This is a genomic window from Rudaea sp., from assembly GCF_036560865.1.
In the GTDB taxonomy this organism is placed as follows: Bacteria; Pseudomonadota; Gammaproteobacteria; order Xanthomonadales; family Rhodanobacteraceae; genus Rudaea.
This window is the reverse complement of sequence record NZ_DATBQK010000003.1, coordinates 1-57,474: the sequence shown is the minus strand read 5'-3', so window position 1 is coordinate 57,474 and position 57,474 is coordinate 1. Positions and strand designations below refer to the sequence as shown.

Genomic DNA, 57,474 nt, shown 5'->3' with positions numbered 1-57,474 from the left:
GGTTATGCTCGCGGATGAGGGTATCGGCACACTCCAATTGAGCGGCTTTCCAATCTGATGTCCAACCTCGTTCTGCAAGCAAAAAACATTGCTTGCATGCGTTATTATGCGAAACAGTTCAACACTTGCGTTCTTGACAAGCGCTAGTCTTGAGCCACAGGGTAAGCATTCCACCCTTCCGGTGGAGTCGGGGTCTCACTTTTTGGCATTGACGCATGAGCGCCAAGAACGACGGCAGTAAGGTTGTAAGTCTCCCTCCGCGGCAGCCTATGGCGCAATCTTTTGTGGACCGCTTGAGCGAGCCGCTCAAGACGGTGCGCGACCTGACGCTCAGGCGCATCAACGAGATCATAAACGCCCTGTTCGAGAACACCGACGACGCGTTGTTCAGCTTGGCCGAGCACGCCAAGGGCGACGCCGCGTATACCGAGTTTTTCGACGACATGCGCGACGTGCGCAAGAAGCGGCAGCACGTCGAACGCGCGACGCTCGAACGCATCAGCCAGATTTTCGATGAATTCGCTTTCGCCCGGCTTGCGCCACCGAAAACCACCGCCGTCGCACCGAATGCGGATGTCGGTCTGAGCCTGGTCGACGACGACGAACTCGAGGAAGCGCTCGCGGTCAGCGGCATGATCGCAAAAACCGAATCGCGCCTCGGCCATCATCTGTATGCGCTCAACCGGCGCCTGTCGGCAATCCGCGGCGTGCCGGTCGAAAACACCACCAACCCCATCGGTCCGGCGCAGTTGTGCGCAGCTTTCCAGTTGGCGCTGTCCGTTTTTGATCTGCACCTGGCCTCGAAGCTGATCGTGTTCAAGTTGCTTGATCGCTATTTGATGTCGGGGCTGGATCTCCTGTACGAAGGCGTCAATGCGCACCTGATTCACGCGGGCGTGTTGCCGCAACTGCGCTTGCGCGGCGGCCACACGGCCCCGCCGGCTTCCGCCGCACCTGCGCCCGCGGGCGCATCGGTGCAATACCCGTCCAACTATGCAGGTGAAGCCGCCGCTGGCGCGCAGACACCGATCGAAACGGAAATCTACCAGACTCTGCGCTCCTTGCTTGCTCTGCGCCATCAAGGGTCTGCAGCCTCAGGGCCCGCGCCGATGATGCCGGCCGAAGGCGCGCAGCCCGCGGGCGTACCCCTGCTGGCACCGACGGATCTTTTGTCCGCGCTGCAGATCCTGCAAAGCCAGAGCATGATGTCGCAGAACTATGGTGGGGAAGCTCTGGTGCACGCTCGCCAGCTCAAGCAGGCCCTGCTCGACCAGGCCGACCAATTGCAGGCAGGATCGCACGCACGCGTCTCCGCGGTCGACGAGGACACGATCGATCTGGTCGGCATGCTGTTCGAATTCATCGTGCAGGACCGCGACATACCGGTGCAGATCCAGGCCTTGCTCGCGCGCCTGCAGATTCCCTATCTCAAGATCGCCCTGCTCGACCGCCACCTGTTCACGCACAAGACCCATTCGGCGCGACTGCTGCTCGACAACATGGCGCTGGCCTGTGTCGGCAAGTCCAACGATTCGCAGGCCGATCAGCCGCTCTACGAAAAAATCAGGGACGCGGTCGAAACGATCCTGCGCGAATTCGATGACGACCTCGCCCTGATCGAGCGCACCAACACGGACTTCAACGCCTTCGTGGCCGCTACCAAACGGCGCGCCGAACTGACCGAAAAGCGCACCGCCGAAGCCGTGCGCGGGCGCGAGAAACTCGACTACGCGCGCCAGCTCGCCGCGCGCGAGATGCACCAGCGCTGCGATGGCAAGCAGTTGCCCGCACTGTTCCACACCCTGCTCGTCGGTCCCTGGGCGCAGAATCTCGTGCTGATCGCGCTGCGTCAGGGCGAGACGTCGGCAGAGTGGAAACAGGCGCTGAATTTCGCCGACGCTTTCGCCTGGAGCGCCACGCCGAAGTTCAGCGAGGAAGACCGGCAGCGTTTGCGCGATCTGCTGCCGGGCATGTACGACTATTTGCGCAAGGGGCTGGCGACGGTGGCCTATCAAGGCGACGACGTGCAGCGCCTGCTGCGGGAACTCAATACATTCCACCAGAGCCTGATCGATGTCGCGCCCAGGACGGCAGCGCGGACCGGCGGCGCCGCGAACGACCCCGCCGTCGCCGAGATCGTCGGCATGATGGAAAAGAACGCCCTGCGCTGCGAGCCCGAGGCGTCGCCGGAAGCGGAAGACGTCGATCCGGCATGCATCAAGCAAATCCGCGCGATGAAGGTCGGCGATTGGGTGGAGTTCGGCCGCGCCGGCAGCGATGCACAGCAACGCGCCAAGCTTTCCTGGATCAGCCCGATCAGCCACAAGTATCTGTTCGTCGACCGCAAGGGACTCAAGGTCGTGGACAAGACGATTGCCGCGCTCGCCGCCGAACTCGGTGACGGCAGCCTGACCCTGCACAAGGACGATCCGCCGCTGTTCGACCGCGCCCTGGGCGCGATCGTCAAGCGGCTGAAATCCGCACAGGACACCGGCGCGGGTCTTGCGCACGCAACCTAGGGTCTGCCACCCTGCCGGGCCGGACGGGCCCTGAACTGAAGTCAGCGGCCAGTCACCGACAGACTTTGTGGAGCCAGCGCACGTGTTCACGCCCGATCCGCCCGCGCCGGACGATGTGCGTCGCGACGTCGAGCGCGCGCTCGCCGAGGATATCGGCAGCGGCGACGCCACTGCCGACCTGCTGCCAGCGGACGCGCAAGCGCAGGCGCACGTCGTCACGCGCGAAACTGCGCTGCTTGCCGGCCGCCCCTGGTTCGATGCCTGCTTCCTTGCGCTCGATGCGCGCGCCGAAATCCGCTGGCTCGCGCGGGACGGCGAGCAGGTTGCTGCAGATGCGACATTGTGTACTTTGCGCGGCAACGCGCGCGCACTGGTCGGTGGCGAGCGCTGCGCGCTGAATTTCCTGCAGACCCTGTCGGCCACGGCGACGACCACCGCGCAATACGTCGCCGCCGTGCGCGGCACGCGCGCAAGGATCCTCGACACGCGCAAGACTCTGCCCGGCCTACGCCTGGCGCAGAAATATGCGGTGCGCTGTGGCGGCGGACACAATCATCGCATCGGCCTGTTCGACGCGATCCTGATCAAGGAAAACCACATCGCCGCAGCCGGCTCGCTTGACGCGGCTGTGCGCGCGGCACGCGCAGCGCATCCGCGGCTGCTGCTCGAAGTCGAAGTGGAGAATTTCGCCGAACTCGACGCCGCGCTGGCCGCCGGTGTCGATCGCATCATGCTCGATGAATTCGCACCCGCAAGCCTGCGCCGGGCGGTGATGATCGTGGCCGGCCGCGTAGCGCTCGAAGTGTCGGGCGGAGTCGGCCTCGACTCGGTGCGCGCGATCGCCGAAACCGGCGTCGATTTCATCTCGGTCGGCGCGCTGACCAAGCATGTGCGCGCGATCGACCTGTCGATGCGCGTCGACCTGCGCACGTGACGCCTAGCTGAGGAAGGACCAGCCCAGGGCGAAGAGCGCGACCGCGGCCAGCACGACCATACCCAGAGCTACCAGCAGCAGCGTCAAGGTTTTCGACCGCGTCCGCACCGGCGGTTCGGCCTGCGTGGCGGGCCCATCACGTGTAGGGGTCAGATGCTCCGCTTCCTTGCCCGGCACGATCAACAGGAAGCGCACGACATCGATGCGCAATTCATCGCCGGGTTTGAGCAGCGCCGCACCGACCATGCGCCGGCCGTTGATGAAGGTGCCATTCGCCGAGCCCAGTTCTTCGACCATGACGCCGTCCGGCACCAGCCCAAGACGGACATGGTGGCGCGAGATTTCCTCGCTCGGAATGCAGATGTCGCAGTCGCTGCTGCGGCCCACGACCATATTGCCGCGAATCGGAAAGCGTTTGCCGAAGGTCGCACCGGAAACACCGCGCAGCACGAACTCCGACGCGTCCATGCGCACATTCGTGCTGTCGCCGAGCGCGACCGACACCGGCCTCTGCGCGATGCGCGGCGACTTCCTGCGTTCGGTCGCGACGACGCGGCACTCCACCTCCGCGATCTGCAACAGGTCGCCGCCTTGCAGCTCCGCATAGCTCGTCAGCGCAGCGCCGTTGAGCCGGGTTGGTGCGCCGATCGCGAGCGGGCCTGCCTCGCTGCGTCCACTCTGCGTGCGCAACTCGCAATGCCGCGGAGTGACGCCCGCGACATCGAGCACGATCTCGCAGGTTGGGCTGCTGCCGATGACGAGAGCGCCTTCGGTCAGATCGACCGGCGCGCGCTCGCCATTGGGGAAAAACAATTTCATCCTCGAAAATCCCCGCTGCCGACGGCTTACTTGTCGATTTCGCGCGCGAGGCGGAAACCGACGCTGTTCAAGCCGACATCGGCAGCGAACGAATCTCCGCTGGTGGCGGCGTCCTTGGGCGCCGACATCCATGAGCGACCCTTGGCCAGGTAGTCGCGGCAGGTGCCGCCGGCCGGCGCCGCGGCGCCGTTGCCGCAAGCCGCGACCCACACGCGCACGTTGCCGCTGGCGTCATGTACGCCGCCGGACTCGAAATGCGCGGCTGGCGCGGTTTCCGCAAAACCATCGTCGCAGCTGGCGCCGTCGCGGCTTTCGTACTTGCGATTGAACGCCGCGTCGGCAAGATTCGCTGCCTTGCAATCTGAAGTGGCGCGCGCGGCGAGTTGATCGAATTCGGCGACGCTGAGCAGGCGGTAGCGCTTGCCGCTCTGGTGGCTCAACCACTGCGCATAAGCGGCGGCTTCGGCCCAGTTCACGCAGACCACCGGATGGCTGTCGTCCTGATCGAAGCCCGGACTCTGCCAGGTGCGATCCCGCGACGAGCGGAAAAATGATTCGCGGTCGCGGCAAGCCGGCTCCTTGCCCGCAAATGCCGCCCGTCCCGCGGCGTTCCAGTAGCGGCGAAATTCGCCGCGCGTCACATCGTGCCGCGCCACCGCGGTTCTGCCGCCACCGAGTACCAACATATCCGGCCCCTGACCGCCATCGCCGAGCTTGTCGTGGAACACGAAGCCGGGTTCGCCGAGCGTCGCCACCAGCTTCAGGCCATCGCGCGCAGCCGCATTGTTCGGGTCGATTTCCAGCACCTTTTCGTATGCGGTCTTGGCGGTGACCTTGTCGAGCTCGGCCACCGCCCCCTTGGCCTGCGCAAGGTACGGCTCGGCCACTTTCGCGCGCCGCGTCGCGACATCCTGGCGCACGTCGGCGGCTTCGTCGAGCGTCTTCGCCACGTCGTCGGCATTGGTCAGCAGTTGCAGATACGCGCTCGTATCGCTGCCGGCCTGGGCCTTGTCCGCAAGCTGGATATACTTTTTTGCAATATCCAGAATGGCCAGTTTTGCAGTCTTGTTTTTCGGATCCCGCTTCAGCGCGAACTGGAAACGTTCGAGCGCATTCGTGCCCGGCGGCGTGGTCAGACGCTGGCTGGCGAAATCGATGCGGCCCAGGCGTATCGCCTCGGTCACCGGATCGACCACGGTCGGCAGCGCGAACACGTCCGTGACCGGAACAAACTCGCCCACGGCAGCTTCTGCGGCCGCGTCCAGACTTGGTATCGCGGTCGCATCGGTCGACGCCGACTTCGTTGCGACATCCGGACTGACGACCATATTCGTCGAAGGCGCGGGCTGGGCGGCAGTGGCAGGCGGTGGTGTCGCCTGAACCCGCAGCGGACCCTTCTCGACTGACGAATGTCTGCCGAATTGCGTATACGACACAAATCCGATCAGCGCCAGCGCAGCAACGACGAACAGGGGCCAACGTGCGCGCGCCGGCGGCGGTGCAGCGCTCGCGCCGGCCGTGGGCACGGTTTGCGGCGCCGCAGCCGCGGTCTGCGGCAGCGGGTGCATCATCGTGGCGTAGGCTGCCGGTGGTGGAGCTGCGGCGGGCTTTTCCGCCTCGATCCCTGGCGTCGGGTCGGTTATCTCCAGTTGCGCCGGCGCAGATGATGGCGGCGGCGGCGCGGCGGCTTCAATCAAGCCAGAGCGGCCTTGCATCAACTTGTTCAGCGCGTCGAGGAACTCGCGCGCGCTCGCGAAACGCTGGCTCGGGTCTTTCGCCAGCGCGCGATCGATCAACGCCTGCCAGTGCGCGCGCTCCGGCGGCAGACGCGGAATCGGTTCGAACACATGCGCGTAGGCGACGGCGAATCCGTCCACGCCGTCGTACGGCGGTTTGCCGGTGAGACCGAAATAGGTCAGCGCGCCGAGACTGTACAGATCAGCACGTGCATCGAGCGGCGTGCCGCGCGCCTGCTCCGGACTGATGTAGTGCCCGGTCACCGCGGAATAATCGGTGCCGGTGCTGCCTGCGCTCGCCCCGATCGCACGCGCGATGCCGAAATCGGTCAGGATCGGCATGCCGGAGACATCGTACAAAATATTGCGCGGGGTGACGTCGCGATGGATCAGGCCGCGCTGATGCACGTAGTCGAGCGCCTGGGTGACGCCATCGAGGGTTTCGAAGAGCGCGGGGTCGTCGATACCGCGCTGCACACGCGCCATGAAATCGCCGCCAGGCAGGTATTGCATCGCAAAATAATAGCGATTGCCGGGAGCGACCCCGACGTCGTAGACCGCGATGACGTGCGGATGCGCCAGTGAAGCCAGCGTGCGCGCCTCCTGCATGAAGCGCTCGGCGAACGCCGGATCGTCGGCAAGCGCCTGTGCCATCACCTTGAGCGCGACTTCGCGGTCGAGCGACGCCTGCAGCGCGAGGTAAACGGTCGCCAGTTTATTGGCGTCGATTTCGCGCTTGATTTCGTACCCGGGAATTTCGATCACAATCTCGTCCCCTGCTGGGAGCTCCGACCATAGCCCTTGCGGCGCGACGGCCCACTGCGCTCATTGTAACGAAATCGCGCCGCGGCAGCCGCGCCTTGTGTCGCGAACCGCAAGCCTTACACTTGGGCCGATGCTGCCAACCATGCTTTCGCTGATCCTGGTCCTGCTGGCCGTATACGTCTGGCAGAACGCGCTCAAGGCGCGCGAACGCGCGCGTGAACTGGGTCACGGACTGTGCTCCGGAGCCGGCGTGCAACTGCTCGACCAGAGCGTCGCGCTGTCCGGGCTGGCCCTGGCGCGCAACCGCGAGGGCCGTCTGTGCCTGCGCCGCAGCTACGCGTTCGAGGTCAGCCTCGACGGCCACGATCGCCATCGCGGCGGTCTGCAGATGCTCGACGGCCGCATGCTGTCATGGAGCCTGCCGGTAACCCATGCGCAGCCGCTTGCGGCCGACTCGAATGTCATCGAGATGCGCCGACCGCAGCCACCCAGCCTGGATTGAACGAAAGATTTGCGCGTTACTTGACCACGCGCAGATGCGGGCCTTTTTTTGCCGGCGCCTCGATCGCCGCTTCCGGCGTCGCCGACGGTGGCGTCGGCGGCGAGTTCTCGGCCGGGAACATCATCCCCTGCCCGTTCTCCTGCGCATAGATCGCGAGCACCGCGGCCATCGGCGCCTCGACCGGTTGGCTGACGCCGGAAAAACGCGCCGTGAAGCGCACGCGATCCTTGCCCAGTTCCAGTTGCGCAACCGCGCGTGCGGCGATATTGAGCACCACGCGACCGTCCTTCACCGCACTTCGCGGTACGTTCACGCCGGGTGCGGCCGCGTCGACGAGGATGTAGGGGGTCATGCCGTTATCGGCGATCCACTCGTACATGGCGCGCAACAGATAAGAGCGATTGGAGGTCATCACGACGGTGTTCATAGACGACTTTAGAATTATCCAGACGAATTTAACCACAAACGACGCAAAGGACTCGAAGAAGGCATAAAACAATCCTTCGCTTTTCCTTCGTGTACTTCGTGTACTTCGTGCCCTTCGTGCCCTTCGTGGTAAAGCTTGAAGCTTTCTGGATTGCCGCGTCGGGCAGGCATTCTCAGGGACGCAGCGCTTTTTCTTCCTCGGTCAGGCTGCGCGTAAATCCGGGATTGCGGAAAATGCGCTCGCCGTAGTCGTTGATCACGTGCGCTTCACGCGGCAAGAGGACGCCGAGGCTCGGCAGGCGCCAGATCAGTGGCGCCAGCGCACAGTCGGCGAGGCTCAATTCCGGATTGAGGAAGAATTTCGCCGCCTTGAACAAGGGCAGGCTCGCCAGCAGCGCTTCGCGCAGACGTTTGCGCGCGGTGTCGGCGGGACGTCCGCCCGCCGCGATCTGGCCGACCAGCGGCAGCCAGTCGCGCTCCATGCGCACGATGCCCAAGCGCAGGCGCGCGCGCGACAACGGATCGACCGGCATCAGCGGCGGATGCGGATAACGCTCGTCGAGATATTCGCAGACCACGCTCGTTTCGTAGACCACGAGATCGCGATCGACGAGAGTCGGCACGCTGTGATACGGATTCAGATCGAGCAGATCCTCCGGCGGTGCTTGCGGGTTGACCGCGATGAAGTCGTAGGTCACGCCTTTGGCCGCAAGCACAAGGCGCACCCGATGGCACTGCACGCAATCGCGTGAGGAATACAGAGTCAGAACGGTGCGCGATCGCGGATTCAAGACCATGCCGGCTGGTTTTCCTGGAGCTGCCCAACGTCCCCACGCAGGAACGGAACTATGCAGGCCGCGCCCGCGTCCCGTCAGTATTCCTCCAATGTACACCTGCGGCGCACCCACCGCATAGCGCCGCAAAAAAAATCCAGGCGCGATGGAGCGCCTGGATTCGCTGGGCCGAGCCGATCGGTCTAGTGCACGTCTTTCCAGTACTCGTGCTTGAGCAGATAGGCGAGGAAGGTGAAGAAGGCCAGATACAGGATCACCCATACACCGACCGCTTCGCGCTTCAACGCCGCGGGTTCGCCCACGTATTGCAGAAACGCGGTGATATCGCGCGCGGTCTGATCGTACTCGTCCGCGGACAGCTTGCCGCCGACCGGCGCTTCGAGTTTCTCGACCAGCGGATCCTCACCGGGCTTGGCCGGCGCATAGGTCGCGCGCTGCGAGCCTTGCAGTTCCCACAGCACGTTCGGCATCGAGGCGTTCGGAAACACCAGGTTGTTCCAGCCGACCGGTCGCGACGGATCCAGATAGAAGGATTTCAGATAACTGTAGATCCAGTCCGGACCCTTCGCGCGCGCTTCGAGCGACAGGTCGGGCGGCGCCTTGCCGAACCAGTCCTGCGCGTGGTCGGCGGGCATGTTGGAGACGACCTGGTCGCCGATGCGCGCACCGGTGAAGGCGAAGTTGCTCAGCACCTCCTCGTTCGACAGCTGCAGATCCTGGGCGAGCCGCGAGTAACTCATGTACTTGATCGAGTGACAGCCCGAACAGTAGTTGAAGTACAGGCGCGCACCGCGCTGCAACGAAGCGATGTTGGATACATTGGTATTGGCGACCGCCAGCCCGCCTTCCTCGGCGCAGGCAGTGCCTGCGGCCAGCAGCAGCGCGGCGATCAGGCCGGTCTTGACGATCAGACGCTGGATCATGTTGGGCTCAGTCATGGGTGGTCACCCGCTCCGGTACCGGCTTGGTTTTCTCGAAACCGAACGCGGTGTAGACCCACAGGAAAATGAAGAAACCGAAGTAGAGGGCTGTGAGCAACCAGCCGATGTGCATCTCGATGCTGGTGACATCGGCGCTGGCGCCGAACAAATGCGGAATCCATTCGCTGGTCTTGCCTGCACCGATGGAGCCGAGTAACACGAAGGCCAGTGCAAACAGGCCGAGCGCGATCCTGTAGCCGCGGCCGCGGTAGCGGACAGACTTGACCAGACCGCGATCCAGCCAGGGCACCAGGAACAGCACTACGATCGAGGCGAACATCACAAAGATGCCCAGGCCCTTGCTCGGAATCACGCGCAGGATCGCGTAGAACGGGGTGAAGTACCAGACCGGTTTGATCTCGGCCGGCGTGACGAGATTGTTCGCCGGGATAAAGTTGTCGTTCTCGAGGAACCAGCCGCCCGCGGTGGGCTGATAAAAGATGATGAACGCGCAGATGATCAGAAAGAAACCGGTACCGAACAGATCCTTGACCGTGTAGTACGGATGGAAGGCGATGCCGTCGAGCGGAATGCCGTTCGCACCCTTCTTCTTCTTGATTTCCACGCCGTCGGGATTGTTCGAACCGACTTCATGCAGCGCCGCCAGATGCAGCACGACGAGCAGCAGCAGCACCAGCGGCAACGCGATCACGTGCAGGGCGAAGAAGCGGTTCAGGGTCGCATCGGCCGGGTTGTAGTCGCCCATGATCCACTGCACCAGCGTATCGCCGATCCACGGCACCGCACCGAACAGCGAGATGATCACCTTGGCGCCCCAGAACGACATGTTGCCCCACGGCAGCACATAGCCCATGAACGCCTCGGCCATCAGGGCGAGGAAGATCAGCATGCCGAGCAGCCAGACGAGTTCGCGCGGCTTCTTGTACGAACCGTACATCAGGCCACGGAACATGTGCAGGTAGACGACGATGAAGAACATCGACGCGCCGGTGGAATGCATGTAGCGGATCAGCCAGCCCCAGTCGACGTCGCGCATGATGTATTCGACCGAGGCGAATGCGGTGTCCGCGCCCGGCTTGTAGAACATGGTCAGGAAGATGCCGGTGACGATCTGGTTGACCAGCACGATCAGCGCGAGCGAACCGAAGTAGTACCAGAGATTGAAGTTCTTCGGCGCGTAATACTCGGACATGTGCTTGCGGTAGACCGGCATCAGGCCCGGGGCGCGGTCGGTGATCCAACCGCCGATGGCTGCGAATACGTTTGCCATTAGGCCGTCCCCTCCGGATTCACGCCGATCATGATGTGCGTGTCGTCGACGAACTTGTACGGCGGCACGACCAGATTCATCGGCGCGGGCACGCCCTGAAACACGCGACCCGAAATGTCGTAGCGCGACTTGTGGCATGGGCAGAAGAAACCGCCCTTCCATTGCGGATCGAACGGTTCGGCCTTGATCTCGGGCACATACTCGGGCGAGCAGCCCAGATGCGTACAGATGCCGATCACGACCAGCCATTCCGGCTTGATCGCGCGCGCTTCGTTCTGCGCATATTTCGGCTGCTGGTCGGCCTCGGATTTCGGATCCTTGAGGCGGCTGTCCACCTCCGGCAGCGTGTCAAGCAACGCCTTGGTGCGGTTGATGATCCACACCGGCTGACCGCGCCATTCCTTCATCAGGCGCTGACCGGGTTCGACCTTGCTGATATCCGCCAATACCGGCGCACCGGCGTTGATCGCCCGCTGGCTCGGTTCCCAAGACTTGATGAAAGGGACCAACGCGGTCGCAGCTCCCACACCGCCGACGACCGCTGTCGTCGCAGTAAGGAAACGCCGGCGTCCCTGATTCACGCCCTCATTCGCCATCCGGCACTCCGAAAGATACAAAAAAGTTCACGCGGGGATTTGCAGCTTGCCGCAAAAATCATGTTAGTTTAACCAAGCTTCCGGCCCCAAGACAACGAAAAATATGGCGGGCGCCTTGCGCCACCCTACGCGACGCCCCTGCCGCACGGTACTTTTCCATCGTCATGAAAAATCTGTTCCGCTTTCTCCAATTCGTCGCCCAATTCGTCACTTTGGGCCTGGCGTTGGCGTTTGTCGTCACCTTGCTCGCGCCGCAATGGGTTGCGCGTCTGCGCGGCGCATACCCCCCGCCTGCGAACACCGGCACGCTGATTCAACCTACGTTCGGCCCGGCCGGAACGGCCGCATCCGCCGCTGCGCAGGAAGAAGAAAGTCCCGCACCGGTCGCGGCGCGGCCCGACGAAAGTCCGACCATCACGCGCGAACGCGCGCGCGCGGCGGACACGATCATGGCGTCCTACTCGCGCGCGGTGCAGCGCGCGGCGCCGTCCGTGGTCAGCATCACGGCCGACAAGGTCACCTCTGAGCAACGCTATATAGTGCCTACCGATCCTCGATGGCTCACGGTGTTCCCCCCAAGACCGTTCGGCGCACCCGTTCAGCGCGCGATCCACAGCTTGGGTTCGGGCGTGATCGTGGACAGCAAGGGTTATGTGCTGACCAACAACCACGTCATCAACGGTGCCGAGCAAATCATGGCCGTGCTCAGCGACGGCCGCACCGTCTCGGTCAAGCTTGTCGGCAGCGATCCGGAAACCGATCTGGCCGTGCTCAAACTCGATACCTCGAACCTGCCGCCGCTGCCGGTCTCCGACCAGGTGCCCGCAGTCGGCGACGTGGTGCTGGCGATCGGCAGTCCGTTCGGATTGGGCAACACGGTCACCATGGGCATCATCAGTGCGCTCGGCCGCCAAGTGACGCCGACCTCGTACGAGGACTCCATCCAGACCGACGCAGCGATCAACGAGGGCAACTCCGGCGGCGCGCTGGTCAACGCGTTCGGCGAACTGGTCGGCATCAACTCGAGAAACTATTCGCCCTCGGAGGGCGGCGGCAACGTCGGCATCGGCTTTGCGATACCGGTAAGCACGGCGAAACGCGTACTCGAGCAGATCATCAACCACGGCCACGTGGTCCGCGGCTGGATGGGCGCGTCCTACGAAAGTCTTCCGCCGCAGCACGGCAACACCGAGTCGGCTCTGCCGCGCGGCGTCGCCATCAGCGCCCTCGTCGCGGACGGGCCGGCCGCGCGCGCCGGCCTCAAACCCGGCGATGTGTTGACCCAGTTCGGCGGTGAGCCGATCGTCAACCAGTTCGATCTGTACAATCGCGAATCGCGCTTTGCGCCAGACAGCAAGGTCGAAGTCGACGCGCTGCGCGACGGCAAACCAATCAAGTTAGACGTCGTCCTCGCCGAAAAGCCGCCACCGCAGAACGCGCCAGCCAGCGGAGAATAACCGGAGCGGCGCACGCTACTGCGCGGCGCGGTAGCGCTTGCGCAAGGTCGCCACGCGCTCGACATACACCTTGGTTTCGTCGAACGGTGGTATACCATTGTACTTTTGCACATTTTGCGGGCCGGCATTGTAGGCCGCGGTAGCCAGACGCTCGTCGCCGTTGAACTGACGCAGCAACAGCGCGAGGTAATGCGCGCCGCCGCGGATATTCTGGCCGACATCGAACGGACTGCCGACCCCCAGATCGGCTGCGGTGGCCGGCATCAATTGCATCAGTCCCTGCGCGCCCTTGTCCGAAATCGCGTTCGGATTGAATGCGGACTCGGCGTGGATCACCGCGCGCAGCAACGACGGCTCGACGCCGAACTCGGCCGAGGCTGCGGCGATTTCGTCGCGATACGCGCCGAGGTTGAGCGCGATCGTGGCGAAGTCGATCGCCGAATGCACGTTGCAGGCGTAACAGGTCGCAATATAGGTGAATAGCAGCTGGTACGACCCGCCTGCCGGCTTGATATTCGTGTACTCGGTGATGCCGTTCGCACGCGCGACCTTGTATACCGAACCACGGCGAACTTCGGTGGATTTATCCACTTTTACCGTCGGGTTCTGTGCCGCCCGAGACTTTTGCTCGACGCCGCGGACGCTGATTCCGCTGACGACGTTGGCGAATTGCGACGCCGGTTCGGATTTGTATTCGCTTTGTGCGCTCCTGATCGCCACGGGTTTGACCGTGTTGGACGGCGTGCTCTTTTCGGCCGGCTTAAGCGCGGGCGGTTTGGGCGGATCGATGTATTCGGAAATCTTCGTGCAGCCGCTCAAGCCTGCCGGTTTGTTGGTGTATGCGGTCTGCCCGTTCGCTCCCGCGCAGCGATACACGGCGCCCGCGTGGGCACGCGGGGCCAGCACGCCAAGACACAGCGCAAGCACAGGGAGAACAGCCGAAACGGCAAACGGCAGATTTTTCATGTTCGATACGATTTGATGGCCAAGTTTCTGACAGTCAAGGAGTTTTGCCAAGTGTCTTCATGCGACCGCGACCGCGCTGGCGCACCATGCACATGGCAAGCCGGCACGCCAGCGCTTAGAATACGCGGTTGTTTGAACTCACCCGCTCCGGAAAATTCCCCGACACCTCGATCATGCCCGGCAAACTTTTCATCAAGACCCACGGCTGCCAGATGAACGAGTACGACTCGTCCAAAATGGCCGCCGTGCTCAAGGCTTCGCACGATCTGGATCTGACCCAGAACGAGGCCGAGGCCGATGTGATCCTGATCAACACCTGCTCGATCCGCGAAAAGGCGCAGGAAAAAGTGTTCTCGCAGCTCGGGCGCTGGAAGGAATTGAAGCAGGCCAAGCCGAATCTGGTCATCGGGGTCGGCGGCTGCGTCGCCAGCCAGGAAGGCGCCGCGATCGTCAAGCGTGCTCCCTATGTCGACCTTGTCTTCGGCCCGCAGACCCTGCACCGCCTGCCGCAGATGATCGAAATGCGCAAAAGCACACAACGCGCGCAGGTGGACATCTCGTTTCCCGAGATCGAGAAATTCGACCACCTGCCCGAGCCGCGCAAGGACGGCGTGACCGCGTTCGTGTCGATCATGGAAGGCTGCTCGAAATACTGCTCGTTCTGCGTCGTGCCATACACGCGCGGCGAGGAAATCAGCCGGCCGTTCGACGATGTGATCGCCGAAGTCGCCACGCTCGCCGAGCAAGGCGTGCGCGAAGTCAATCTGCTCGGCCAGAACGTCAACGCGTATCGCGGCGCGATGCATGACGGCAGCGTGGCCGACCTGGCGCTGCTGATCCACGCCATCGCCGAGCTCGACGGCATCGGCCGCATCCGCTTCACCACCTCGCATCCGCTCGAATTCTCCGATTCGCTGATCGAGGCCTACGCCAACGTACCCAAGCTCGCCAACTATCTGCATCTGCCGGTGCAGTCGGGCTCGGATCGCGTGCTCGGCGCGATGAAGCGCGGCTACACGGCGCTCGAGTTCAAGCAGAAAATCCGCAAGCTGCGCAAGGTGCGTCCGGGCATATCCGTGTCGTCGGATTTCATCGTTGGTTTCCCCGGCGAAACCGATGCGGAATTCGAGCAGACGATGACATTGATCGACGATATCGGCTTCGATCAGAGCTACTCCTTCGTCTACTCCAGACGCCCTGGCACACCGGCGGCGAATCTCCCGGACGACACGCCCGATGCACTCAAGCACGAGCGTCTCGTGCGCCTGCAAACCACGGTCAACGCAAACTCGAAAGCGATTTCGCAGGCGATGATCGGCAGCGTGCAGAACGTGCTCGTCGAAGGCCCGAGCAGGAAAAATCCGCGTGAACTGACCGGCCGTACCGAGAATATGCGCTACGTGAATTTCCCGACGCCGGCGAGCCTGGTCGGGTCTGATCTGACAGGTACCTTTGTCGACGTGCAGATCACCGAGGCGATGAGCAACTCGTTGCGCGGAAGACTGGCCGCGAAAGCCAAAGCCGCGGCCTGATTCGCCCGATCTACTCCCACTGGCGCTGTTTGAACCCGCGCCACATGCCGTAGATGCTGATCGCCACCCAGCAAGTCTCGACGACGAACGCCGAGAGATTGAAATTGTAGAACAGCGACAACACCACGGCCGCAGCGCCGAGCGCATTAAGCAATTGATAGACGAACGCGTTGCCGTGCAGCTTACCCGCCTGCAGCAGAAAGAACGCAAGCAATACGACCGCGACACCGGCGAGCCCAACCCAATCGTGCCATTGCATGTTTATTCTCCCATCGACTTGCACGGGCGCAATTCAGCGCGCCCCTACGCACCACGCTGGCGCAGCGCCTCAAACAAGACGACGCCGGTGGCGACCGAGACATTCAGACTTTCCACCGCGCCGCGCATCGGAATATGCGCGAGGAAATCGCAGGCTTCGCTGGTCAGCCGGCGCATGCCTTCGCCTTCGCTACCCATGACGATCGCGAGCGGGCCCTTGAGATCGAGCTTGTAGAAATCCTGCCCAGCGTCATCGGCGAGACCGACGAGCCAGACCCCGCGATCCTTCAGCGCCTTGAGCGTGCGCGCCAGATTGGTCACCGCGAAAAACGCCACACGATCCGCCGCGCCGCTGGATGCGCGGCGCACGGTCGGCGTGATGCCCGCAGCCTTGTCCTTGGGCACGATCACTGCCGTCACGCCCGCACCTTCCGCGCTGCGCAGACAGGCACCGAGATTGTGCGGATCGGTCACGCCGTCGAGCACCAGCAGCAAAGTATCTTTTTCCGCCTTCTCCACAAGTTCATACAGTTCGCTTTCCGCGCGCGGCGGCGGTGCTCGGTACCGCGCGACCGCGCCCTGATGACGCGCACCGCCGGTCATGCGGTCCAGCGCGTCGCGCGGGCGCGCATGCGGCTTCAAACCCAGGTCGCGCGCACGCTCGGACAGCTCCTTCACGCGTGCGTTCTGGCTATCGGTCTCGAAATACAATTCGAGGATATTTTTCGGATCGTTGGTCAATGCGGCATCGATCGAATGGATGCCGAACAGCAATTCGCCGCTCATTTGCGTCTCTTCCTTGTCGGCGTCGCCGGCTTGTTTGGCATTTCCGGCGCCGACGCACTTGGTGCGGCCGCGGATCGATCCTGGGTAAGGCGGAAGTCGATTTTGCGATCCTCCATGCTTGCGCGCAGCACCTGCACGCGCACCGCGTCGCCGAGGCGGAACTGCAGACCGCGACGCTCGCCGCTGAGCAGATGGCGCACCGGATCGAAATGGTAGTAGTCGTTCGGCAGCTGGGTGATATGCACCAGACCGCTGACCTGCGACTCGATCAATTCGACGAACAGGCCGAACGAGGTGACGCCGGAGACGATGCCATCGAATTCGCTGCCAACGTGCTTCTCCATCCACGCGCACTTGTAGCGCTCGTCGACGTCGCGCTCGGCCTCGTCGGCGCGGCGCTCGTTGTGCGAACAATGCGTTCCCAGCCCGGCCATCTCGCTCGCGCTGTAGGTATAGTCGGACGGATTACCCTTGGTCAACGCGTAGCGAATCGCACGATGCACGAGCAGATCCGGATAGCGCCGGATAGGCGAGGTGAAATGCGCGTAGGCGTCGAGTGCCAGACCGAAATGTCCCGCATTCTGCGGGCTGTAGACCGCCAGCGATTGCGAACGCAGCAGCACGGACTGGATCAGCCCGGCATCGGCGCGATCGTGGATCTTTTTCAGCAGCGCGGAAAAATCCGCCGGCTTCACGTCGGCATGCGGCGGCATGCGCAGACCGAATTCGAGCAGGAATTCCTGCAGGTCTTCGTACTTGGATTCCGGCGGCGGCGCATGCACGCGATACAGCGCGGGAATCTTGTGCTTGTCGAGGAAACGCGCGGCCTCGACGTTGGCCGCAATCATGCACTCCTCGATGAGCTTGTGCGCGTCGTTGCGCGGCTCGGCGCCGAGTTGCTCCACCTCGCCGGACGCGGCGAGGCGGAACTTCACCTCACGGCTGTCGAAATCGATCGCACCGCGGCGCTGCCGCGCCTTGGCGAGAATCTGATACAGCTGATGCAGGTTTTCGAGCTGCGGCAGCACATCGGCGAGTTCGCTACGCGCATCGGCATTCTTTTCGCCAATCGCCTGCCAGACGCGCGTGTAAGTCAGGCGCGCATGCGAACGCATCACCGCGGGATAGAACTTCGTATGCGAAACATCGCCCTCGTAGCCGACGCGCATGTCGCAGACCATGCACAGGCGTTCGACCTTCGGATTGAGCGAGCAGATTCCGTTCGACAGCGTCTCCGGCAGCATCGGCACGACGAATCCGGGAAAGTAGACCGAGGTCGAGCGCTTCACCGCCTCGTCGTCGAGCGCCGTGCCGGGGCGCACGTAATGCGACACATCGGCAATCGCGACGATCAAACGCAAGCCACCCTGTACCGGTTCGGCGAACACCGCATCGTCAAAATCGCGCGCGTCTTCGCCGTCGATGGTGACCAGCGGCAGCTTGCGCAGATCGATGCGACCGGCGATTTCCTCACGCGTCACTTGCGGCTCGACCTGCGCCGCTTCGCGCAACGCCGCGTCGGGCCATTCGTGCGGCAGACCATGACCGGCAATCGCCATCTCGACGATGATCGACGGCGTAAGCCGCTCGCCGAGCACGCTGACCACTTCGCCGATCGGCCCGCGCTGCGCGGTCGGCGGCTGAGTGATCTCGACCACAACGATCTGCCCCGAGCGCGCGCCGCGCTCCTTGCCCGGCGGAACCAGCACGTCCTGATGCATGCGCCGATCGTCGGGCGCGACGAGGACGACGCCGTTTTCCATCACCACGCGCCCGACCAGGCGCGAGGCGCGGCGTTCGAGCACCTCGACGATCGCACCCTGCTTGCGTCCGCGCCGATCCACACCGACGATCGACAACAGCACGCGATCGCCATGCAGCACCTTGCGCATCTCCGCGGGGGAAATGTATACATCGTCGCCACCCACGTCCGGACGCAGAAAACCGAAGCCTTCCGCATTCGCGATGATCGTGCCGGGGATCAGGTCGAGCCGAGCCGCGGCGCCATAGCCGCCGCGCCGATTCTGCAGCAACTGACCATCGCGCAGCATCGCGCCAAGGCGCTTGGTCAGCGCCTCGATATCGCGCTCGTTTGTAAGCTCGAGACCGAGCGCGAGCGCTTCGACCTTCAGCAGCTCGCCGCGCTCGGCGAGATATTTGAGGATCACTTCACGGCTTGGAATCGGATGCTCGTAGCGCTGCGCTTCGCGTTCGGCATGCGGATCATGATGACCCGTGCCACGAGGACCGTGTCCACCGGTTTTCGCCGTTGTGGACGGCGGCGCGCCGCGCTGCTGCGGTCGACCGGAGCGATCGCCAGCATGGGACTGTCCGCCGCGGGCGGCCGGCGTAAATCCGTCGTGTTTGCCCTTCGCCGCGGGCACAGTTTTTTTGCCCTGCCCGGGCTGGGCCTGTCTCGACGGCGGCGCGTTCGCGATATCCGGCAGCCAGCCCGGCAATTTGTTGCTCGCCTTGCCACGTTTCGCGACGGCGGGGGATTTTTTCTTCAATGGAATTCTCGTTGGAATGCGGTTGGCGGCAGCGGCGCGCCACCAAAGCCTATTATAGGGCCGACATTGACAGTTTCGCGGTCCGGCGCTATCGTGCGCGACCTTGCGCATAGCGCAGCGCGCACCTTGCCCGGGTGGCGGAATTGGTAGACGCACTAGCTTCAGGTGTTAGCGATGCAAGTCGTGGAGGTTCGAGTCCTCTCCCGGGCACCATCAACCTCCGATCTTCGACCGTGCTTCTGCGGTGCATGCACATCATCGCTACTTGAGAATATATCGTACAGGATATATAATAAGTGGTATGAACGGGCGGCAGGTCATCAAGGCGCTCGAATCGCATGGCTTCAAGGTGCTGCGCGTCAGCGGCAGCCACCATATTCTCGGCAATGGCGCGCGCAAAACCACGGTTCCCGTGCATGGCACTGTCGACTTGAAAGTCGGCACGCTCAAAAGCATAGAAAAGCAGACCGGAGTGAAACTGAAATGAACATCGTTCGATTCATGGCGGTTCTCGAGGCGCAACGCGAAGGCGGTTTCACCGTCACGTTTCCGGATGTCCCCGAGGCGATCACCGAGGGCGACGACCGCGACGCCGCTTTGTTCAATGCGGCGGAAGTGTTGACGTTGTGTCTTGAGCAGAGGATCGAGGACGGCGATCCTGTTCCCGCCGCGCGCAAGGTCAAGAACGGAACATGGATCGAGCCGTCGGCGGCGGTGCAGGCGGCAGTGTTGATGCGGCAGACACGCGAGGCGCAGGGCAAGACGCTTGCCGACATGGCGCGAGCGCTGCACACCTCCTGGCCCGCGGCGCAGCGCCTCGAACAGCCGGGCAGCAATCCCACCCTGAAGCAACTCGAGCGCGCAGCCGCGGCCCTCGGCAAACGCCTGGTGGTCGAACTGGCATAAGGGTCCTCCAGCGTGCCAGGGTAAAACCGTGGAGGTTCGAGTCCTCTCCCGGCACCACCCCAACATCCTATAACGTAAAAAGGCCGGCGCAGGGCCATGCGTGTAGGACAAAGATTGCTCTGCTGAGTCCGTAACCCGAGCCGCTACGGCTAGGCAGGCCAGCCGAAAGTTGGATCCCTTCACCCGTTGCCGTGGTTCTCTTGCTGGCAATCTGTAACCGATAGAGTTACACTCTGCGCATGATCCTGACCTTTCGTCATAAAGGACTTGAGCGGTTCTTTCGTACTGGCAGCACGAGCGGCATTCAAGCCAAGCACGCAAAGAAGTTGCGCCTGATTCTCGCCCAACTGGATCAAGCCAAGATGGTCGAAGACATGAACACGCCGGGCTTGGCTCTGCACGCGCTCAAGGGCGACCGTAAAGGAACGTGGTCTGCCACAGTGCAGGCGAATTGGCGGATTACTTTTCGATTCGAGAACGGCAACACCGAGGTTGTGAACTATGAAGACTATCACTAGAACACCGGGCACCCGGCAGCACAATCCGCCGCACCCCGGTGAAGTGCTCGCTGGTTTGTGGATGGAGCCGCTGGGCTTGACCGTCACTGCGGTCGCCGAGGCGCTTGGCGTATCGCGCAAGACGGTTTCCAAGATCGTCAACGGCAATGGCGCCGTCACGCCGGAGATGGCGATGCGGCTCGAACTGGCATTCGGCGCGAGTGCGCAGTCGTGGCTTGGACATCAGGCCGCGTTCGACTTGTGGCAGGCGGAACAAGGTCGCGCGCGCCTTGCCAAGCAGGTACGTCGCATTGAGAGTCGACAGGCTGCATGAGGCAGTGGGCGATTCTGTGGCGATTTTTGAAGGGGCAAAGGAAGGGTGCGCTTGAAATATAGGTTCAGCCCACACTTCGCGTCCTCTTCCGACACCAAATAACAGATCCGAAAGCCCGCGCAAAGCGGGTTTTTTGCCTATGTCCGCCAGCAACCGGCTCAAGCCGGCCGCATGCGCCGCAACTCGCCGATCAGCTCCGTCAGCACCTTGTCCTGCGCAGCCAGATGCTCCTGTATCTGCATCGCTTCATGCAGTACGGCTTCGGCGTCGTTGTAGGTATCGAGCGCGCGTTTGTCCGAGGCCGCACCGTCGACCTTCTGGCCGACGATGATGATCGACAGCAGCACGAGTTGCAGGAAGGTCTGCGCGATCCAGCCGATAAGGGTGCCGGTGCCGCCGCGGACGGCTTCGGGAAGACTGATGAACGCGAGAATGGCGAACAGGTAGGCGCACCACATGGTGCCGACCGCGCCGGTGACCTTCTGCGCGACAAACGTGTTGAAGCGCTGTATCGCATTGTCGTGCGGACGCAGGTCCGCGCGCATGACCGGTCCGCGGTGTTTGCGCTGCGCGATATGCGGATGCGGGACGTGGGTGAAGAGCACACTGCTGCCGCAGGCATGACACGTGGTCGCGCCCGGCGCCAATTTCGCACCGCATTGTGGACAAGACGACATGGTTTCTCCCGGTGGTGGTTTCATCGAAAATCGGTGGCACAGCAAGTCACGCAGTGCACCGCAGCGGCCGAGGATACAACCAAGTTTGAAGGAAACGGCGACCAGCCAGCTTGTAATCCCGGTCTGCATATCGTGAAATGCTCTCAGGGCTGGCGGGAATCCCGTAATGAGCACTCTGGTGTCCGAAGGACTTGTGTCGATCCAGGTCGACAGCGAGGCGTCGACGCTCGTGCAAGTCGATGCCCTGCGCTTGGCCGATCTGGCGTTTGGCGATCCGGGCCGGCAGGCCAGCGCCGTTGCGAGCGGCGATTCGGCGCTGGTCTCGGGCGACACGTTCAACCTGGGTCTGGACGATCCGCTGCAGCGCCGCCGGCTCGGCGACTACGAACTGCTCGAACTGATCGGCGAAGGCGGCATGGGCGTGGTCTATCGCGCCCGTCAGCTCAGTCTGGACCGCGAGGTGGCGGTGAAGGTGCTGTCCGCCGGCCCGTGGGCGTCAAAGGACTTTATCGAACGCTTCCACCAGGAAGCGCAGAACGCGGCCCGCCTGCAGCACCCAAACATCGTGGCGATCCACGACGTGGGCACGGACGAAGACCTGCATTTCTTCAGCATGCATCTGGTGCGCGGCCGGACACTGGCAGACACACTGCGTCGCGAGGGCAAGCTACCGGCATTGCAGGCCGCAGCACTTCTGATCCCGATTGCGCGTGCAATCGACTACGCACACTCTCTGGGCGTGCTGCACCTAGATCTGAAGCCGGCCAATGTACTGGTCGATGCAGACGGTGTTCCGCATGTCGCCGACTTTGGTCTGGCGCGCCGTCTGGAACGCGAGCTGGCGCTGAGCAATGTCGAAATCTCGGGAACCCCCAGTTACATGGCGCCCGAACAGGCCACGAGCGGTGCGCAAAAGATTACCGCCGCGACCGATGTGTGGGGATTGGGTGCGATTCTGTATGAACTGGTGACCGGCCAGCCACCTTTCCTTGGGCAAACCGCACGGGGGACGCTCGACCTGGTGCTCGACGGCGCACGCCGATCGGTGCGCGATCACGTTCCGACACTGCCGCGCGATCTGGAAGCGATCATCGACCAATGCATGGTGCGTGATGTGTCGCGCCGCTATGCAACTGCCGGCGCGTTGGCCAATGATCTGGAAGCGTTCGTCGAAGGCCGACCGGTCGCGGCGCGACCGCTCAATCCATTGCAACGCATTGAGCACTGGGTGCGGCGCGAACCCAAGTTTGCCGTAGCGGCGCTACTGATTGTCGGACTGGCAGGCATCGTCGCAACCACGCAGCAATGGCGGCGCACGGCGATTCCGGCCAAATCGATCGCCGTGCTGCCCTTGGCCAACGAGAGCGGCGATGCGAGCCAGCAGTATTTTTCGGATGGATTGTCGGAAGACCTGATCACCGCCCTGTCGCAGTTCGCCGGTCTGAAAGTGATCGATCGCAACTCGTCGTTCCAATTCCGCGACAGCAAGGAAAGCAGCGCCAACATTGGCACCAAGCTCGGTGTCGCCAGCCTGCTCGAGGGCAGCGTTCGCCGCGTGGGCGATGTGATACGCGTCAACGCGACCTTGGTCAAAGCTGCCGACGGCACTACGCTGTGGTCCGAACGTTATGATCGCCCCTACAAGGATTTGTTTGCGTTGCAGGACGACATCACCAAGGCCGTTGCCGGTGCGCTACAAGCCAAGCTGTTGCAAACCGGCAGCGGTGGCGCGGCGATCCAGAACACGCGCCCACCCAGCGGCAATCTCGACGCCTACAACGCGTGGCTGCAAGGCAATTTCTATGCGGCCCGCCGCGGCGGCGAAGACGACTTGCGTCGCACGATCGACGAGTACGATCGCGCGATCAAACTTGACCCGCGCTACGCACAAGCTTACGCGGACCGCTCGTATGCGCAGACGGATTTTGCCGGGAGTTACCTCGCCAACGCCGCCGCGGCGGATACCTACGCGCATGCGCACGAGGACGCCGAGCGCGCATTGTCGCTCGCACCGGACCTTGCCGGTGCGCATAGAGCACTCGGTTTTGTGCTGCAAAGTGGTGACCTCAATACAGCTGGTGCCGAAGCCGAGTTTCGCAAAGCAGTGGCGTTGGCTCCGGATTCCTCAGATGCGAAAACCAGCCTGGGTTTGGCTCAGGCAGCGCGCGGACGTCTGGAGGAAGGCATTGGGCAAATTCACCAGGCCGTGCAACTCGATCCGCTCAACGGGCGCGCTCATCGAGCGCTCGGCGATATCGAGCTTGCACTGGGCCGGCTCGATGCAGCCGAACAGGCGATCCGCAGAGCGGTCGAACTTCGGCCAGACGTAGCGACGAACCGCAGGTCGCTGATCTATGTCGACATCCGCCGCGGTGACCAAGCAACCGCCATGCGCGATGCGCAGCAGGAGCCATCTGAACTTTATCGCACGGTGGAGACGGCTTTCGTCCTGCAGATCGGCAGCGACCACGCCGCGGCCGATGCGGCGCTGAAGGCCTTTATCACCCAGATGCCTGACTTGTCGGCCTTCCAGATTGCCGAGATGTATGCGTTGCGCAAGGATCCGGACCAGGCGTTCGCCTGGCTGGACCACGCCTGGTCCGTGCGCGACCCGGGCGTTACGGAATTGCTCTGGGACCCGTTCCTGCTCGCCTACAAGGACGATCCGCGCTTCGCCGCGTTCTGCAAGAAGGTCGGATTGCCGGTGCCGGCGGATGCTACCGGCAAAACACGCCTCTGATGCTCAACCCAAATTTCTTCGCCGAACTCAAACGCCGCAATGTGCTGCGCGTCGGCGCGTTCTATGCCGCTGCTGGATGGCTGCTGGTGCAGATCGCGACGCAGGTGTTCCCGTTTTTCGATATTGCCAACTGGGTGGTGCGGCTGGTTGTGGTGGCCGTGATCGTCGGCTTTCCATTCGCGCTGATTTTCTCCTGGTTCTACGAATTGACGCCGGAGGGACTCAAGCGCGAAAGCGAACTCGCGCAGTCCGCTTCGATCACGCGCTCGACCGGCAAGACGCTGGATCGCTGGATAATCGCGGTGCTGGCGCTCGCCGTCGTCGTGTTGCTCGCCGATAAATTCGTGCTGCACAAGAATGCCGATGCCGCGCTCGGCAAATCCATCGCGGTGCTGCCGCTGGTCAATGAGAGCGGCGATCCGCAACAGGATTACTTCTCCGATGGGCTGTCGGAAGAGCTGATCTCCGCGCTCGGGCAGGTGCACGACCTGAAGGTGATCGGGCGCAATTCGTCGTTCCAATTCCGCGGCGGGCAGCAGGACGACAGCGCGGCCATCGGCGTGAAGCTCGGTGTCGCCACTCTGCTCGAAGGCACCGTACGCAAGCTGGGCGATCAGGTGCGCATTGTTGCATCGCTGATCAATGCGGCCGACGGCAGCCAATTGTGGTCGCAAACCTACGACCGCGAACTCAAGGATGTCTTCGCCGTGCAGAGCGAGATCGCCACCGCAGTGGCAGGCGCATTGAAATCGACCCTGCTCGGCAACGTCGCCGAGTCCAGCGACAAACCACCGGGCGGCAACCTCAACGCCTACAATGCGCTGCTGCAAGGCAATTTTTATTTGAACCGTCTGACGGAAGAAGACTGCCGAAAAGCGATCCCCTATTACGACGAGGCGATCCGCCTCGATCCGCGTTACGCGCTGGCTTACGCCGGGCTGTCCTTCGCTTGGCGCCAACTCGCGTCGAGCTGGCTCGACAAGGCCGGTGCTGCCGCAGCCTTCGCCAAGGCACGCAGTGCCGCGCAGACCGCGTTGGCGCTCGCGCCCGATCTGAGTCAGGCCCATGAAGCGCTTGGCTGGTTGTTGCTCACGGCCGATCTGGATGTGTCCGCGGCGGAAGTTGAATTCCGCCAGGCGATGGCGCTGGCTCCCTCGGCGGCCAGTCCGAAGAACGCACTGGGCTACGCGTTGGCGTTCCAGGGCCAGCGTGAGGCAGCCGCCGATTTGTCCCGTCAGGTGATCGCACTCGAACCGCTGCGTATTAACGGATACCTGAATCGTGCTCGCGTGCTGACCGCGCTCGGCCACTACGACGAAGCCGAAGCCACGCTGCGCAAGTCGCTCGAACTGCAACCGACGGCATCCCGGCAATATGTCTACTTGGCCACGATCGATCTGCTGCGCGGCAATGCGGACGCGGCGCTGCGGGACGCGCAGCGCGAACCCGAAGGCTTCTGGCGCAACTATGCGCTGGCCTTGGCGCAGCAGGCGAGCGGCGATCAGACGGCGGCGGACGCGGCGCTGCAACGCCTCATCGAACACGATGCGGACGCCGGTCCGTTCCAGATCGCCAACGTCTACGCGCTGCGCAAGGATCCGGATCACGCGTTCGAGTGGCTCGACCGCGCCTACGCCGACCGCGATTCCGGCCTGACGCAACTGCTCGTCACGCCCTTCCTGCTCGCCTACAAGAACGATCCGCGCTTCGCCGCGCTATGCGCAAAGCTGAAGATCCCGGCGCCGGGTGCGGACACCAAACCCTGACTCCCGTTGTTGTGCATCCAATGTGACGTTCCCTCAATCATTTTGCATGCAAAGTCAGTCACCTTCTCCCGCTCGCGGCGACCAGAGGGAGTGCACAGCTGAGAAGGTGCCGAAGGCGGATGAGGGTGGTGCCGGCGAAGCGCGCGCCGCTCCATATTGCGCCACCCTCACCCGGCGCGCTACGCGCGCCAACCTCTCCCGCCAGCGGGAGAGGTAAGCCGATAATGGCAAGTTACTAACGGGATGTGGCACTAGTCGAGCGTCAATTCGCCGCGCATCAATTCGATGACGCGGCCGCCGACGCGGATGCGTTTTTCCGCATCGACATCCAGATGCAGCAGGCACGGTCGACCGGCCGCAGCTCCCTGGTGCACATCCAGCTGTAGCGGTAACTGCGCGTTGGCCGCGAGCAGATAGGCGCCGAGATTCGCGCACGCCGAGCCGGTGCCCGGATCCTCGATCATCGCGCCGCTCTGATAGAAGAAATAGCGCGACACGATATTTTGCCTGTCGCGCCGCGCGAAGACATAGGCCTGCGCTTCCATGAAGTTGCCGCAGTACTTGACGCACAATTCGGTGCGCGGCGCCGCGCGCGCGACCGCATCGGCGCTGGCTAGCGGAACGATCAACTGCTCGACGCCCGCATCGATCCACATCGGTGCAGCGGCGATATCGCTCTCGTTCAAACTCAGTGCAGCTGCGATTTCGGCACGGGTAAATTCGTAGTCGCGATAGGCCGGCGGCTTGGCAGTCAATGTCCACACATCGCCCTGTGCAGTGACCGGAATGACACCGGCCTTCATCTGTAATCTCAGCGCATCGCCCGCACGCCCGAGTGCACGCAGCACATGCGCGGTGCCGAGCGTGGGATGTCCCGCGAAGGGCATTTCGAAGCCCGGTGTGAAGATGCGCACCTGTGCATCGGCGATAGCGCTACCAGGCACGCTTGTATGAAGAGTGCGGCCATGGACGGCCGCTTCGTGATCCTCGCGATCAGGGACGCTTTTGTGAGAAGTGCGGCCACGGATGGCCGCGTCGTGATCCTCGCGATCATGGACGATCGCACAAATAAACGTCGTTTCGGAAAGGTTGAATTGCAGCGCGATCTGCTGCATTTCCGCATCGCTCAGGCCATCGGCGTTCTCGATCACCGCCAGCGGATTGCCGGCCAGACGCGACTCGGCGAACACATTCACGACGCGAAAACGATAGACGCGACTCATGCGAGGTTCCCGCGGAATCAGGCATGTAGTATACAAGTATCACAACATGGGGCGTGCCGCCGCTTGACGCGGCGACAGGAACTCCGCAAGCGGATTAATGCCGCGCTTGAAACTGCGGGTAGTCGCGTTCGATGATCCGGTACAGCGCTTCGGTGAAGCGGTCTGCGTCGGCGTGGGCAAGATGCGACCATTCGGGCAGGTCAAATCCCTGCAGCTCCGGATAGTCCTCGAAGTGGATACCCGGTGCGCCGGTACGCGCGAGCAGCACGTCCCAGGTCTTCGCGCGCGGGAACACCTTGTTGTCGAATTCGAGATAGCGTCCGCCCGTCGGCGGGCGTACGAACAGCACCTGTACGCCACGCGCGCGCAGTTTCGCGACCGCATCGACCGCGCGCTGGATCTGCGTGTCGATGACCTTCTGCAACTTTTCCGGTGTATCGATGCTGGGCGGCGGCGGCGCGTCGAAGCGCTGGGCCCAGATGCTGCGCGCGAGCTCGCGATACGCCGGGTCGGTTTCGAGCTTGCTCCAGATATGCGTGTTGCGATCGGCGTCCTGCTCCATCAGCTTTCTTACCGGGTCGATTCCCGGAATGCCGGGACGGCGTGGCCACGCCTGCCGCTTGACCACCGCGGCCAGCGCAAAATCGAAATCGTAGAACGCAAAATATGGTTCGACGAGCGCGCGCGACAGCGTGTTGCCGACGCGTTGCGACGGTGTTTCCTTGCGGAAGTACGGCACCACGTCGCCGCGATACGAGAAACCGCTGAAAAACAGATCCGAGGCGACCCCGACGAGCAAGTGTCCGCTGAAATTCGGATCGGCGGCGAGGTCCTCGAGCAAGATCACGGCGGATGTGCCTTCGATCGCGAGCTGGATCGGGCGCTCGCCCGCCGCCTTCGCCCAAATCGGAAGCTCGACGTCGAACAGCACGCGCGACGAGCCGATGAGCACGGTCTTGCCGCCCTCACCCGCGTCGATGCGGCGGCGCTGCTGCGCCCACTCGGCGTTGCTGTTGTAGTAGCCCGGCGTCGCGCCAAATGCGCGCCAGTACATCTCCCAGCCCGCCATCAGCAGCGCGAACAACACGAGCGCCACGAGGAAGATCGGCCGCCATGGACGCGCCGGCACGTCACGCTCGGGCACCGGTTGCGCGACGCCCGGTCGATCGGCCGCAGTCAGCCGATCGGCGCCGGAGCTGCTGATCTGCGGCAGCGCGGATCCCGAACTGTCAGAACTGGAAGTAGATGAATGCACTGCCTTCTCCCTGAGCTATGACGATCGCAAACGCCATCAGCGCCCACACCGCGCACAACGCCGCCGGATGCGTGCGCGCCACGACCGATTCGAGCGTCCGTCCGCGCATGAACCAGTGCGTGGATACGATCGCGGTGACGATCGCCGCTGCGGAGATCAGCGCAAAACTCGAAAGGATCGGGCGCGCGTCCGCATGCTGGCCGAACATGCCGCCAAGGACGAGCCACGCCTTGCTGAACGTCTTCGCGCGGAAGAATACCCACGTCAGGTTGACCAGCGTATAGGTCAGCAAGCCGAGGCAAACGAACGCGAGCGGGCCGGGGCGATAGCCGCCGAAACGCCCGCGCAGGAAACGTTCGATCGCGAGATACATCCCGTGCAGCCCTCCCCAGACGACGAAGGTCCAGTTCGCGCCGTGCCAGAGTCCGCCGAGCAGCATCGTCACCGTCAGGGCGACGTAGGTGCGCGCGACGCCATGCCGGTTGCCACCGAGTGGAATGTAGAGATAGTCGCGCAGCCACGACGACAACGTGATGTGCCAGCGTCGCCAGAAATCCGAGAAGCCGACCGCCGCATACGGGAAGCGGAAGTTGTCGGGCATCGCGAAGCCCAGGCACAGCGCGGCGCCGATCGCGGTCGTCGAGTAGCCGGCGAAGTCGCAGAAGATCTGCCCGCTGAAAGCAAGAGTGCCTACCCAGGCGTCGAGCGCGCCGGGAATCTTGTTGTTGTCGTAGACCGCTTGGGCGACGTCGGAGAGGAAGCTGTCGGCGAGCACGATCTTGTTGAACAGGCCGAGCGTCATCAGCGCGAGACCGAAACGCAACTGCTCGCCGGTCGCGCGGCGTGGCTGCTCGAACTGCGGCACCAGCTCGGTCGGGCGCATGATCGGTCCGGCGACCAGATGCGGGAAGAAAGTCACGAACAGTGCGTAATCGAGCAGATTCTTTGCCGGCAGCGCGCGCCGCAGGTAGACGTCCAGCGTGTACGACATTGTCGCGAACGTATAGAACGAGATGCCGACTGGCAGCACGATGTCGAACTTCGCGGGCTGCCAGACGACGCCAAACGAAGACATCAGCGCCGTGAAGTTGTCGAGCAGGAACTGACCGTACTTGAAGTAGACCAGCATGCCGAGGTTGGCGATGACCGAGAGCAGCATCCAGGCGTGTCGCGTGGCCTCGCGCTTCGCCTTGACGAGGCCCTGCGCCGCGTACCAGTCGACCACCGTCGACACCCAGAGCAGGATGATGAACGGCGGATTCCACGCGGCATAGAAGATATAGCTCGCGATCAGCAGGTTGATCTTTTTCGTGGTCCAGGAAAACGGCATCGAGTGCAGCGCAAGCACGCACGCGAAAAACACCACGAAGGTGAGTGAATTGAAAACCATTGCCGCCCCCTGAGAGCCGTCTCCGCGACTGCGCCGTACCCCTACGGCATCGCGGAGAGCCTTATCTTCGCAGCAAACCGCCCGCGCCGCCAGCGCGGCGGCGATCAGGCGATGGCGGCTGCCGTGGTTACCGCGCCGCGCTCGAGTGCCGCGCTACCGCTGCGCGCCAGTTCGAGTACGCGGCCGACCTGCCCGAGATCGGCGAGGAAGGCGTTGACTTCCGCGCCATCGCCGGTGAATTCGATCGTGCGCACGCCCGCGCTGATGTCGATTACCTGCGCGCGCGGTTGCCGGCGCAGGCAGGCAACGAAGGGATTGAGTGCATCGGTGGCGACGTCGAGCTTGACCAGGACCAGTTCAATCTCGAAATGATCGCGGCCGGTCAGGTCGGCGATCTCGATCACTTCGATCAGCTTGCGCGACTGCTTGATGATCTGGTCGATCACCGCATCGTTGCCGAAGGTGACCAGAGTCAGGCGCGAGATCGAGGCATCGTGCGTGGCCGCGACGCTGAGCGAGTCGATATTGTAGCCGCGCGCGGAAAACATGCCGGCGACGCGCGCCAGCGCACCCGCTTCGTTTTGCAAAAGGATGGATATGATTCTGCGCATCAGAACATTTCCGCCGGTCCAACTTCCTGCCCCGTCGGTTTCTGCCGCGACGGAATATGATCGCCGGTGATCATCTCGGCGTAGCTCATGCCGGGTCCGACCATCGGATACACACCCGCTTCGGGATCGATGATGACTTCGAGGAACGCAGGGCCATCGAACGCGACGAACTCGGCGATCACGCGCGGCAGGTCCTCGGGTTTGTCCAGGCGCACGGCATACGGAAACCCGTCAGCCTGCGCGGCCTTGACGAAATCCTTCTTGTGCAGGCTCTTGTCGCTGCCGGAGAAGCGGCCCTTGAAAAACAGCTTCTGCCACTGGCGCACCATGCCGTCGCCGAAATTGTTGAGCACGACGACCTTGATCGGCAGGTTGTAGGTGGTCACCGTTTCGAGCTCACCCAGATTCATGCGGATGCTGGCGTCGCCGTCGATATCGATCACGGTCAGATCGCGGCGCGCGAATTGCGCGCCGATCGCCGCGGGCAGGCCGAAGCCCATCGTGCCCATCGAGCCTGAGGTCAGCCACAGGCGCGGCTCGCAGAAGTCGAAATACTGCGCCGCCCACATCTGGTGCTGGCCGACGCCGGTGCTGATGATCGCGCGCCCACGCGTGTGCTTGTTGATTTCCTCGATCACCGCATGCGGCTGGATCTGTGCGGCAGCGCGGTCGTAGTTCATCGCGTACGTCTTTTTCAGATCGGCGATATGCGTATGCCATGCGGCGTAGTCGCTCGCTGGTCTGGAGCCATTTTTCTTGCCGAATTCGCGCAGCGCGTCGAGCGTACGCGTGAGGTCGCCCAGATGATGCCAGTCGACGCGCTTGACCTTGTCGATCTCGGCTGGATCGATATCGAGATGCGCGATGAACTTCGCCCCGACGGCAAATTTGTTCGGCACGCCAGCGACGCGGTCGTCGAAGCGGCTGCCAACCGCGATCAGGAAATCGCAGTCCTCGGTCGCGTAGTTCGCGAACGCCGTGCCATGCATGCCGAGCATGTGCAGCGCCAGCGGCGTGGTGGTATCGCAAGCGCCGATACCCATCAGGGTGGTGGTCACCGGAATGCCGAACGCATTGGCGAAATCGCGCAGGCTGCGCGCGGCTTCCGCGGCGATCACGCCGCCGCCCGCGTAGATCAGCGGCCGCTTGGATTTCGCCAGCGCATCGAAGAAGATCTTGCACGCGTCATCGTCGAGTGTGGATTTCTCCACGGCGCGCAGACGCGCGCGGTAGCCGGGCACCGGCAACACGCTGGCGCCATCGAACACGAGATTGGTGTTCTGCACATCCTTCGGAATATCCACGACGACCGGGCCGGGGCGCCCGCTGCGCGCAATCTCGAACGCGCTGCGCAAGGTCGCTTCGAGCTTGCCCGCGTCGGTTACCAGGAACACATGCTTGGTGCACGCCGCCATGATGCTGCTGATCGGCGCTTCCTGGAATCCGTCCGTGCCAATCGCTGCGGTCGGCACCTGACCGCAGATCACGACGATCGGAATCGAATCGGCCATTGCATCGCGTACCGGCGTGACCGTGTTCGTCGCGCCCGGTCCCGAGGTCACGATCGCGACGCCGACCTTGCCCGATGCGCGCGCATAACCCTGCGCCATAAAGCCCGCGCCCTGCTCGTTCGCCGGCACGATCAAGGGGAGCGGTTCGCTGCCATCGGCACGCAGATGCGCGTGATTGAAGCGGAACACCGCATCGTACACCGGCAGGATCGCGCCGCCGGAATAACCGAACACGACATCGACGCCCTCGTCGGCAAGCACCTGTATGACGATATCCGCGCCACTCAGGGTCTTGCCGGCGAGCGGATGTGCGCTGGTCATTGGCGTTGGTTTGAGTTGTATGTTCACGGTGTTTTCCTGTTCACTTTATGCAGTCACCTCTCCCGCCGGCGGGAGAGGGAAAGCTCAAACCACCTTCTTCAACACGGGTGCTGCGGGTGCGGCAACCGTAGGAGTAAGCCACGGCATGCGCGCACGTAGCGCCGCGCCGACCTTCTCGATCTGGTGGTCGAGGTCCTTCTGCTTGTATGCGTTGTAGTTCGGCAGACCCGCCGCGTATTCGGCCGTCCATTCACGCGCGAAGGTACCGTCCTGGATCTCCTTCAGCACTCCGCGCATCTTGTCCTTGGTCGCCGCATCGACGACGCGCGGGCCGCGCGTGTAATCGCCGTACTGCGCTGTCTCGGAAATGAAGGTGAGCATCTTGGTCAGGCCGCCTTCGTAGAACAGGTCGACGATAAGCTTGAGCTCGTGCATCACTTCGTAATACGCGATCTCGGGTTTGTAGCCCGCCTCGACCAGGGTCTCAAAGCCATAGCGTACGAGTTCGCTCGCGCCGCCGCAGAGTACGGCCTGCTCGCCGAACAGATCGGTTTCGGTTTCTTCCTTGAAATCGGTTTCGATCAACATTGCACGCGCGCCGCCGATGCCGGCCGCATAGGCCAGCGCCTTGTCGCGTGCATGGCCACTCGCGTCCTGATGGACCGCGAACAGGCTCGGCACGCCGCGACCGATTTCGTATTCCTTGCGCACCAGCGCGCCCGGACCTTTCGGCGCGACCAGCACGACGTCGATATCCACACGCGGCGCGATCGTCTTGAAGTGCACGTTGAAGCCATGCGCGAACAACAGCGCCGCGTGCGGCTTGATATTCGGCGCGATCACACCGGTATACAGTTTCGGCTGCACCATATCCGGTGTCAGCACGGCGACCAGGTCGGCACCCTTGACGGCTTCCGCGGGTTCGACCACACGCAGGCCGTCGGCCTCGGCCTTGGCCCAGGTCGGACCGCCCGGACGCAGGCCGACAACGACATCGAGACCCGAATCGCGCAGATTCAACGCATGCGCGCGGCCCTGGCTGCCATAGCCGAGGATGGCGATGCGCTTGCCTTCGAGCGGCTGGGTCGTTGCCTTGATTTCAGTACTCATCTTCATTGCTCCTCAAAATAAAATTAAGATCAAAAAATATTTCTTGCCGCAAAGGACGCAAAAAACGCAAAGTAAAACAATATTTTTTTTGCGTCCTTTGCGGCTAAATTCGCCTTAGATCTCCATCACCGCGCCGCGCGCAGCGGAACCCACAGTCTTCGCATATTTTGCGAGCACGCCGCGCGTGACCTTGGGCGGCGGCGCCGTCCACGTCTTGCGCCGCGTTTCCAGATCAGCATCGGTTTCGATCACGCGCCGTTCGGCATCGATCACGACGCGATCGCCGTCGCGCAGCAGCCCGATTCCGCCGCCCTTTACAGCTTCCGGCGCGATATGCCCGACCATGAAGCCGTGCGTCGCACCGCTGAAGCGGCCGTCGGTAATCAGCGCGACATCATCGCCGAGTCCACGTCCGACCAGGGCCGCGGTTACCGCGAGCATCTCGCGCATGCCGGGGCCGCCGGCGGGGCCTTCGTTGCGGATCACAACGACATCGCCCGCCTTGATCCTGCCTTCCTGCACCGCGCGAAAGGTGTCCTCCTCGCTCTCGAACACGCGCGCGCTGCCGCTGAATTGCAGCTTGCCCTTGGCCGAGAGTTTGAGCACGCAACCTTCGGGCGCGATATTGCCGTACAGAATCGAGTAACCGCCGCGCGACTTGAACGCGCGACTCACCGGTACCACGACCTGTTGATCGGCCGGCGCCGGCGCCGCCGCGTCGAGTTCGGCGAATAGCGTCCTGCCACTCAGTGTCGGCGCATCGTCGAGCAGACCCGCTGCACGCAATTCGCGCGCGACCTGGGCCAGACCGCCAGCCTGGGTCATCTCGATCGCGGTGTATCGGCCGCTGGGCATCAGGTCGGCAATCACCGGCGTCGATTTGGACGCGACTTCGAAATCTTCCAGCGTCAGCGGCACTTCGGCTTCATTCGCGATGGCGAGCAGATGCAATACCGCGTTGGTCGATCCCGCAGTCGCATTGGCCACACGCGCGGCGTTGCGGAATGCGGTCGCGCTCAACACATCGCGCGGGCGCAGATTGTTGCGCAGATTCTGCATCGCCAGTTCGCCGCAGCGCCGGGCCGCGTCGCGTTTGGCCGGGTCGGTCGCGGCGATATCGTTGAAACCGAGTGGCGACAGACCCAGCGCCATCAACATCATCGACATCGTGTTGGCGGTGAACTGGCCGCCGCAGGCGCCCGCACCGGGACATGCCTTGTGCTCGACTTGCGACAATCGCGCATCGTCGATCTTGCCCGCGCCATGCGCGCCGACCGCCTCGAACACCTGCTGGATTGTGATCGATTTGCCGTCGAGCTTGCCGTGGTCGATGCTGCCGCCATACAACGCGATGCCTGGAATGTTGAGACGCGCGAGAGCCATCGCTGCCGCGGGAATCGTCTTGTCGCAACCGCAGAGCACGACCATCGCGTCGAGCGAATGGCCGTCGACCGCCAGTTCGATGGAATCGGTGATCACCTCGCGACTGACCAGCGAGGCGCGCATACCCGGCGTGCCCATCGCCATGCCGTCGGTGATCGCGATCGTGTTGAATTCGATCGGCGTGCCACCCGCCGCGCGCACGCCTGCTGCCGCATGCTGGGCGAGATCGCGCAAATTCAGATTGCACGGCGAGATATCCGACCAACTGTGCACGACCGCAACCAGCGGCTTGCGGATCGCCGCCTCGTCGAGCCCGGTCGCATACATCATCGCGCGCGCCGGCGCACGATCCGGCCCCGACTTCATCACGTCGCTGCGCATTTTTCCGTTTGTGTCTTCTATTGCCATCTTTACATCTACCAATTCCAAGACTGCTAAATCGGGCCGCCGCCATCGAATCTGGCTTTTTTCGACGCCTGTTCTTTTTCACGACGCTTGGCGGTGGAGTATGAGATTGCGAAAACCATCAACACTCCCGCGCCAAGCCAAATGATCAGATGCATGACCCAATCGAATGTACTAACCGGAATTTTAGCGGGCGCTCCCCAAAGCACGGGGAAAAATGTGGTGATCACAACTAAGCCGACGATATACACAACCGTAAATCTAAACGCAGAGCGCCGATCTTGTTTCGTCGGAATCACGTTCATGCGGCAACCCTCTCCTTTTGCCCTGCAAGTGCAGCCAGAACAGCCGCCGCGACTTCGTTTGTGTTTGCACCGCCGCCCAGGTCGCGAGTCAGCACGCTGCTCTCGATCACCGCATCGACGGCAGCTTCGATCGCGGCGGCTTCGGACTCCAAGCCCAGCGAGTGGCGCAGCAGCAGCGCGGCGGACAGAATCGTGCCGAGCGGATTAGCGAGACCCTTGCCTGCGATATCCGGCGCCGAGCCGTGGATCGGCTCGTACAGCCCGGCCTTGCCGTCGCCGAGCGAGGCCGATGGCAGCACACCGAGCGAACCGGCCAGCGCGGCAGCCTCGTCGGTGAGAATATCGCCAAACAGATTTTCGGTGACGATCACGTCGTAGGCCGACGGGCGCGTGAGCAGCAGCATCGCCATCGAATCGACGAGCTGATGTTCGAGCGCGACATCCGGATAGTCCTTGGCGATGCGAGTCACCGTGCTGCGCCACAGGCGCGAGGTCTCCAGCACGTTGGCCTTGTCGACGTGGGTGACATGCTTCCTGCGCGCGCGCGCGAACTCGAACGCACGCCGCGTCGCACGTTCGATTTCGACGACGGTGTATTTGCATTCGTCGGTCGCCGTGTCGGCCGTGCGCGTTTTTGCGCCGAAATACGCGCCGCCGGTCAACTCGCGCACGAACAACAAATCCACACCGTGCAGTTTTTCGTTTTTCAGCGGCGACAGCGCTGTGAGCTTGGGATGCACACGCACCGGGCGCAGATTCGCGTACACACCGAGCGCCGAGCGCAGGCCGAGCAGGCCCTGCTCCGGCCGCACTTTCGCGTTCGGATCGGACCACTTCGGCCCGCCGACCGCGCCAAGCAGCACCGCATCGGCGGATTTGCACGCAGCCAGAGTGGCTGGCGGCAGCGGGTCGCCGTGCGCATCGATCGCGGCACCCCCAATGAGCTGCTCGTCGAACTCGAATTCGTGGCGGTACCGCGTCGCGATCGCGCGCAGTACTTCAACCGCAGCAGCGGTGACTTCGGGGCCAATTCCGTCGCCGGGAAGAACAGTGATCTTTGCTTTCATGCTTTTCTCTTTTTTTCTCCCTTCTCCCATCGGGAGAAGGTGGCGCGAAGCGTCGGATGAGGGAAAGGCATCCGCACGCTGTCATTATTTCAACTTGAACCGCTCTTCCCTCATCTGCCTTCGGCACCTTCTCCCGGCGGGAGAAGGAGAAACATCACGCTACCATCCGCTGCTCGAATTCCACGATCAGCGCTTCGTGCTGCAGCAGGAATCCGAGCTGATCGACGCCCATCAGCAGACAGTGTTTCGCAAACGATTCAAGCGCGAACGTGAAGCGCCGGCCGTCTGGCAATTCGATGAATTGCTCCGCGATATCGACATTGAGCTCGATGCCAGGATGATCGAGCAGATACTGGTGCTCGCCTGTCTCCAGCACGACCGCAAGCAGACCATTCTTGAGCGCGTTGCCGCGAAAAATGTCCGCGATCTCGCTCGAAAACACGGCGTGGATACCAAAATCGGTCAACGCCCACGGTGCGTGCTCACGCGAGGAGCCGCAACCGAAATTGCGTCCGGCGACGAGAATTTCGCAGCCCTTCGCCTCGGGTTTGTTGAGCGCGAAGTCGGGGTCCGGACTGCCATCGGGACGATAACGCCAGTCGTTGAACAGGGACTTGCCGAGTCCGCTGCGCTCAGTCGTTGTCAGAAAACGCGCTGGAATGATGCGGTCGGTGTCGATGTTCTCGAACGGCAGCACGACCGTGCGCGATTTGATGTGGGTGAGTGGTTTCACTTCAAATTCCTGCAAAATTTCAACCGTCATTCCGGCAGGCAATGCCGGTCGCTCCTAACAGCGAAGCTGGTCATCTAGAACACATGGAACGTGCGGGCGCTGACGTCTTCCCTGAGGCCTGGATCCTGGCGATCCCTGTCGGGATGACGAGCAAAGAGTTCATGCCGCCTCCGAAACATATTGCGACGGGTCAGCGATCACGCCTGCGAGCGCCGAAGCGGCGGCGACCAGCGGACTGGCCAACACGGTGCGCACGCCCGGTCCCTGGCGCCCTTCGAAATTGCGATTGCTGGTGCTGACGACCAGTTGTCCCGGCTTGCCGATATCGCCGTTCATGCCCAGGCACATGGAGCAACCCGGCTCGCGCCATTCGGCGCCGGCGGCAAGGAACACCTCGTGCAGTCCTTCTTTTTCCGCATCGCGCTTGACCTGTTCGGAGCCCGGCACGACCAGCATGCGCACGCTGCCGGCGACCTTGTGGCCGCGCAGCACGCCGGCGACGGCGCGCAGATCGGACAGGCGTCCATTCGTGCAGCTGCCGACGAAGACGATATCCACGGGCGTGCCGGCGAGTGTGTTGCCCGCTTCGAGCTGCATATAGTCGAGCGCGCGTTTCTCCTGCGCATTCGTCGCGGCGGGAATCAGCGCATCGAGCGTTGCCACCATGCCTGGATGCGTGCCGTAGGTGATGCTCGGACGAATCGCGCCGGCATCGACGACGACTTCGCTATCGAACTTCGTGTCCGCGTCGGATCGGCATTCGCTCCAGCGTGCGACGGCGGCATCCCATGCCACGCCCTGCGGCACGCGCTCGCGGCCCTTGAGCCAGGCGAACGTTGTGGCGTCGGCACCGATCAAGCCTGCCTTGGCGCCGGCCTCGATCGACATATTGCACACCGTCATGCGTTCTTCCATGGTCAGCGCCTCGATCGCGCTGCCGCGGTATTCGATCACATGGCCGGTGCCGCCGTTGATGCCGATCTTGCCGATGATGTGCAGGATCAGATCCTTCGCGGTGATGCCGGGTTTGAGCTTGCCGTTCACCGTGATCGCAAGCGATTTTGGCTTACGCTGCAGCAGGCATTGCGTCGCCAGCACGTGGCCGACCTCGGTCGTGCCGATGCCGAAGGCCAGGGCGCCAAACGCCCCGTGCGTCGAGGTATGACTGTCGCCGCAGACGATTGTCATGCCCGGCTGGGTCGCGCCGAGTTCCGGGCCGATCACGTGCACGATGCCGCGATTTATACTATTCCATCCGTATAACTGTATACCGAATTCTTTCGCGTTCGTTTCGAGCTGGTCGACCTGCGCCTCGGTTTGCGCATTCGCATACGGACGCTTGCCATTCGCATCAGGTGGCAAGGTCGGAGTCGAGTGGTCCATCGTCGCGACGATGCGCTCGGGCCGGCGCACCTTGAGGCCACGCGCGCGCAGTTCGGAAAACGCCTGCGGCGACGTGACCTCGTGCACCAGATGCAGGTCGACATACAGCATCGCAGGCGTTGCCGCGGTTTCCGGTGCGACCTGGTGCGCGTTCCAGATCTTGTCGAGCAGAGTTTGCGCAGCGCCCATTACGCGGCGGCCTTGCTCTTGGCCTGATCTTCCGTGACCGGCGTGAGCCAGCCCCACTCGTCCTTGGTCGCGCCGTCGAACAGGCCGAAGAACGCTTTCTGAATCGCCTTGGTGATCGGCCCGGGCTTGCCCGTGCCGACCGGCTTGCGATCGACCGAACGCACTGGCGTGACTTCCGCCGCGGTGCCGACCATGAACACTTCGTCCGCGGTATACAACGCCTCGCGTGGCAGATCGCGCTCATCGACGGTGTAGCCGAGCTTGCTCGCCAGCGTGATCACCGTATCGCGCGTGATGCCGGCGAGGATGCTCGCGCTGGTCGTCGGCGTGACGATCTTGCCGCGGCGGATGACGAACAGGTTTTCGCCCGCGCCTTCGCTGAGCAGACCGTTGTAGCCGAGCGCGATGCCTTCGTGATAACCGTGGCGCTTGGCCTCGAAGCCGATCAACTGGCTCGACAGATAATTGCCGCCGGCCTTGGCCCACGACGGGAACGTGTTCGGCGCCGCGCGATTCCACGACGACACGCATACATCGGCGCCGTTCTCGATCGCTTCGCCCAGATACGCACCCCACTCCAGCGCCATGATCGCGACATCGACGCTGGAACCGTCCTTCGGCATCACGCCGAGCGGACCGGCGCCGCGAAACACCAGCGGACGCACATAGGCGGACGCCATCTTGTTCGCACGGATCACTTCGTTGCAGGCCGCGTTGATTTCGTCTTCCGTGTAGCCGATATCGATTTCGTAGACTTTTGCCGACTCGAACAGACGTCGCGTGTGATCGGCGAGGCGAAAATACTGCGGACCTTGCAGCGTCGCGTAAACGCGCTCGCCTTCGAACACCGACGAGCCGTAATGCAAGGCGTGCGCGGTCACATGCACCGTCGCCTCGTTCCAGGGTTTGAGTTTGCCGTTGTGCCAGATAAATTCGGTCGTTTTCATGATGCGCCTCTCGTTACGATTTGAAAAAAGAATTTTATTGCCGCGAAGAGCGCAAAGAACGCAAAAAAAGCTCAATTTATACTTTGCGCCTTTTGCGCTCTTTGCGGCCAATAGCTCCTGCTTTGAAACTCTTATGCCTGATTGGCGGCCAGCGGCAAAGCCTGACCGAGATTGATGCGTTCGATGCGATTGACCACTTCCAGCGCGGCGAGTGCCGCGGCTTCGACGATATCCGTCGATACGCCACGGCCGACCAGTTCGCGCCCGCCGTGGCTGACGGTCAGCGTGGCGCGACCCTGCGCATCGGCACCATAGCTTAGCGAGCGGATCTGGAAATCGGTGATCTCGAACTTGACCGCGGTCGCGCGTTCGATCGCGCGCAGCATCGCGTGCACCGGACCGTCGCCGATCGAGCCTTCCGTTTCGCCGACGCTGCGGCCGTCCTCGTGGCGCAGGCGTACGGACGCCGAGGCGCCGCCGCCGAGATGCGAGGCCGCGTGCAACTGCTCCAGCGTCCACGGTCCCAAGGTCGCCGGATCCTGGCCGAGCACGAGCGCATCGAGATCGCTGTCGAACACTTCCTTCTTCTTGTCCGCCAGCGTCTTGAAGCGTGGGAACAGGTCTTCCATCTGCGCCTCGTCCACTTCGTAACCGAGATTCTTCAGGCGATCGCGCAACGCATGCTTGCCGGAATGCTTGCCGAGCACGAGCTGGGTGCGCTCCACGCCGACATCTTCGGGGCGCATGATTTCATAGGTTTCTCGATTCTTCAGCATGCCGTGCTGATGGATGCCCGACTCGTGCGCAAATGCATTTTCGCCGACGATCGCCTTGTTGCGCGGGATCGTGGAGCCGGTCACGTTGGCAAGCAGGCGTGCGGTCGGATACAGCAACTGCGTGCGAATGCCGGTTTCGACCTTGAAGCGATCCGCGCGCGTGCGCAACGCCATCACGATTTCTTCCAGCGCCGCATTGCCCGCACGCTCGCCGATACCGTTGATCGTGCACTCGACCTGGCGCGCACCGGCCGCGACCGCGGCGATGCTGTTGGCGACCCCAAGACCCAGATCGTTGTGACAATGCGAACTCAGGACGACGTTGTCGATGCCGCGCACTTCGCGTTTCAGGCGCGTGAACAGCGCGTGGATTTCCTCCGGCGTGGTGTAGCCGACTGTATCCGGCACATTCACCGTGGTCGCGCCGGCTTCGATCATGCGCGACAACACCTCAATCAGGAATTCTGGTTCAGTCCGGATAGCGTCTTCGGCCGAGAATTCGACATCGTCGCAGAGCGTGCGCGCATGGCGGATCGCCTTGATGCCGGTTTCGACGACTTGTTCGCGGCTCATATTCAACTTGTGCCGGCGATGCAGCGGACTGGTGGCGAGGAAGACATGGATGCGCTTGCTCGCGGCCGGCTCCAGCGCTCGCGCGCAGGCGTCGATATCGCCGATCTGCGCGCGCGCCAGGCCGCAGATGATCGGACCGCGCACTTCTTTGGCGATCGCGTGCACGGCTTCGAAATCGCCGTCGGAGGCCTGCGGGAATCCCGCTTCGAGCACATCCACGCCAAGTTCGGCGAGCGCATGCGCCATATGCAGCTTCTGCGGGCGGCTCATCGAGAAGCCGGGCGACTGTTCGCCGTCGCGCAGCGTTGTGTCGAAAATGCGCACGCGTTCGCGCGCGGGCGAAGCCGTGACTGCACCGGGTCTGGTTACTGCAGGATCGCTATTTTCGCTCATGGCTATTCAGGGCAGAACTACATCGAGGGTCGAACGACTCAGGAGAAATGAAAAACCCCGCACTCGTCGCCGGGTGCGGGGTTTTGGATTCTTCGCCTGGTTCTCTTACTCAGACGCGTCCTAGCCCACACCTCCGTTGGTAATAAGTACGAGGACGAGAAGAAGGAGCGCGCCGCGCATGGCAACGACCCGGGTTGACAGGCCGGCGGCCTGGCAAATCAGGGCGATGCGTTGGCTGCTGCGATGCGTCATTTCCCTACCGTAAACCATGCGCAGAGGCATGTCAACACCCGCGATGCCACCCGCAAACGCCAATATCTGCATACGCCAGCGCATGGTCTGGCTCCATCGGGCATATACACGTCTTTACGGCTGGACATCCAAATCAAATCAACCGCGGCTGCGATTCACGCCATCAGGCAAATGGATCGCGCAAGACGATCGTATCGTCGCGATCCGCGCCGGTCGCGACCAGAGCGAGGTGACAACCGGACAATTCCTCGACCGCGCGCAAGTACGCGCGCGCCGCGGGTGGCAGCTTGTTCCAGTCGCGCACGCTGCCGGTGGGTTCCTCCCAGCCCGGAAATTCGAGGTAAACCGGTTTGCATTCGTCCCAGCCAGCCGCGTCGAGTGGCGCGAGTTCGCGGCGCTTGCCGCGGTATTCGTAGGCGATGCAAACCTTGACGCTTGGCAGCCCGTCGAGCACATCGAGCTTGGTGATCGCGAGGCCATTGATCGCATTGATCTGCGTGGCGCGCTTGAGCGCGACCAGATCGATCCAGCCGCAACGCCGCGGGCGCCCGGTGCTCGCGCCGAATTCGTTGCCGATCTTGCGCAGGCGCTCGCCCATCTCGTCGTTGAGTTCGGTCGGAAACGGTCCGCCACCGACACGCGTCGCGTACGCCTTGCAGATGCCCAGCACATAGTCGATATCGCAGGCGCCGACGCCGGTACCTGCGAGCGCGCCACCGACCGTCGTGTTCGATGAGGTCACATACGGATAGGTACCGTGATCGATATCCAGCAGCGCACCCTGCGCGCCTTCGTAAAGAATGTTTTCGCCGCGGCGACGCGCGTCGTAGAGCAGGGTCGCCACGTCGTCGATCATCGGCCGCAGGTATTCGCTGAACGCCAGCGCATCGTCGAGCACCTTCTGGTAATCGACGCCTTCGGCCTTGAGCCAATGCACGAGGACGAAATTGTGGTAGTCGACCGCCGCGCGCAGTTTTTCGGGCAACTCCGACGGATACATCAGATCGGCGACGCGCACGCTGCGGCGCGCGACCTTGTCCTCGTAGGCCGGGCCGATGCCGCGCCCCGTGGTGCCGATCGCCTGTTTGCCAGCTGCCTTTTCGCGCGCCTGATCGATCGCAATGTGGTAAGGCATGATCAGCGGGGTCGCCGGACTGATCTTCAGGCGCGAGCGCACTTCGACGCCGTTACCTTCGAGTTCGTCGATCTCGGTCTTCAGCGCCGCCGGCGACAGCACCACACCGTTGCCGATCAGGCACAGCACGCCTTCGCGCAGGATACCCGACGGAATCAGATGCAATACCGTCTTCTTGCCCTTGATGACCAGCGTGTGGCCGGCGTTGTGTCCGCCCTGGAAGCGCGCGACCGCGCTGACGCGCTCGGTCAACAGGTCGACGATCTTGCCCTTGCCTTCGTCGCCCCATTGCGCGCCGAGAATGACTACTGACTTGCCCATGGGTATCCCGTCAGAAGAAAACTATTGCTTTATTTGCCCTCGCCCTTGCTCTCGCCGAAATAGCGCATGAATTCGGACTTCGGATCAAGCACGATCACGTCGCCGCTGCCGAACGCGTTGCGGTAGGCATCGAGCGAACGGTAGAACGCGTAGAAGTCCGGATCCTTGCCGTACGCGGCGGCGTAGAGTTCGGTGGCTGTGGCATCACCCTCGCCGCGCGCCAGCTGCGCGTCGCGTTCGGCCTCGGCCTTGATCACCTGCACCTGGCGATCCGCGTCGGCGTTGATCTTGGCGGCCTGTTCCGAGCCGGTCGAGCGCAGATTGTTGGACAGGCGGATGCGTTCGGCGCTCATGCGTTTGTATACAGAATCCAGCACTTCGTCGGTGAATTCGATGCGCTTGATGCGCACGTCGACGACATGGATGCCGAGCGACACGGCGGCCTTGTTCGACTGGTCGCGCACGCGCTCGGTGATGTCCGAGCGCGCACTCGCAATCAGATCGGCGAGGGCATGCGAGTTGAACTCGAAGCGCAACGGGTCCTTGATGATCGGGGTCAAACGGCTGTTGGCCAGGGTCTGCAACTGATCGGCGCCGAATGAGCGGTAGTACAACGCCGGATTCTCGATCTGCCACTTGACGAAGAAATCGACATTGACCGGGTTCTTGCCAGAGTCGAAATAACGCTCGGGCTGCGCCTCGAGATTGAGCATGCGCCGGTCGAAGCGCACGACCTGCTGGATCAGGGGAATCTTGAAATGCAGGCCGGGCTTGTAGTCGCTGCCGCCGTTGGCGCTGTCGCCCTCGATGCGGCCGAACTGCAACAGCAGCGCGGTTTCGCCTTCGCGCACGATGAAGGCCGAGTTGACGACGAGCACGACAAGCAGCAAGGCGAGGATCGGAGTCAGCAGTTTCATTGGCCACCTCCGCGACTGTCCTGTACCGCCGCCGCAGCTGCGGCAGCATTCGCCGCCGCCGCATCGGATTTGGCGTGGTCGAGCGGCAGATAGAGTATACTTTTACCATTGCTCTGATCGATCACCTTCTGGCTGCCCGCGAGCACCTTCTGCATGGTATCCAGATACAGGCGCTTGCGCGTGACCTCGGGCGCGGCGCGGTATTGCGCATCGACCAGATTGAAACGCTGCGCATCGCCGGTCGCCGCCGCAATTTGCGCGGCCTTGTAACCCTGCGCCGCGGCAAGAATGCGCGCCGCATCGCCGCGTGCGAGCGGCACCACTTTCGCCGCATACGCCTGCGCGTTGTTGATGAACTGCTTCTGGTCGTTGCTCGCCTTGTTGACGTCGTCGAATGCTTCCTTGACCTCATGTGGCGGCAACAGGTTCTGGAAGTTGATCTCGTTGACGATCAGACCCACCGAATAACCGTCCAGCGTCAGTTGCAGCACCTTCTTGGTTTCGCCGACGACGTCAGAACCGTGACTGGACAGAATCGTGTCCATGTCGCTGCCGCCGATCACCTGGCGCACCGCACTTTCCGCGGCCTGCTTGAGCGTCTCGTCGGGCGAGGTCGCGGCGAACAGGTACTTCTGCGCATCGACAACCTGATACTGCACGGTGAAATTGATCTGCACGATGTTCTCGTCCTTGGTCAGCATGCGCACTTCGTCCGTGGTCTGCTTGCTCGTCGTGTCGACCGGGATCACCTGTTCGACCGGCGTCGGCCATTTCAGATTGAAGCCGTTGTGCATGATGCGGTCGAACTTGCCGAAGCGCAGGACGACGCCGACTTGCTGTGCGTCGATCGATTTCCAGCTGGAAGCCGCGATCCACACGATTACGAGTGCGGCAATGATCAGCAGGACGGTGCCGGGCCGCGACGATGGGCCGCTGCTGCTGCCGCCGCTGCCGTTGCCGCCGCCCAATACATTGCCGAGTCCGTCGCGCAGTCGGCGCAGAAAGGCGTCGACATCGGGCGTATTCTTCTTGCCTTTCCACGGATCGCGGTTACCGCCGCCGGGTTCGTTCCAAGCCATCGTTATCTCCAGTCTGCCGATCGTGGCGACGATGCGCACCGCATCCGCCGCCGTTGCAACCGGATCGGCAATAAAAATTACTGCGCGGTTGCCGCGGAATTGTAGGGCGAGCCGGTATTTTTCGCGAGTTGCGAGTAATCGCAGCTCGCACCGGCGAGCGACTCGACACGGATATCGAGTCCGGAACCACGCACCAGGGATGGTTCACCATCAAAATAATCCGACACAGCGATGGCGATCATGCCGCCCACAGCGCGCTCTCGGACAGTTGCGCGCGCAGCCAATCGCCGTCGCCACCCGGCAAGCCGAACAGGGGCTCGATCAGCGCGCGCGGCGCATCGATCTGCACTTCCCAGCCTTGCTCGGCGGCACGCTCGCCGGAAACGAATCCTGCGGCGATCAGTCGTGCGCGCAGCCGGCCCGCGCTACCCGGCAGTTGCAACCAGCCGTGCACGCGATCGCGCTGCAAGGCCCGGGTCAGCGCCTCGCGCAACAAATCGAGCCCGGCTCCAGTGACCGCGGAAACCCAGACACGCGCGGTGCGGCCGCCATCGATGCTTTCGAGGCGTGGAGCGCGCTCCTGGCCGCCCTCTTTGTCATCGCCGGCAGCGACGCTGGCAGAAATAACTTTGTCGATCTTGTTGAACACCAAAATCTGCGGCACGTCCTGCGCGCCGATTTCCTCAAGTACGCGCTGGACTTCCTCGATACGCTGATCGTGCTCGGGATCGGCCGCGTCGACGACATGCAACAGCAGGTCCGCATCGCGCGTTTCCGCCAAGGTGGATTTGAACGCGGCGATCAGATCGTGCGGCAGATCGCGGATGAAACCGACCGTATCGGCAAGCAGCAGCGGCCCGCTGGCGAGACCCTCGATCCGGCGCAAGGTCGGATCGAGCGTGGCGAAAAGCTGATCGGCGACGTACACGCCGGCACCGGTCATCGCGTTAAACAGGGTGGATTTGCCCGCGTTCGTGTAACCGACCAGCGAAACCACGGGCAGCGCATTGCGCTGGCGCGCGCGCCGCGCCTGGGTGCGCTGGACCTCAACTTTCTCGAGGCGCTGGCTCAACTGCTTGACCCGCCCGGCGAGCAGGCGGCGATCGAGTTCGAGCTGGGTTTCGCCGGGACCGCGCAGGCCGATCGCTCCGCCGCGCTGGCGCTCCAGATGCGTCCAGCCGCGCACGAGGCGCGTGGACATGTGTTTCAACTGCGCGAGTTCGACCTGCAGCTTGCCTTCGTGCGAACGCGCGCGCTGGGCGAAGATATCAAGGATCAGGCCGGTGCGATCGACGACGCGGCACTCGGTATGTTTTTCGAGGTTGCGCTCCTGCACCGGCGACAACGCGTGATTGACCAGGATCAGGTCGGCATCGAGCGCCTGACGCTGCGTCTTCAGCTCGTCGGCCTTGCCGCTGCCGACGAAGAATTTCGGATTCGGCTTCTCGATGCGTGCGTTCAGCGAACCCACGACGGTTGCACCCGCCGAACGCGCAAGCTCGCCGAATTCATCGAGCCCGTCGACAGAAGTTTCACCGACCCAGCGCGGCTGCAACAGCAACGCGCGCTCGCCTTTGCGGGAACGCTCAAACAGGGGAAATCACTCTTCGCTGGCTTCGGTTTCCGCGCCCGCGGTTGCGTGCCCGTTTTCCGGTCCGATGCGCACGTTGCGGCTCGGCACGATCGTGGAAATCGCGTGCTTGTAGACCATCTGGCTCACCGTATTGCGCAGCAGGACGACGAACTGGTCGAACGACTCGACCGTGCCCTGCAGCTTGATGCCATTCACGAGATAGATCGAGACCGGCACGCGCTCGCGGCGCAACGCATTCAGGAAAGGATCCTGCAACGACTGACCTTTGGACATTTCTTGTTCTCCTTGCATTTTTCACAACGTCTGGCGAACCGACAAAAAAGAGCGCAGCCACAAGTAAATTTGGCTGGGAACGCTCCGGTTCAAGATGTTGAAATTATATACCTTTTCAGCCGATTCTCAAGGGAGACCGAGCTTGCCCGGAGTTGTGGGTCCGGACGGCTCGCCTACCAGGAGCAGACGCAAGTACTTGATTCGCCTCAGCCGCGCGGGAGCTTTGCCAGAGCAGATGCGCAGAATAAAGAGCGCGGGCAGGATTCAGGCCAGGAAATCGGCGACCACGCGCCGGATTTTTTCCGAGTGCGTCGCCACGAACGGATCGAATGCGCAGGCGTCGCGATCCGCACGCAGCCAGGTGATCTGGCGCTTGGCCAGCTGGCGTGTGGCGAAGATCGCGCGCTCGCGGCATTCGGCCAGATCGTATTCGCCGTCCAGATGCTGCCAGACCTGACGATAGCCGACCGCACGCATCGACGGCAGGTCCGCGTACAGATCGCCACGCGCGCGCAGATGGCGAACTTCGTCGAGGAAACCCTGCGCGAACATGCTGTCGAGCCGCTGCGCGATACGCGCGTGCAACAAGGCGCGATCCTGCGGCAGCAAGGCGAGTTTCAGCACGCGGTAGGCGAAGCGCTCGCGCGGCCCACCCTGCTGCGCGGACAGCGGCTTGCCGGTCAACGCGATCACTTCGAGCGCGCGCTGGATGCGCTGCGTATCGCCCGGCTTGATGCGCGTCGCGGCGGCCAGATCGAGATCGGCAAGTCGCGCGTGCAGGGCCGGCCAACCTTTCTCCTGCGCATCGCGCGCGAGCTGCGCGCGCACGTCGGCATCGCCTTCGGGCAGATAGGACAGGCCGTACTGCAGCGCGCGAAAATACAGACCGGTGCCGCCGACCAGCAACGGAATCTTTCCCGTGGCTGTGATCGCGGCCATCTCGCGCAGCGCATCGGCGCGGAAGTCCGCCGCCGAATACGCATCATGCGGGTCGCGGATATCGATCAGCCGGTGCGGATAGCGCGCCAGCACCGTGGCGTCGGGCTTGGCCGTGCCGATATCCATGCCGCGGTAGACCAGGGCCGAATCGACGCTGATCAGATCCACGCCGAAACGATCCGCCAGTTGCAAGGCCAGATCCGTCTTGCCCGAAGCGGTCGGGCCCATGAGGAAAATCGCGAGCGGACGCTGGTCGATGCCTGGCATGGACAGGATTATCTTGCGGCGGCCGCAATCCGCGACCGCTCGCCTAACCGCTTTTCGGCGTGCACAGCATCGGCGGCTTGCAATCGGCCTTGGCAAAGTCGCCGGCCAGCGACCATATCGCCGCGTCGGGCTTGATCCATTTCCTGATCGCGGCGTTGACTTGCTCCAAGGTCAAGGCATCGGTCTTACTTGCCAGGTCGATGTCATAAGCCAGCGTGCGGTTCTGCAGCGTGCGATCGACGAGCAGGTTCGCCTCGGCGCCATCGGCCGCATACATCGTATTGCGCTGCGTGGCGATCGCCTGTTTCGCGCTCGCGAGTTCTTCGGCGCTGATGCCATCATGCACGAAGCGCTGCAATTCATCGGCAAATGCGGCTTCGAGTTTGGCGCGATTCTGCGGCGCATAGATCGCACCCATGCCGAGCTGACCGTCGGCTTCCTCGAAACCGCTCGCGCTGATACCTCCGCCGACGCCGTAGGAAAGACCGTCTTTCTGCCGGATGCGTTTGTTGAGCCGGCTGTCGAAGCCCGCCCCCCAGACATGTCCGGCGACCCCGAGCGCGGGAAAGTCGGGATCGCTGTCGCGCAAAGCCAGAGGTATCGAACCGATCGCGATCGCGTTCTGCTTGTCCGGTGTTTCGGCGACCAGCACCTTCGGCGCGGCCGTGCTCAACACGCCCGGAACGCGCTGGTACGGCATCGACGATTTCCAGCTGCCGAACAACGCGGTCAACTGCGCTTTCACCGCCTGCGCATCGAAGTCGCCGACCACGGCGATTTCGCCGTGATCCATGCCCCAGTACTTCTGGTAAAACCGTTTCACATCGTCGAGCTTGACTGCGTTGACTTCCTTCAGGTGCTCATCGAACGAGGTGCTGTAGCGCGGGTCGTCGTAGGCATACGCATGCAGATAACGATGCAGCGCCACATCGGCGATCAGCTGCGGCTCCTTGGCGCTGCTTTCGAGACCACCGGCGACTTCATTCTTCAACTGCGCGAATTCGTCGGGCGGGAAACTCGGCTCGCGCAGAATTTCCGCGAGTAGATTGAGCGCCGCGCTCAAATGCTCGCGCTTGGTCTGCAAACCCGCCTTGGCGCCGGAGATCCAGCCCTGCACGCCGAGGTTGGTCTGAATCGCATCCGACGCATCGGACAATTGCTTGCGCGTGTGCCTGGTCGTACCACGATCGAGCATCTGGCCGACCAATTCGCCCGCGGGCCGCTGGCCACGCAGATTTTCCTCATTGCCGAAGTGCATCTGCAGATCGACGACCACGGTTTCGCCGCGCGTCTTCTTCGGCAGCAACATCAGTTTCAAACCCGAAGGCAAGGTCACGCGTTCGGTGCGCGCTTCGATATTCTCCGGCGTCGCGACGAAATCCTCGCCGGCGGCGATGGCCTCGCCGGCCTTGAAGTCCTTCATCATCGCTGCGACATCGGTCTTCACCGCCGCGGGCACGCGGTCGGGATGATCGGTCGGAATGAACATGCCGAGTGTGCGGTTGGACGGCTTGAACCATTGCGCGGCGACGCGGTTCACATCGGCCAGTTGCAGGTTCTGCATGTGCTCGTACTGGGCGAAAATCAGACGCCAGTCGCCGAACGTCGCCGCATTGGCGACACCGAATGCGAAAGACTGCGGGTTGTCGAAAAATCGTTCGAAACCGTTCTTGTTTTTCAGCTTGGCGCGTTTGAGTTCCTCTTCGGTGATCGGTTCCCTGGCCAAGCCCTCGACGGTATCGAGCAGGATTTTCTTCACTTCCTCGATATTGTCGGTCGGCTTGAGCTTGACCTCGATTTGCAGGTAGCCCGGGTCGACCAGCAATCGCGTAGTCACATAATTTTCCTGCGCCTTGCGCGTTTCGATCAGACGTTTGTAAAGACGCCCGTTGGGATCGTCACCAAGCGCGGAGGCGATCGCGTCGAAGGCCGGCGCGTCCGGACTTGTCCCCGCAACGATGTGGTAGAGCAGCGCCACCCATTGTTCGCCGCCCGGCCGGCGCAACGTGACCATGCGCTCGCCCTCCTGCACGGGTTCGGTGGTATGGGTCGGCTCGAGAACGCGCGCAGGCTTGGGCAGTGAGCCAAAATCGTGCGCGATCACCGCCAGCGCATGCGCCGGATCGAATTTGCCCGCAACGACCAGGGTTGCATTGTCGGGCTGGTAGTACTTGCGATAGAAATTCTGTAAATGTGCAATATTTACATTTTCCACATCGCTGCGCGCGCCGATCGTCGACTTGCCGTAGCTATGCCACTGATACGCGGCGGCGGCCATTTTTTCCGACAGTATCCGGGCCGGACTGTTCTCGCCCGACTCCATCTCGTTCCTGACCACGGTCATTTCCGAATCGAGATCGGACTTGGCAATGTTCGCCGCGGTCATGCGCTCGGCCTCGACGCCGAGAACCCAGTCGAGCGTGTCCGCGGTGGCGGGAAACGTCTCGAAATACTTGGTGTCGTCCGGGCCGGTCTGGCCGTTGAAACCAATGCCGCGTTTGGACAGCTCCTGGCCGACATTGACGATGTTCTTCGTGCCCTTGAAAGTCAGATGCTCGAGCAGATGCGCCATGCCGGTTTCGCCGTAGCCTTCCATGCGGCTGCCGACGCGATAGCTCGTGCTTACCGTCAGCGTGGGTTTGCTACTGTCGGGGAATAGCAGGACCTGCAAGCCGTTGGCCAGGCGATACTCGGTGATGCCTTGCACTTCGGCGACCTTGGAGACTTTGTCGGGCAAGGCTTGCGCCGCGGCTGCCGAGACCAGCGTCATGACTCCCACAATCGCGAGCGCACAAAGCGTCGTCTTGAGCTTGAACATGTGCTTCACAACGGTTCTTCCTTGCATGCAGTCGGGTTGGGTTCGATTATGACCGAATCCCGCTCGGCGAGTTCCTCGATCCCGTATAATCCGCATCCTCGAAATCGAACGGGTGCCACCATGTCCGTCAACACGATGAAGGCGTTGGTCAAGCGCGAGGCCGCCAAGGGCATCTGGATGGAACAGGTGCCGCTGCCCGAGATCGGCCCGAACGACGTGCTGGTCAAGCTCGAAAAAACCGCGATCTGCGGTACAGATTTACACATTTACAAATGGGACGAGTGGTCGCAGCGCACGATCAAGCCGGGTCTGGTGATCGGCCATGAATTCGTCGGCCGCATCGTCGACATCGGTGCCGGCGTGCGCGGATATACGCTGGGTCAGCGCGTGTCCGCCGAAGGTCATATCGTCTGTGGCGTCTGCCGCAACTGCCGCGCCGGCAGGCAGCATCTGTGTCCGCACACGATCGGTATCGGCGTCAATCGCAACGGCGCGTTCGCCGAATACATCGCAATGCCGGCATCCAACCTGTGGCCGGTGCCCGATCAGATTCCGTCTGAGCTGGCCGCGTTCTTCGATCCCTACGGCAATGCCGCGCACTGCGCGCTCGAATTCGATCTGATCGGCGAGGACGTGCTCATCACTGGCGCGGGCCCGATCGGCATCATTGCGGTCGGCATCGCCAAATGGGTCGGCGCGCGCAACGTGGTCATCACCGACGTCAACGACTATCGCCTCAAGCTCGCCGCCGACATGGGCGCCACGCGCGTGGTCAACGTGTCCAAGCAGTCGCTCAAGGACGTGATGGCCGATCTGCATATGGAAGGCTTCGACGTAGGAATGGAGATGTCCGGCAACCCGAAAGCCTTCAGCGACATGCTCGACTGCATGTATCACGGCGGCAAGATCGCGATGCTCGGCATCATGCCGAACGGCTCGGGTATCGATTGGGACAAAGTCATCTTCAAGGGCCTCGTGCTGCACGGTATCTACGGCCGGCGCATGTACGAAACCTGGTACAAGATGACGCAGATGCTGCTGACCGGATTTCCGCTGCAGAAGGTGCTCACGCACCAGATCCATATCGACGATTTCCAACGTGGATTCGATCTGATGGAAGCGGGCGTGTGCGGCAAGGTGGTCTGTTCCTGGAATTGACGCCAGGATGGCGTCATCCCGGACAGCACAAGGATGTGCGTTGATCCGGGATCCAGTTCTTATGAAAGATGCCTTCGTCCCCGACAGCGTGGGAAGCGCGTTGATCAGGGATCCAGTTCCATTGCCCACCCGTTCATCCGCAATTCCGCGTTGATCTGGCAAACGGATCGTCTGATGCGTTTGAAATCTCCGCCCGCAATCCTGCTTATTGCTTTCGCGGCAACATGCGCGATGTCGCTCGCCGCCAAGCCGCCCGACGCGGACCCCTGCGTGCAGGAGTGCGGTTACGAGGACGAGCCTGTGCTCGATGCCGCCACCCTCGTGCAACCGGCGTTGCTGAGCGGGCCGAATTTCACGGTCGATCCGAAAGTCGCGGTAGGCGGTTACATGGCGCGGTTCTCGATCACCACGCCATTCGGTCCCCTCAGTGCGGATTCGGCGCAGTTGCTCGCGATCCGGGTCGCGGAAATTCCGGCGATCGAAGCACTGGAGCGCGCTTCGCACACCGGCGCGTTCGCGCACGCGCTTGCCGAGCGCGGGAAAAAGACCGGGACCTCGATCGTGAAAGTCATCGCGCATCCGATCGACACGATCACCGGTCTGCCTGCCGGCGTCGGACGCTACTTCAAGAAACAGCTCGATACCTGGAGCAGTCGCGCGCAAAGCGTCGGCGATCGCTCCCAGCGCGTGTTTGAGAACAAGGGCGACCCTTTCCGCGCGCCGGAAGGCCCGATGACCGCTGGCCGCGATGTGGCCCGTGTACCGGAGTCCAGCGACGAGGATGTGGGTGCTGCGCATTCGGCCGAGGTCGCCGCCAACACCGAAGAAACCGCCGCGCAGCCTGCGGAAAAATCGCACAAGACCTGGTACGGCCGCGCCGGCAGCGAGGTCGATCGCGAAGCCAAGCGCTATCTCAAGTACAACCATGCGCGCAACGAGATGGCGAAGACGCTCGGCATCGATCCAAGCACGTCCAACACTTATGTCACCGAACGCCTCGATTCACTCGCATGGGCGGCGGTATGGGGCAATTTTTCCGCAGGCGAGGCCCTCGGCCAGATTGCGGGCACGGCGGCCGACGTGATTGCGGACAGCGGCCTGATCGATCAGTACGTGCTGACCCACACGCCCGAAGAGATTCGCGCGCACAACGAGAAGAATCTAGCCTCGGTGTGCAGCGACGAATTCGGCATCCGCCAGTTTTCACGGCGCGGCGGCTTCAACGACACGCTGCGTACGCAACTGGTGAACTCGCTGCTGAAACTCAAGCCCGTGCGCGGCTGCAACGAATTGCTCGAATTGAGCGCGACCACGCGCGGCGAAGTCGAAGCGCGTTATGTGGTCGACGCGCTGTCGCTGATTTTGCGACGCGCACCGGATGCGGCCGGCGGCAAGCTCATCGTCGCCGGGGCGTCGATCGTCTACCTCACGCCGGGCAATAAATTGCTGTTGCCGCTGCCGGTCGACTATCTGAGTTGGAGCCACGATATCGACGAGTTTTTCGACCGTCCCGAATTCAAGCGTACGGACAAGACCATCTTGATCGGCGGCGAAGCCTCGATGCTTGCGCAGCGCAGTTTGACTGAGCGCGGTTGGAGCCTCGTACTGCGCGCGCCCTATGACGGCGCACCCGCCTACGCGGAGTTGACCAGCCCAGGCGCTGCGGATTAGGCAGGCCCGCAACCGATTGCACGCTGACGTCGCTGCCGCATGCGGGTGAGTTGCTTGTAGGGGAGAATCACGGACAATAGGCGCTTTGCCGCAGGAAAAGCACACCATGACCTACGCCGCCCGCGACCGCCTCGCCGCCGAACTCGATTCGATCCGCGAACAGGGCCTGTTCAAGACCGAACGCGTGATCACCACACCGCAGTCTTCGGCGATCAAGACGACCGACGGGCACGAAGTGCTGAACTTCTGCGCGAACAATTATCTCGGCCTCGCCGACAATCCTGAAATCATCAAGGCCGCAAAAGATGCGCTCGATACGCACGGCTTCGGCCTCGCCAGCGTGCGCTTTATCTGTGGTACCCAGGATCTGCACAAGCAGCTCGAAGCGACGATCGCGAAATTCTTCGGCACCGACGATACGATTTTGTATACATCCTGCTTCGATGCCAATGGCGGACTGTTCGAGACGATTCTCGGCGAAGAGGATGCAGTGGTTTCCGATGCGCTCAATCATGCTTCCATCATCGATGGAGTCCGCCTGTGCAAAGCCGAGCGCCGGCGCTACGCCAACGGCAATATGGCCGAACTGGAAAAACATCTGCAGGAAACGCAAGGCAAACGCACGCGCCTGATCGCGACCGACGGCGTGTTCTCGATGGACGGCTACATCGCAAAGCTCGACGAGATCGTCCGGCTCAAGGAGAAATACGGAGCGCTGCTGATGGTCGACGATTCGCATGCGACCGGTTTCGTCGGCCCGAGCGGGCGTGGCTCGGCCGAGCTGCATGGCGTGATGGACAAAGTAGATATTTTTACTTCTACACTCGGCAAGGCACTGGGTGGCGGCTCCGGCGGCTTTACCACCGGACGCAAGGAAATAATCGACCTGCTGCGCCAGCGGTCGCGCCCGTATCTGTTCTCGAACACACTACCGCCGCCACTAGTCGCCGCCTCGATCAAGGTGTTCGAGATGCTCAGCGCGAGCACCGCGCTGCGCGACAAGGTCAACGACAACGCGCTGTACTTCCGCAAGCGCATGACCGAGGCCGGCTTCGATATCCGCCCCGGCACGCATCCGATCGCGCCGGTCATGCTGCACGATGCCAAGCTCGCCCAGCAATTCGCCGGCGACCTGCTCAACGAAGGTATCTATGTGATCGGTTTCTTCTTCCCGGTCGTGCCGCAAGGTCAGGCGCGCATCCGCACGCAGATGAGCGCGGCGCACACGCAGGCGCAGATCGACCGCGCCGTTGCGGCGTTTGTGAAGGTGGGACGCAAGCTCAACGTCATCCGCTGACAGCAGCATCCAAGGACCATGCTTACACACGCGCTTGTTCGTCCGCCCTCCGCGAACTTCGCGGACGGTCTGACCAGTGTCGCCCTCGGCAAGCCCGATGTGGCCAGGGCGCTCGAACAGCACGCGTGCTACTGCGCCGCACTCGAGCAATGCGGGCTTGTGTTGACACGGCTGGCGGCGGATGCGGATTTCCCCGACTCCGCTTTCGTCGAGGACACCGCGATCGTAACCGGCGATGTCGCAATCCTCACGCGTCCCGGCGCTGCCGCGCGCGCCGGCGAAGTCGCACGCATCGAGCCGACACTGCGTGCCATATTCTTGCGTATCCACGCGATTGCCACACCGGGCACGCTGGATGGCGGCGATGTGTGCCGGATCGAAAATCACTGCTTCATCGGCCTGTCGGAACGCACGAATGAGGACGGTGCGCGCCAACTCGCGGGTTTTCTCGCGCAGGAAGGCTGCACATCCACCGCCATCGATATCCGCGGCATACGCGGCATCCTGCATCTCAAAAGCGGGATTTCGTATCTCGGCAACGGTCGCATCGCGCTGATCGATGCGTTCGCACAGCACACCGCGTTTCGCAATTACGAGATCGTGCAAGTCGCCCGTGGCGAGGGCTACGCGGCGAACCTGCTGCGCCTCAACGACCACGTCGTCATCGCAGCGGGCTTTCCGAAGTTCGAGGCGGCCGTGCGTGCGCTCGGCTACGACGTCATCGCGCTCGACATGTCGGAGTTCCGCAAAATGGATGGCGCACTGACCTGCCTGTCATTGCGCTTCTGATTGCCCAAGGCAATCCCGGGCCATCAAGGCGTGAGCGAGGAAACCTCGTCGCTGTTCAAAAACCGCCACTGCCCTTTCGCCAGATCGCCCAGCGCGAGCGGACCGATCGCCACGCGCAGCAGACGCAACACCTCGATATCGAACGCCGCGAGCAAACGGCGAATCTGTCGATTGCGACCTTCGTCGAGAACCACTTCCAGCCAGGAATTTTTTTCGCCGCGGCGTAATTCGTGCACCGATCTGGCACACAGGAATTCGCCATCGGCGTCGATGCCGATACGCAGCTTCTCCAGCAGATGCGCATCGGGCAGGACATCGACCTGTACGTGATAGGTCTTGTCGAGATGCGACGCCGGATCGGTGAGGCGTGCGGCCCATACGCTGTCGTTGCTGAACAGCAGCAATCCCTCGCTGGCCTTGTCCAGGCGCCCCACCGGCGCTATCCACGGCAATTCCACATTGCCGAAATTTCCATTTTTCAACAAGGTATACACCGTGTCGCGCCCGCGCTCGTCGCTCGCCGTGGTCACGAATCCGCGCGGCTTGTTCAGCACGACGTAGATTTTTTCGCGTGCCGCGACTGCCGCACCGTCGACTGCGATGCGATCGCGTTCGCCATCGGTTGGTGCCTCGGGATCGCGCACGATACGTCCGTTCACCTGCACGCGCCCGGCACGAACCATGCCCTGGCCCTGCGTGCGCGAGCACACGCCGAGTTTGCTCAGTACCCGGGCTAGCCCGTGACGCGGTGAAGTCAGCGCGGACACAGTGGATATCTGCAAAGAAAAAGCCCGGCTTGCGCCGGGCTTTTTCAGATTGCTTCGCACCACAGGTCGATCAGTTCTCGACCTTGAGTTCGGTACGGCGGTTGCGCTGACGGCCTTCCGCGGTATCGTTGGTGTCGATCGGCTGGGTCTTGCCGAAGCCCTTCGGGCCATCCAGACGGCTGGCATCAACGCCATGCGCGGTCAGGTAGTTGTACACGCCCTGGGCGCGACGCTCTGACAGCTTCTGGTTGTAGGCGTCCGTACCCTTGCTGTCGGTGTGGCCGTCGACTTCGACGTGCAGGTCCGGATAACGCTTCAGCGTATCCACTGCTTCGTCGAGAATCTGCACAGAGGCAGCGGTCGGCGCCTTCAGCGAAGGAATCAGCTTCTCGCCCGGACGCGGGTGATCGAACTTGAACTCGACGCCCTTCAGGTCGATGACGACCTTCTGTCTTGCCGGTTCGGGCGACGTGGCGGGCGATGCAGACGCCGGCGGCGGCGGCGCGGCGGCGGCCCGGGCCGGGGCCGGGGCCGGGGCTGCCTGGGCACCACCGAAGCTGTAGGTCAGACCGACAGTGACCAGACCGTCGGTGAAACCGCTCGTACGCTTGAAGCCATACGCGTCCGACAGAGTCGAGTTCAGCGAGTTGTTGTCGTGATCGTAACGGGCGGCGATTTCACCGCGGAATGCGAGACGGTCGGACAGGCTGTACTGCACGCCAATGCCACCAAGAATCATCGGATCCCAGCCGCCAGCCCTGCTCAGGAAATCTTGCTCAAGCAAGAAGCCCGAATAGGCCTTGTGACGCACGGCGCCAACTGCGCCGACCAGGTACGGACGCCAGCCGGCACCGATGTCGCCGAAGAACCAGCGACCGGCCACGTCGAGCT

52 protein-coding genes and 1 tRNA gene (1 of these 53 only partly in view) are annotated in these 57,474 nt (G+C 62.8%); 17 read left to right on the top strand and 36 right to left on the bottom strand.

Annotated elements, in window-relative coordinates; all coding sequences use genetic code 11:
- The 3 genes from VIE67_RS00345 to nadC form a co-directional block, all read left to right on the top strand.
- Positions 1 to 58: the 3' end of a Trm112 family protein gene (locus tag VIE67_RS00345; RefSeq protein WP_332022230.1), read on the top strand. The gene continues 209 nt to the left of window position 1, outside the view; the window shows 58 of its 267 coding nt (coding positions 210-267); its start codon lies beyond the left edge, outside the window; the stop codon is at positions 56 to 58.
- A 226-nt stretch (positions 59 to 284) separates the two neighbouring features.
- A complete protein-coding gene (locus tag VIE67_RS00340; RefSeq protein ID WP_332022229.1) occupies positions 285 to 2,519 on the top strand; it encodes a DUF1631 domain-containing protein in 2,235 nt (744 codons plus the stop codon).
- An 82-nt stretch (positions 2,520 to 2,601) separates the two neighbouring features.
- Positions 2,602 to 3,453, top strand: a complete 852-nt coding sequence (nadC, locus tag VIE67_RS00335) for a carboxylating nicotinate-nucleotide diphosphorylase (RefSeq protein ID WP_332022228.1) — start codon at positions 2,602 to 2,604, stop codon at positions 3,451 to 3,453.
- Positions 3,454 to 3,456: 3 nt separating this feature from the next.
- Here nadC and VIE67_RS00330 read toward each other — a convergent pair whose 3' ends face one another.
- On the bottom strand, positions 3,457 to 4,272 hold the full coding sequence (locus VIE67_RS00330; protein WP_332022227.1) for an FHA domain-containing protein: 816 nt from the start codon (positions 4,270 to 4,272) through the stop codon (positions 3,457 to 3,459).
- Positions 4,273 to 4,298: 26 nt separating this feature from the next.
- Complete coding sequence (locus VIE67_RS00325) at positions 4,299 to 6,773, bottom strand: protein kinase domain-containing protein (RefSeq protein WP_332022226.1); 2,475 nt, start codon at positions 6,771 to 6,773, stop codon at positions 4,299 to 4,301.
- A 142-nt stretch (positions 6,774 to 6,915) separates the two neighbouring features.
- Here VIE67_RS00325 and VIE67_RS00320 point away from each other — a divergent pair, with 142 nt between their 5' ends.
- Entirely contained in the window at positions 6,916 to 7,275 is a 360-nt protein-coding gene (locus VIE67_RS00320) for a DUF3301 domain-containing protein (RefSeq protein WP_332022225.1), read from the top strand.
- Between the two features lie 16 nt (positions 7,276 to 7,291).
- On the opposite strand, the gene VIE67_RS00315 is transcribed toward VIE67_RS00320, so the two are convergent.
- The 5 genes from VIE67_RS00315 to petA form a co-directional block, all read right to left on the bottom strand.
- The gene (locus VIE67_RS00315; RefSeq protein ID WP_332022224.1) at positions 7,292 to 7,702 is read right to left on the bottom strand and encodes a ClpXP protease specificity-enhancing factor; all 411 of its coding nucleotides are present in this window, start codon (positions 7,700 to 7,702) and stop codon (positions 7,292 to 7,294) included.
- 172 nt (positions 7,703 to 7,874) lie between these two features.
- Positions 7,875 to 8,498, bottom strand: coding sequence for a glutathione S-transferase N-terminal domain-containing protein (locus VIE67_RS00310; protein WP_332022223.1), 624 nt, complete (start codon positions 8,496 to 8,498; stop codon positions 7,875 to 7,877).
- Between the two features lie 179 nt (positions 8,499 to 8,677).
- Entirely contained in the window at positions 8,678 to 9,418 is a 741-nt protein-coding gene (locus VIE67_RS00305; RefSeq protein ID WP_332022276.1) for a cytochrome c1, read from the bottom strand.
- A gap of 7 nt (positions 9,419 to 9,425) precedes the next feature.
- A complete protein-coding gene (locus tag VIE67_RS00300) occupies positions 9,426 to 10,706 on the bottom strand; it encodes a cytochrome b (protein WP_332022222.1) in 1,281 nt (426 codons plus the stop codon).
- The gene (gene petA, locus VIE67_RS00295; protein ID WP_332022221.1) at positions 10,706 to 11,302 is read right to left on the bottom strand and encodes a ubiquinol-cytochrome c reductase iron-sulfur subunit; all 597 of its coding nucleotides are present in this window, start codon (positions 11,300 to 11,302) and stop codon (positions 10,706 to 10,708) included. The genes VIE67_RS00300 and petA overlap by 1 nt, the downstream gene beginning before the upstream one ends.
- A 164-nt stretch (positions 11,303 to 11,466) precedes the next feature.
- Between petA and VIE67_RS00290 the strand changes: the two genes are divergently transcribed.
- Entirely contained in the window at positions 11,467 to 12,759 is a 1,293-nt protein-coding gene (locus VIE67_RS00290; protein WP_332022220.1) for a S1C family serine protease, read from the top strand.
- Between the two features lie 15 nt (positions 12,760 to 12,774).
- Here the strand turns inward: VIE67_RS00290 and VIE67_RS00285 are convergent, their stop codons facing one another.
- A complete protein-coding gene (locus tag VIE67_RS00285) occupies positions 12,775 to 13,725 on the bottom strand; it encodes a lytic transglycosylase domain-containing protein (RefSeq protein WP_332022219.1) in 951 nt (316 codons plus the stop codon).
- Between the two features lie 173 nt (positions 13,726 to 13,898).
- On the opposite strand from VIE67_RS00285, the gene miaB reads away from it, so the two are divergent.
- The gene (miaB, locus tag VIE67_RS00280) at positions 13,899 to 15,257 is read left to right on the top strand and encodes a tRNA (N6-isopentenyl adenosine(37)-C2)-methylthiotransferase MiaB (RefSeq protein ID WP_332022218.1); all 1,359 of its coding nucleotides are present in this window, start codon (positions 13,899 to 13,901) and stop codon (positions 15,255 to 15,257) included.
- 10 nt (positions 15,258 to 15,267) lie between these two features.
- On the opposite strand, the gene VIE67_RS00275 is transcribed toward miaB, so the two are convergent.
- The 3 genes from VIE67_RS00275 to rnr are packed head-to-tail and all read right to left on the bottom strand — an operon-like array spanning position 15,268 to position 18,811.
- The gene (locus VIE67_RS00275) at positions 15,268 to 15,516 is read right to left on the bottom strand and encodes a CBU_0592 family membrane protein (protein WP_332022217.1); all 249 of its coding nucleotides are present in this window, start codon (positions 15,514 to 15,516) and stop codon (positions 15,268 to 15,270) included.
- Between the two features lie 44 nt (positions 15,517 to 15,560).
- Complete coding sequence (rlmB, locus tag VIE67_RS00270; protein ID WP_332022216.1) at positions 15,561 to 16,301, bottom strand: 23S rRNA (guanosine(2251)-2'-O)-methyltransferase RlmB; 741 nt, start codon at positions 16,299 to 16,301, stop codon at positions 15,561 to 15,563.
- Entirely contained in the window at positions 16,298 to 18,811 is a 2,514-nt protein-coding gene (rnr, locus tag VIE67_RS00265) for a ribonuclease R (protein ID WP_414707228.1), read from the bottom strand. The genes rlmB and rnr overlap by 4 nt, the downstream gene beginning before the upstream one ends.
- A gap of 128 nt (positions 18,812 to 18,939) precedes the next feature.
- Here rnr and VIE67_RS00260 point away from each other — a divergent pair.
- The 5 genes from VIE67_RS00260 to VIE67_RS00240 all read left to right on the top strand — a co-directional run bounded on the left by VIE67_RS00260 (position 18,940) and on the right by VIE67_RS00240 (position 20,548).
- Positions 18,940 to 19,024 (top strand) — tRNA-Leu (locus tag VIE67_RS00260).
- A gap of 88 nt (positions 19,025 to 19,112) precedes the next feature.
- On the top strand, positions 19,113 to 19,298 hold the full coding sequence (locus VIE67_RS00255) for a type II toxin-antitoxin system HicA family toxin (protein WP_332022215.1): 186 nt from the start codon (positions 19,113 to 19,115) through the stop codon (positions 19,296 to 19,298).
- Positions 19,295 to 19,717: a type II toxin-antitoxin system RelB family anti-toxin gene (relB, locus tag VIE67_RS00250; RefSeq protein WP_332022214.1), complete on the top strand. Its 423-nt coding sequence runs from the start codon at positions 19,295 to 19,297 to the stop codon at positions 19,715 to 19,717. The genes VIE67_RS00255 and relB overlap by 4 nt, the downstream gene beginning before the upstream one ends.
- 239 nt (positions 19,718 to 19,956) lie before the next feature.
- Positions 19,957 to 20,235 carry a type II toxin-antitoxin system RelE/ParE family toxin gene (locus VIE67_RS00245; RefSeq protein ID WP_332022213.1) on the top strand — a complete coding sequence of 93 codons (279 nt, stop codon included), beginning with the start codon at positions 19,957 to 19,959 and terminating at the stop codon, positions 20,233 to 20,235.
- Complete coding sequence (locus VIE67_RS00240; protein WP_332022212.1) at positions 20,219 to 20,548, top strand: HigA family addiction module antitoxin; 330 nt, start codon at positions 20,219 to 20,221, stop codon at positions 20,546 to 20,548. The genes VIE67_RS00245 and VIE67_RS00240 overlap by 17 nt, the downstream gene beginning before the upstream one ends.
- 158 nt (positions 20,549 to 20,706) lie before the next feature.
- Here the strand turns inward: VIE67_RS00240 and VIE67_RS00235 are convergent, their stop codons facing one another.
- The gene (locus VIE67_RS00235; RefSeq protein ID WP_332022211.1) at positions 20,707 to 21,249 is read right to left on the bottom strand and encodes a zinc ribbon domain-containing protein; all 543 of its coding nucleotides are present in this window, start codon (positions 21,247 to 21,249) and stop codon (positions 20,707 to 20,709) included.
- Positions 21,250 to 21,391: 142 nt separating this feature from the next.
- On the opposite strand from VIE67_RS00235, the gene VIE67_RS00230 reads away from it, so the two are divergent.
- Together VIE67_RS00230 and VIE67_RS00225 are read left to right on the top strand one after the other, a co-directional pair.
- Entirely contained in the window at positions 21,392 to 23,965 is a 2,574-nt protein-coding gene (locus VIE67_RS00230; protein WP_332022210.1) for a protein kinase domain-containing protein, read from the top strand.
- The gene (locus VIE67_RS00225; RefSeq protein WP_332022209.1) at positions 23,965 to 25,731 is read left to right on the top strand and encodes a hypothetical protein; all 1,767 of its coding nucleotides are present in this window, start codon (positions 23,965 to 23,967) and stop codon (positions 25,729 to 25,731) included. Before VIE67_RS00230 ends, VIE67_RS00225 begins: the two co-directional genes overlap by 1 nt.
- A gap of 251 nt (positions 25,732 to 25,982) precedes the next feature.
- Here VIE67_RS00225 and VIE67_RS00220 read toward each other — a convergent pair whose 3' ends face one another.
- The 22 genes from VIE67_RS00220 to VIE67_RS00115 all read right to left on the bottom strand — a co-directional run bounded on the left by VIE67_RS00220 (position 25,983) and on the right by VIE67_RS00115 (position 50,901).
- Positions 25,983 to 26,954 carry a PhzF family protein gene (locus VIE67_RS00220; protein ID WP_332022208.1) on the bottom strand — a complete coding sequence of 324 codons (972 nt, stop codon included), beginning with the start codon at positions 26,952 to 26,954 and terminating at the stop codon, positions 25,983 to 25,985.
- A 94-nt stretch (positions 26,955 to 27,048) separates the two neighbouring features.
- Positions 27,049 to 28,209: a hypothetical protein gene (locus VIE67_RS00215; protein WP_332022207.1), complete on the bottom strand. Its 1,161-nt coding sequence runs from the start codon at positions 28,207 to 28,209 to the stop codon at positions 27,049 to 27,051.
- Positions 28,184 to 29,599: an MBOAT family O-acyltransferase gene (locus VIE67_RS00210; protein ID WP_332022206.1), complete on the bottom strand. Its 1,416-nt coding sequence runs from the start codon at positions 29,597 to 29,599 to the stop codon at positions 28,184 to 28,186. The genes VIE67_RS00215 and VIE67_RS00210 overlap by 26 nt, the downstream gene beginning before the upstream one ends.
- A 104-nt stretch (positions 29,600 to 29,703) precedes the next feature.
- The gene (gene ilvN / locus VIE67_RS00205; protein WP_332022205.1) at positions 29,704 to 30,210 is read right to left on the bottom strand and encodes an acetolactate synthase small subunit; all 507 of its coding nucleotides are present in this window, start codon (positions 30,208 to 30,210) and stop codon (positions 29,704 to 29,706) included.
- Positions 30,210 to 32,042 carry a biosynthetic-type acetolactate synthase large subunit gene (gene ilvB, locus VIE67_RS00200; RefSeq protein WP_332022274.1) on the bottom strand — a complete coding sequence of 611 codons (1,833 nt, stop codon included), beginning with the start codon at positions 32,040 to 32,042 and terminating at the stop codon, positions 30,210 to 30,212. The genes ilvN and ilvB overlap by 1 nt, the downstream gene beginning before the upstream one ends.
- 84 nt (positions 32,043 to 32,126) lie before the next feature.
- Positions 32,127 to 33,152 (bottom strand): ketol-acid reductoisomerase, encoded by a 1,026-nt coding sequence (gene ilvC / locus VIE67_RS00195; RefSeq protein ID WP_332022204.1) that lies wholly within the window; start codon positions 33,150 to 33,152, stop codon positions 32,127 to 32,129.
- 114 nt (positions 33,153 to 33,266) lie between these two features.
- Positions 33,267 to 34,916, bottom strand: coding sequence for a dihydroxy-acid dehydratase (gene ilvD / locus VIE67_RS00190; protein ID WP_332022203.1), 1,650 nt, complete (start codon positions 34,914 to 34,916; stop codon positions 33,267 to 33,269).
- Positions 34,917 to 34,969: 53 nt separating this feature from the next.
- Positions 34,970 to 35,245: a hypothetical protein gene (locus VIE67_RS00185; protein WP_332022202.1), complete on the bottom strand. Its 276-nt coding sequence runs from the start codon at positions 35,243 to 35,245 to the stop codon at positions 34,970 to 34,972.
- Positions 35,242 to 36,312, bottom strand: a complete 1,071-nt coding sequence (gene leuB, locus VIE67_RS00180) for a 3-isopropylmalate dehydrogenase (RefSeq protein ID WP_332022201.1) — start codon at positions 36,310 to 36,312, stop codon at positions 35,242 to 35,244. Before leuB ends, VIE67_RS00185 begins: the two co-directional genes overlap by 4 nt.
- 154 nt (positions 36,313 to 36,466) lie before the next feature.
- Positions 36,467 to 37,045 carry a 3-isopropylmalate dehydratase small subunit gene (leuD, locus tag VIE67_RS00175; RefSeq protein ID WP_332022200.1) on the bottom strand — a complete coding sequence of 193 codons (579 nt, stop codon included), beginning with the start codon at positions 37,043 to 37,045 and terminating at the stop codon, positions 36,467 to 36,469.
- A 159-nt stretch (positions 37,046 to 37,204) separates the two neighbouring features.
- Complete coding sequence (leuC, locus tag VIE67_RS00170; protein WP_332022199.1) at positions 37,205 to 38,617, bottom strand: 3-isopropylmalate dehydratase large subunit; 1,413 nt, start codon at positions 38,615 to 38,617, stop codon at positions 37,205 to 37,207.
- Positions 38,617 to 39,564 carry a branched-chain amino acid transaminase gene (locus VIE67_RS00165; protein ID WP_332022198.1) on the bottom strand — a complete coding sequence of 316 codons (948 nt, stop codon included), beginning with the start codon at positions 39,562 to 39,564 and terminating at the stop codon, positions 38,617 to 38,619. The genes leuC and VIE67_RS00165 overlap by 1 nt, the downstream gene beginning before the upstream one ends.
- A 131-nt stretch (positions 39,565 to 39,695) precedes the next feature.
- Positions 39,696 to 41,306 (bottom strand): 2-isopropylmalate synthase, encoded by a 1,611-nt coding sequence (locus tag VIE67_RS00160; protein WP_332022197.1) that lies wholly within the window; start codon positions 41,304 to 41,306, stop codon positions 39,696 to 39,698.
- Between the two features lie 120 nt (positions 41,307 to 41,426).
- Complete coding sequence (locus VIE67_RS00155; protein WP_332022196.1) at positions 41,427 to 41,642, bottom strand: hypothetical protein; 216 nt, start codon at positions 41,640 to 41,642, stop codon at positions 41,427 to 41,429.
- A gap of 79 nt (positions 41,643 to 41,721) precedes the next feature.
- Positions 41,722 to 43,014 carry an adenylosuccinate synthase gene (locus VIE67_RS00150; RefSeq protein ID WP_332022195.1) on the bottom strand — a complete coding sequence of 431 codons (1,293 nt, stop codon included), beginning with the start codon at positions 43,012 to 43,014 and terminating at the stop codon, positions 41,722 to 41,724.
- Between the two features lie 29 nt (positions 43,015 to 43,043).
- Positions 43,044 to 43,931, bottom strand: coding sequence for a protease modulator HflC (hflC, locus tag VIE67_RS00145; protein WP_332022194.1), 888 nt, complete (start codon positions 43,929 to 43,931; stop codon positions 43,044 to 43,046).
- Complete coding sequence (gene hflK / locus VIE67_RS00140) at positions 43,928 to 45,010, bottom strand: FtsH protease activity modulator HflK (protein WP_332022193.1); 1,083 nt, start codon at positions 45,008 to 45,010, stop codon at positions 43,928 to 43,930. Before hflK ends, hflC begins: the two co-directional genes overlap by 4 nt.
- 77 nt (positions 45,011 to 45,087) lie before the next feature.
- Positions 45,088 to 45,252 carry a hypothetical protein gene (locus VIE67_RS00135; protein ID WP_332022192.1) on the bottom strand — a complete coding sequence of 55 codons (165 nt, stop codon included), beginning with the start codon at positions 45,250 to 45,252 and terminating at the stop codon, positions 45,088 to 45,090.
- Positions 45,249 to 46,604: a ribosome rescue GTPase HflX gene (gene hflX, locus VIE67_RS00130; protein ID WP_332022273.1), complete on the bottom strand. Its 1,356-nt coding sequence runs from the start codon at positions 46,602 to 46,604 to the stop codon at positions 45,249 to 45,251. Before hflX ends, VIE67_RS00135 begins: the two co-directional genes overlap by 4 nt.
- A 6-nt stretch (positions 46,605 to 46,610) precedes the next feature.
- Positions 46,611 to 46,877 carry an RNA chaperone Hfq gene (gene hfq, locus VIE67_RS00125; protein WP_332022191.1) on the bottom strand — a complete coding sequence of 89 codons (267 nt, stop codon included), beginning with the start codon at positions 46,875 to 46,877 and terminating at the stop codon, positions 46,611 to 46,613.
- Positions 46,878 to 47,141: 264 nt separating this feature from the next.
- Complete coding sequence (gene miaA / locus VIE67_RS00120; RefSeq protein ID WP_332022190.1) at positions 47,142 to 48,083, bottom strand: tRNA (adenosine(37)-N6)-dimethylallyltransferase MiaA; 942 nt, start codon at positions 48,081 to 48,083, stop codon at positions 47,142 to 47,144.
- A 43-nt stretch (positions 48,084 to 48,126) separates the two neighbouring features.
- The gene (locus VIE67_RS00115; protein WP_332022272.1) at positions 48,127 to 50,901 is read right to left on the bottom strand and encodes a M16 family metallopeptidase; all 2,775 of its coding nucleotides are present in this window, start codon (positions 50,899 to 50,901) and stop codon (positions 48,127 to 48,129) included.
- Between the two features lie 135 nt (positions 50,902 to 51,036).
- Between VIE67_RS00115 and tdh the strand changes: the two genes are divergently transcribed.
- From tdh to VIE67_RS00095, 4 genes are all read left to right on the top strand, one after another.
- A complete protein-coding gene (gene tdh, locus VIE67_RS00110) occupies positions 51,037 to 52,059 on the top strand; it encodes an L-threonine 3-dehydrogenase, zinc-binding type (RefSeq protein ID WP_332022271.1) in 1,023 nt (340 codons plus the stop codon).
- Positions 52,060 to 52,233: 174 nt separating this feature from the next.
- Positions 52,234 to 53,730 (top strand): hypothetical protein, encoded by a 1,497-nt coding sequence (locus tag VIE67_RS00105; protein ID WP_332022189.1) that lies wholly within the window; start codon positions 52,234 to 52,236, stop codon positions 53,728 to 53,730.
- 106 nt (positions 53,731 to 53,836) lie between these two features.
- The gene (kbl, locus tag VIE67_RS00100; RefSeq protein WP_332022188.1) at positions 53,837 to 55,027 is read left to right on the top strand and encodes a glycine C-acetyltransferase; all 1,191 of its coding nucleotides are present in this window, start codon (positions 53,837 to 53,839) and stop codon (positions 55,025 to 55,027) included.
- Positions 55,028 to 55,045: 18 nt separating this feature from the next.
- A complete protein-coding gene (locus VIE67_RS00095; protein WP_332022187.1) occupies positions 55,046 to 55,816 on the top strand; it encodes a dimethylarginine dimethylaminohydrolase family protein in 771 nt (256 codons plus the stop codon).
- 23 nt (positions 55,817 to 55,839) lie between these two features.
- Here the strand turns inward: VIE67_RS00095 and VIE67_RS00090 are convergent, their stop codons facing one another.
- Positions 55,840 to 56,709 (bottom strand): pseudouridine synthase, encoded by an 870-nt coding sequence (locus tag VIE67_RS00090; RefSeq protein ID WP_414707231.1) that lies wholly within the window; start codon positions 56,707 to 56,709, stop codon positions 55,840 to 55,842.
- Positions 56,654 to 57,474: OmpA family protein (locus VIE67_RS00085; RefSeq protein ID WP_332022185.1), on the bottom strand; the 821-nt coding region annotated here is incomplete at its 5' end. The genes VIE67_RS00090 and VIE67_RS00085, both read right to left, overlap by 56 nt.

Bases quoted from the DNA above. Each gene is read 5' to 3' on its own strand.
- miaA (WP_332022190.1), bottom strand. From the start codon at position 48,083: ATGCCAGGCATCGACCAGCGTCCGCTCGCGATTTTCCTCATGGGCCCG.
- VIE67_RS00310 (WP_332022223.1), bottom strand. From the start codon at position 8,498: ATGGTCTTGAATCCGCGATCGCGCACCGTTCTGACTCTGTATTCCTCA.
- VIE67_RS00160 (WP_332022197.1), bottom strand. From the start codon at position 41,306: ATGAGCGAAAATAGCGATCCTGCAGTAACCAGACCCGGTGCAGTCACG.
- petA (WP_332022221.1), bottom strand. From the start codon at position 11,302: ATGGCGAATGAGGGCGTGAATCAGGGACGCCGGCGTTTCCTTACTGCG.
- VIE67_RS00235 (WP_332022211.1), bottom strand. From the start codon at position 21,249: ATGAAACCACCACCGGGAGAAACCATGTCGTCTTGTCCACAATGCGGT.
- hflC (WP_332022194.1), bottom strand. From the start codon at position 43,931: ATGAAACTGCTGACTCCGATCCTCGCCTTGCTGCTTGTCGTGCTCGTC.
- relB (WP_332022214.1), top strand. From the start codon at position 19,295: ATGAACATCGTTCGATTCATGGCGGTTCTCGAGGCGCAACGCGAAGGC.
- VIE67_RS00210 (WP_332022206.1), bottom strand. From the start codon at position 29,599: ATGGTTTTCAATTCACTCACCTTCGTGGTGTTTTTCGCGTGCGTGCTT.
- miaB (WP_332022218.1), top strand. From the start codon at position 13,899: ATGCCCGGCAAACTTTTCATCAAGACCCACGGCTGCCAGATGAACGAG.
- VIE67_RS00275 (WP_332022217.1), bottom strand. From the start codon at position 15,516: ATGCAATGGCACGATTGGGTTGGGCTCGCCGGTGTCGCGGTCGTATTG.
- leuB (WP_332022201.1), bottom strand. From the start codon at position 36,312: ATGAAAGCAAAGATCACTGTTCTTCCCGGCGACGGAATTGGCCCCGAA.
- VIE67_RS00220 (WP_332022208.1), bottom strand. From the start codon at position 26,954: ATGAGTCGCGTCTATCGTTTTCGCGTCGTGAATGTGTTCGCCGAGTCG.
- VIE67_RS00320 (WP_332022225.1), top strand. From the start codon at position 6,916: ATGCTTTCGCTGATCCTGGTCCTGCTGGCCGTATACGTCTGGCAGAAC.
- VIE67_RS00225 (WP_332022209.1), top strand. From the start codon at position 23,965: ATGCTCAACCCAAATTTCTTCGCCGAACTCAAACGCCGCAATGTGCTG.
- VIE67_RS00285 (WP_332022219.1), bottom strand. From the start codon at position 13,725: ATGAAAAATCTGCCGTTTGCCGTTTCGGCTGTTCTCCCTGTGCTTGCG.
- VIE67_RS00245 (WP_332022213.1), top strand. From the start codon at position 19,957: ATGATCCTGACCTTTCGTCATAAAGGACTTGAGCGGTTCTTTCGTACT.
- VIE67_RS00095 (WP_332022187.1), top strand. From the start codon at position 55,046: ATGCTTACACACGCGCTTGTTCGTCCGCCCTCCGCGAACTTCGCGGAC.
- ilvN (WP_332022205.1), bottom strand. From the start codon at position 30,210: ATGCGCAGAATCATATCCATCCTTTTGCAAAACGAAGCGGGTGCGCTG.
- VIE67_RS00185 (WP_332022202.1), bottom strand. From the start codon at position 35,245: ATGAACGTGATTCCGACGAAACAAGATCGGCGCTCTGCGTTTAGATTT.
- ilvB (WP_332022274.1), bottom strand. From the start codon at position 32,042: ATGACCAGCGCACATCCGCTCGCCGGCAAGACCCTGAGTGGCGCGGAT.
- VIE67_RS00315 (WP_332022224.1), bottom strand. From the start codon at position 7,702: ATGAACACCGTCGTGATGACCTCCAATCGCTCTTATCTGTTGCGCGCC.
- ilvC (WP_332022204.1), bottom strand. From the start codon at position 33,152: ATGAGTACTGAAATCAAGGCAACGACCCAGCCGCTCGAAGGCAAGCGC.
- kbl (WP_332022188.1), top strand. From the start codon at position 53,837: ATGACCTACGCCGCCCGCGACCGCCTCGCCGCCGAACTCGATTCGATC.
- VIE67_RS00255 (WP_332022215.1), top strand. From the start codon at position 19,113: ATGAACGGGCGGCAGGTCATCAAGGCGCTCGAATCGCATGGCTTCAAG.
- VIE67_RS00240 (WP_332022212.1), top strand. From the start codon at position 20,219: ATGAAGACTATCACTAGAACACCGGGCACCCGGCAGCACAATCCGCCG.
- ilvD (WP_332022203.1), bottom strand. From the start codon at position 34,916: ATGCGCAGCGACGTGATGAAGTCGGGGCCGGATCGTGCGCCGGCGCGC.
- VIE67_RS00150 (WP_332022195.1), bottom strand. From the start codon at position 43,014: ATGGGCAAGTCAGTAGTCATTCTCGGCGCGCAATGGGGCGACGAAGGC.
- VIE67_RS00330 (WP_332022227.1), bottom strand. From the start codon at position 4,272: ATGAAATTGTTTTTCCCCAATGGCGAGCGCGCGCCGGTCGATCTGACC.
- hfq (WP_332022191.1), bottom strand. From the start codon at position 46,877: ATGTCCAAAGGTCAGTCGTTGCAGGATCCTTTCCTGAATGCGTTGCGC.
- VIE67_RS00290 (WP_332022220.1), top strand. From the start codon at position 11,467: ATGAAAAATCTGTTCCGCTTTCTCCAATTCGTCGCCCAATTCGTCACT.
- VIE67_RS00165 (WP_332022198.1), bottom strand. From the start codon at position 39,564: ATGAAAACGACCGAATTTATCTGGCACAACGGCAAACTCAAACCCTGG.
- hflK (WP_332022193.1), bottom strand. From the start codon at position 45,010: ATGGCTTGGAACGAACCCGGCGGCGGTAACCGCGATCCGTGGAAAGGC.
- VIE67_RS00300 (WP_332022222.1), bottom strand. From the start codon at position 10,706: ATGGCAAACGTATTCGCAGCCATCGGCGGTTGGATCACCGACCGCGCC.
- tdh (WP_332022271.1), top strand. From the start codon at position 51,037: ATGAAGGCGTTGGTCAAGCGCGAGGCCGCCAAGGGCATCTGGATGGAA.
- VIE67_RS00230 (WP_332022210.1), top strand. From the start codon at position 21,392: ATGAGCACTCTGGTGTCCGAAGGACTTGTGTCGATCCAGGTCGACAGC.
- VIE67_RS00115 (WP_332022272.1), bottom strand. From the start codon at position 50,901: ATGTTCAAGCTCAAGACGACGCTTTGTGCGCTCGCGATTGTGGGAGTC.
- VIE67_RS00155 (WP_332022196.1), bottom strand. From the start codon at position 41,642: ATGCGCTGGCGTATGCAGATATTGGCGTTTGCGGGTGGCATCGCGGGT.
- VIE67_RS00305 (WP_332022276.1), bottom strand. From the start codon at position 9,418: ATGATCCAGCGTCTGATCGTCAAGACCGGCCTGATCGCCGCGCTGCTG.
- leuC (WP_332022199.1), bottom strand. From the start codon at position 38,617: ATGGGCGCTGCGCAAACTCTGCTCGACAAGATCTGGAACGCGCACCAG.
- rlmB (WP_332022216.1), bottom strand. From the start codon at position 16,301: ATGAGCGGCGAATTGCTGTTCGGCATCCATTCGATCGATGCCGCATTG.
- VIE67_RS00135 (WP_332022192.1), bottom strand. From the start codon at position 45,252: ATGATCGCCATCGCTGTGTCGGATTATTTTGATGGTGAACCATCCCTG.
- VIE67_RS00105 (WP_332022189.1), top strand. From the start codon at position 52,234: ATGCGTTTGAAATCTCCGCCCGCAATCCTGCTTATTGCTTTCGCGGCA.